Origin of the sequence: Cellulomonas pakistanensis (assembly GCF_016862755.1) — a bacterium.
GTDB lineage: Bacteria > Actinomycetota > Actinomycetes > Actinomycetales > Cellulomonadaceae > Cellulomonas > Cellulomonas pakistanensis.
Map to the genome: position 1 here is coordinate 55,503 of NZ_BONO01000010.1, position 56,887 is coordinate 112,389.

The 56,887-nt window shown below is 70.9% G+C and carries 48 protein-coding genes and 1 pseudogene (2 of these 49 only partly in view); 22 read left to right on the forward strand and 27 right to left on the reverse strand.

Features of this window, described 5'->3' with window-relative positions; all coding sequences use genetic code 11:
- The 5 genes from Cpa01nite_RS08235 to Cpa01nite_RS18850 form a co-directional block, all read right to left on the reverse strand.
- Nucleotides 1-166 carry the 5' portion of a DUF6317 family protein gene (locus Cpa01nite_RS08235; protein WP_203668276.1) on the reverse strand. Its footprint begins 137 nt before the window's first position, so the window shows 166 of its 303 coding nt (coding positions 1-166); it begins with the start codon at nt 164-166; its stop codon lies off the left edge, out of view.
- Nucleotides 163-720 (reverse strand): hypothetical protein, encoded by a 558-nt coding sequence (locus Cpa01nite_RS08240; protein ID WP_203668277.1) that lies wholly within the window; start codon nt 718-720, stop codon nt 163-165. The genes Cpa01nite_RS08235 and Cpa01nite_RS08240 overlap by 4 nt, the downstream gene beginning before the upstream one ends.
- Before the next feature lie 285 nt (nt 721-1,005).
- The gene (locus tag Cpa01nite_RS08245; RefSeq protein WP_203668278.1) at nt 1,006-1,398 is read right to left on the reverse strand and encodes a hypothetical protein; all 393 of its coding nucleotides are present in this window, start codon (nt 1,396-1,398) and stop codon (nt 1,006-1,008) included.
- Nucleotides 1,395-2,195, reverse strand: coding sequence for a hypothetical protein (locus Cpa01nite_RS08250; RefSeq protein ID WP_203668279.1), 801 nt, complete (start codon nt 2,193-2,195; stop codon nt 1,395-1,397). The genes Cpa01nite_RS08245 and Cpa01nite_RS08250 overlap by 4 nt, the downstream gene beginning before the upstream one ends.
- On the reverse strand, nt 2,192-3,847 hold the full coding sequence (locus Cpa01nite_RS18850; RefSeq protein WP_203668280.1) for an exonuclease domain-containing protein: 1,656 nt from the start codon (nt 3,845-3,847) through the stop codon (nt 2,192-2,194). Before Cpa01nite_RS18850 ends, Cpa01nite_RS08250 begins: the two co-directional genes overlap by 4 nt.
- A gap of 513 nt (nt 3,848-4,360) precedes the next feature.
- Here Cpa01nite_RS18850 and Cpa01nite_RS08260 point away from each other — a divergent pair.
- Together Cpa01nite_RS08260 and Cpa01nite_RS08265 are read left to right on the forward strand one after the other, a co-directional pair.
- The gene (locus Cpa01nite_RS08260) at nt 4,361-4,921 is read left to right on the forward strand and encodes an SMI1/KNR4 family protein (protein WP_203668281.1); all 561 of its coding nucleotides are present in this window, start codon (nt 4,361-4,363) and stop codon (nt 4,919-4,921) included.
- 88 nt (nt 4,922-5,009) lie between these two features.
- The gene (locus Cpa01nite_RS08265; RefSeq protein WP_203668282.1) at nt 5,010-5,480 is read left to right on the forward strand and encodes a hypothetical protein; all 471 of its coding nucleotides are present in this window, start codon (nt 5,010-5,012) and stop codon (nt 5,478-5,480) included.
- Between the two features lie 86 nt (nt 5,481-5,566).
- On the opposite strand, the gene Cpa01nite_RS08270 is transcribed toward Cpa01nite_RS08265, so the two are convergent.
- Both Cpa01nite_RS08270 and Cpa01nite_RS08275 read right to left on the reverse strand, forming a co-directional pair.
- Complete coding sequence (locus Cpa01nite_RS08270) at nt 5,567-5,962, reverse strand: hypothetical protein (protein ID WP_203668283.1); 396 nt, start codon at nt 5,960-5,962, stop codon at nt 5,567-5,569.
- 134 nt (nt 5,963-6,096) lie between these two features.
- Nucleotides 6,097-6,513: a hypothetical protein gene (locus tag Cpa01nite_RS08275; protein WP_203668284.1), complete on the reverse strand. Its 417-nt coding sequence runs from the start codon at nt 6,511-6,513 to the stop codon at nt 6,097-6,099.
- A gap of 122 nt (nt 6,514-6,635) precedes the next feature.
- Here Cpa01nite_RS08275 and Cpa01nite_RS08280 point away from each other — a divergent pair, with 122 nt between their 5' ends.
- The 4 genes from Cpa01nite_RS08280 to Cpa01nite_RS08295 are packed head-to-tail and all read left to right on the forward strand — an operon-like array spanning nt 6,636 to nt 9,310.
- Nucleotides 6,636-6,959, forward strand: a complete 324-nt coding sequence (locus tag Cpa01nite_RS08280; protein ID WP_203668285.1) for a DUF6317 family protein — start codon at nt 6,636-6,638, stop codon at nt 6,957-6,959.
- The gene (locus tag Cpa01nite_RS08285; protein WP_373307363.1) at nt 6,956-8,335 is read left to right on the forward strand and encodes a putative T7SS-secreted protein; all 1,380 of its coding nucleotides are present in this window, start codon (nt 6,956-6,958) and stop codon (nt 8,333-8,335) included. Before Cpa01nite_RS08280 ends, Cpa01nite_RS08285 begins: the two co-directional genes overlap by 4 nt.
- Nucleotides 8,332-8,877: an SMI1/KNR4 family protein gene (locus Cpa01nite_RS08290; protein ID WP_203668287.1), complete on the forward strand. Its 546-nt coding sequence runs from the start codon at nt 8,332-8,334 to the stop codon at nt 8,875-8,877. Before Cpa01nite_RS08285 ends, Cpa01nite_RS08290 begins: the two co-directional genes overlap by 4 nt.
- A gap of 28 nt (nt 8,878-8,905) precedes the next feature.
- The gene (locus tag Cpa01nite_RS08295; protein WP_203668288.1) at nt 8,906-9,310 is read left to right on the forward strand and encodes a hypothetical protein; all 405 of its coding nucleotides are present in this window, start codon (nt 8,906-8,908) and stop codon (nt 9,308-9,310) included.
- An 11-nt stretch (nt 9,311-9,321) separates the two neighbouring features.
- On the opposite strand, the gene Cpa01nite_RS08300 is transcribed toward Cpa01nite_RS08295, so the two are convergent.
- Together Cpa01nite_RS08300 and Cpa01nite_RS08305 are read right to left on the reverse strand one after the other, a co-directional pair.
- The gene (locus tag Cpa01nite_RS08300; protein ID WP_203668289.1) at nt 9,322-9,669 is read right to left on the reverse strand and encodes a hypothetical protein; all 348 of its coding nucleotides are present in this window, start codon (nt 9,667-9,669) and stop codon (nt 9,322-9,324) included.
- A gap of 11 nt (nt 9,670-9,680) precedes the next feature.
- Complete coding sequence (locus Cpa01nite_RS08305) at nt 9,681-10,400, reverse strand: EcsC family protein (protein WP_203668290.1); 720 nt, start codon at nt 10,398-10,400, stop codon at nt 9,681-9,683.
- 440 nt (nt 10,401-10,840) lie between these two features.
- Between Cpa01nite_RS08305 and uxuA the strand changes: the two genes are divergently transcribed.
- The 4 genes from uxuA (at nt 10,841) to Cpa01nite_RS08325 (ending at nt 16,058) form a co-directional block, all read left to right on the forward strand.
- On the forward strand, nt 10,841-12,022 hold the full coding sequence (gene uxuA / locus Cpa01nite_RS08310; protein WP_203668291.1) for a mannonate dehydratase: 1,182 nt from the start codon (nt 10,841-10,843) through the stop codon (nt 12,020-12,022).
- A gap of 21 nt (nt 12,023-12,043) precedes the next feature.
- Nucleotides 12,044-13,069 (forward strand): LacI family DNA-binding transcriptional regulator, encoded by a 1,026-nt coding sequence (locus tag Cpa01nite_RS08315; protein ID WP_203668292.1) that lies wholly within the window; start codon nt 12,044-12,046, stop codon nt 13,067-13,069.
- Nucleotides 13,070-13,209: 140 nt separating this feature from the next.
- Nucleotides 13,210-14,643 (forward strand): glucuronate isomerase, encoded by a 1,434-nt coding sequence (gene uxaC, locus Cpa01nite_RS08320; protein WP_203668293.1) that lies wholly within the window; start codon nt 13,210-13,212, stop codon nt 14,641-14,643.
- Nucleotides 14,640-16,058: a mannitol dehydrogenase family protein gene (locus tag Cpa01nite_RS08325; protein ID WP_203668294.1), complete on the forward strand. Its 1,419-nt coding sequence runs from the start codon at nt 14,640-14,642 to the stop codon at nt 16,056-16,058. The genes uxaC and Cpa01nite_RS08325 overlap by 4 nt, the downstream gene beginning before the upstream one ends.
- Before the next feature lie 279 nt (nt 16,059-16,337).
- Here Cpa01nite_RS08325 and Cpa01nite_RS08330 read toward each other — a convergent pair whose 3' ends face one another.
- From Cpa01nite_RS08330 to Cpa01nite_RS08360, 7 genes are all read right to left on the reverse strand, one after another.
- The gene (locus tag Cpa01nite_RS08330) at nt 16,338-18,434 is read right to left on the reverse strand and encodes a beta-galactosidase (RefSeq protein WP_203668295.1); all 2,097 of its coding nucleotides are present in this window, start codon (nt 18,432-18,434) and stop codon (nt 16,338-16,340) included.
- A complete protein-coding gene (locus tag Cpa01nite_RS08335) occupies nt 18,427-19,122 on the reverse strand; it encodes a DUF624 domain-containing protein (protein ID WP_203668296.1) in 696 nt (231 codons plus the stop codon). Before Cpa01nite_RS08335 ends, Cpa01nite_RS08330 begins: the two co-directional genes overlap by 8 nt.
- Nucleotides 19,119-20,669, reverse strand: a complete 1,551-nt coding sequence (locus Cpa01nite_RS08340; protein ID WP_203668297.1) for a GH39 family glycosyl hydrolase — start codon at nt 20,667-20,669, stop codon at nt 19,119-19,121. The genes Cpa01nite_RS08335 and Cpa01nite_RS08340 overlap by 4 nt, the downstream gene beginning before the upstream one ends.
- A gap of 88 nt (nt 20,670-20,757) precedes the next feature.
- Entirely contained in the window at nt 20,758-22,398 is a 1,641-nt protein-coding gene (locus tag Cpa01nite_RS08345; protein WP_203668298.1) for an ABC transporter substrate-binding protein, read from the reverse strand.
- Nucleotides 22,399-22,456: 58 nt separating this feature from the next.
- The gene (locus tag Cpa01nite_RS08350; protein WP_373307365.1) at nt 22,457-23,383 is read right to left on the reverse strand and encodes a carbohydrate ABC transporter permease; all 927 of its coding nucleotides are present in this window, start codon (nt 23,381-23,383) and stop codon (nt 22,457-22,459) included.
- Complete coding sequence (locus tag Cpa01nite_RS08355; RefSeq protein ID WP_203668299.1) at nt 23,377-24,420, reverse strand: ABC transporter permease; 1,044 nt, start codon at nt 24,418-24,420, stop codon at nt 23,377-23,379. The genes Cpa01nite_RS08350 and Cpa01nite_RS08355 overlap by 7 nt, the downstream gene beginning before the upstream one ends.
- On the reverse strand, nt 24,417-26,753 hold the full coding sequence (locus Cpa01nite_RS08360) for a beta-xylosidase/alpha-l-arabinosidase (protein WP_203668300.1): 2,337 nt from the start codon (nt 26,751-26,753) through the stop codon (nt 24,417-24,419). The genes Cpa01nite_RS08355 and Cpa01nite_RS08360 overlap by 4 nt, the downstream gene beginning before the upstream one ends.
- A 194-nt stretch (nt 26,754-26,947) precedes the next feature.
- Between Cpa01nite_RS08360 and Cpa01nite_RS08365 the strand changes: the two genes are divergently transcribed.
- The 4 genes from Cpa01nite_RS08365 to Cpa01nite_RS08380 all read left to right on the forward strand — a co-directional run bounded on the left by Cpa01nite_RS08365 (nt 26,948) and on the right by Cpa01nite_RS08380 (nt 31,906).
- A complete protein-coding gene (locus Cpa01nite_RS08365; protein ID WP_203668301.1) occupies nt 26,948-27,976 on the forward strand; it encodes a LacI family DNA-binding transcriptional regulator in 1,029 nt (342 codons plus the stop codon).
- Complete coding sequence (locus Cpa01nite_RS08370) at nt 27,973-29,382, forward strand: serine hydrolase domain-containing protein (protein WP_203668302.1); 1,410 nt, start codon at nt 27,973-27,975, stop codon at nt 29,380-29,382. Before Cpa01nite_RS08365 ends, Cpa01nite_RS08370 begins: the two co-directional genes overlap by 4 nt.
- A 23-nt stretch (nt 29,383-29,405) precedes the next feature.
- Nucleotides 29,406-31,457, forward strand: coding sequence for an alpha-glucuronidase (locus tag Cpa01nite_RS08375; protein WP_203668303.1), 2,052 nt, complete (start codon nt 29,406-29,408; stop codon nt 31,455-31,457).
- 221 nt (nt 31,458-31,678) lie between these two features.
- The gene (locus Cpa01nite_RS08380) at nt 31,679-31,906 is read left to right on the forward strand and encodes a hypothetical protein (protein ID WP_203668304.1); all 228 of its coding nucleotides are present in this window, start codon (nt 31,679-31,681) and stop codon (nt 31,904-31,906) included.
- Between the two features lie 159 nt (nt 31,907-32,065).
- Here the strand turns inward: Cpa01nite_RS08380 and Cpa01nite_RS08385 are convergent, their stop codons facing one another.
- Nucleotides 32,066-32,374, reverse strand: coding sequence for a hypothetical protein (locus Cpa01nite_RS08385; RefSeq protein WP_203668305.1), 309 nt, complete (start codon nt 32,372-32,374; stop codon nt 32,066-32,068).
- A gap of 225 nt (nt 32,375-32,599) precedes the next feature.
- Here Cpa01nite_RS08385 and Cpa01nite_RS08390 point away from each other — a divergent pair, with 225 nt between their 5' ends.
- Nucleotides 32,600-33,571: an IS481 family transposase gene (locus Cpa01nite_RS08390; protein WP_203668306.1), complete on the forward strand. Its 972-nt coding sequence runs from the start codon at nt 32,600-32,602 to the stop codon at nt 33,569-33,571.
- Here Cpa01nite_RS08390 and Cpa01nite_RS08395 read toward each other — a convergent pair.
- Entirely contained in the window at nt 33,568-33,768 is a 201-nt protein-coding gene (locus Cpa01nite_RS08395) for a hypothetical protein (protein WP_203668307.1), read from the reverse strand. The genes Cpa01nite_RS08390 and Cpa01nite_RS08395 overlap by 4 nt on opposite strands.
- Nucleotides 33,769-34,095: 327 nt before the next feature.
- Here Cpa01nite_RS08395 and Cpa01nite_RS08400 point away from each other — a divergent pair.
- From Cpa01nite_RS08400 to Cpa01nite_RS08410, 3 genes and pseudogenes are all read left to right on the forward strand, one after another.
- Nucleotides 34,096-34,773, forward strand: a pseudogene (locus Cpa01nite_RS08400) (substrate-binding domain-containing protein); the annotation flags it as partial.
- A gap of 67 nt (nt 34,774-34,840) precedes the next feature.
- Nucleotides 34,841-36,037: a hypothetical protein gene (locus Cpa01nite_RS08405; protein ID WP_203668309.1), complete on the forward strand. Its 1,197-nt coding sequence runs from the start codon at nt 34,841-34,843 to the stop codon at nt 36,035-36,037.
- Nucleotides 36,030-39,740, forward strand: coding sequence for an ORC-CDC6 family AAA ATPase (locus tag Cpa01nite_RS08410; protein ID WP_203668310.1), 3,711 nt, complete (start codon nt 36,030-36,032; stop codon nt 39,738-39,740). The genes Cpa01nite_RS08405 and Cpa01nite_RS08410 overlap by 8 nt, the downstream gene beginning before the upstream one ends.
- 57 nt (nt 39,741-39,797) lie before the next feature.
- Here Cpa01nite_RS08410 and Cpa01nite_RS08415 read toward each other — a convergent pair whose 3' ends face one another.
- Both Cpa01nite_RS08415 and Cpa01nite_RS08420 read right to left on the reverse strand, forming a co-directional pair.
- Nucleotides 39,798-40,892 carry a DNA cytosine methyltransferase gene (locus Cpa01nite_RS08415; RefSeq protein ID WP_203668311.1) on the reverse strand — a complete coding sequence of 365 codons (1,095 nt, stop codon included), beginning with the start codon at nt 40,890-40,892 and terminating at the stop codon, nt 39,798-39,800.
- A gap of 60 nt (nt 40,893-40,952) precedes the next feature.
- Entirely contained in the window at nt 40,953-42,074 is a 1,122-nt protein-coding gene (locus tag Cpa01nite_RS08420) for a DNA cytosine methyltransferase (RefSeq protein ID WP_203668312.1), read from the reverse strand.
- Nucleotides 42,075-42,234: 160 nt separating this feature from the next.
- Here Cpa01nite_RS08420 and Cpa01nite_RS08425 point away from each other — a divergent pair, with 160 nt between their 5' ends.
- Nucleotides 42,235-42,669, forward strand: a complete 435-nt coding sequence (locus Cpa01nite_RS08425; RefSeq protein WP_203668313.1) for a very short patch repair endonuclease — start codon at nt 42,235-42,237, stop codon at nt 42,667-42,669.
- Here the strand turns inward: Cpa01nite_RS08425 and Cpa01nite_RS08430 are convergent.
- From Cpa01nite_RS08430 to Cpa01nite_RS08450, 5 genes are read right to left on the reverse strand one after another with little or no spacing between them, the layout of a single operon-like run.
- Entirely contained in the window at nt 42,614-43,378 is a 765-nt protein-coding gene (locus tag Cpa01nite_RS08430) for a DUF6339 family protein (protein ID WP_203668314.1), read from the reverse strand. The genes Cpa01nite_RS08425 and Cpa01nite_RS08430 overlap by 56 nt on opposite strands.
- Nucleotides 43,375-44,265: a hypothetical protein gene (locus Cpa01nite_RS08435; RefSeq protein WP_203668315.1), complete on the reverse strand. Its 891-nt coding sequence runs from the start codon at nt 44,263-44,265 to the stop codon at nt 43,375-43,377. Before Cpa01nite_RS08435 ends, Cpa01nite_RS08430 begins: the two co-directional genes overlap by 4 nt.
- A 5-nt stretch (nt 44,266-44,270) precedes the next feature.
- Entirely contained in the window at nt 44,271-46,151 is a 1,881-nt protein-coding gene (locus Cpa01nite_RS08440) for a hypothetical protein (RefSeq protein ID WP_203668316.1), read from the reverse strand.
- Nucleotides 46,148-47,161, reverse strand: a complete 1,014-nt coding sequence (locus Cpa01nite_RS08445) for a PD-(D/E)XK motif protein (protein WP_203668317.1) — start codon at nt 47,159-47,161, stop codon at nt 46,148-46,150. The genes Cpa01nite_RS08440 and Cpa01nite_RS08445 overlap by 4 nt, the downstream gene beginning before the upstream one ends.
- Nucleotides 47,158-49,773, reverse strand: a complete 2,616-nt coding sequence (locus tag Cpa01nite_RS08450) for a Z1 domain-containing protein (protein ID WP_203668318.1) — start codon at nt 49,771-49,773, stop codon at nt 47,158-47,160. The genes Cpa01nite_RS08445 and Cpa01nite_RS08450 overlap by 4 nt, the downstream gene beginning before the upstream one ends.
- 587 nt (nt 49,774-50,360) lie before the next feature.
- Between Cpa01nite_RS08450 and Cpa01nite_RS08455 the strand changes: the two genes are divergently transcribed.
- The gene (locus Cpa01nite_RS08455; protein WP_203668343.1) at nt 50,361-52,028 is read left to right on the forward strand and encodes an HsdM family class I SAM-dependent methyltransferase; all 1,668 of its coding nucleotides are present in this window, start codon (nt 50,361-50,363) and stop codon (nt 52,026-52,028) included.
- Nucleotides 52,018-53,079: a hypothetical protein gene (locus tag Cpa01nite_RS08460; protein ID WP_203668319.1), complete on the forward strand. Its 1,062-nt coding sequence runs from the start codon at nt 52,018-52,020 to the stop codon at nt 53,077-53,079. The genes Cpa01nite_RS08455 and Cpa01nite_RS08460 overlap by 11 nt, the downstream gene beginning before the upstream one ends.
- 79 nt (nt 53,080-53,158) lie before the next feature.
- Here Cpa01nite_RS08460 and Cpa01nite_RS08465 read toward each other — a convergent pair whose 3' ends face one another.
- Nucleotides 53,159-54,385, reverse strand: coding sequence for an aldose epimerase family protein (locus tag Cpa01nite_RS08465; protein ID WP_308439361.1), 1,227 nt, complete (start codon nt 54,383-54,385; stop codon nt 53,159-53,161).
- 263 nt (nt 54,386-54,648) lie between these two features.
- Between Cpa01nite_RS08465 and Cpa01nite_RS08470 the strand changes: the two genes are divergently transcribed.
- Entirely contained in the window at nt 54,649-56,346 is a 1,698-nt protein-coding gene (locus Cpa01nite_RS08470) for an AIPR family protein (protein WP_203668321.1), read from the forward strand.
- Nucleotides 56,347-56,425: 79 nt separating this feature from the next.
- Here the strand turns inward: Cpa01nite_RS08470 and Cpa01nite_RS08475 are convergent, their stop codons facing one another.
- On the reverse strand, nt 56,426-56,887 hold the 3' portion of the coding sequence (locus Cpa01nite_RS08475; RefSeq protein WP_203668322.1) for a hypothetical protein. The gene runs 168 nt beyond the window's last position; only the last 462 of its 630 coding nucleotides appear in the window; the start codon falls outside the window, past its right edge; the stop codon is at nt 56,426-56,428.

Genomic DNA, 56,887 nt, shown 5'->3' on the forward strand with positions numbered 1-56,887 from the left:
ACGCCGAGGTCCACGACGCGGCCGCGCCGGCGACGGCCGGGGTGAAGCCGGAGGTGGTGGCGTCGGCGACCCGGTCGCGCGCGGTGCGCACCCGGGAGCCCTGGTCGGTCCAGTCGTCGGCGGACAGCCCGAGGGTGTACGGGTCGACCTGCAGGTCGTCGCTCACCGGGCGTCCTCCGCCCCGGAGACCAGCGCCCGGGCGGTCGCCGTCGCGACGGGGAGGTCCCGGCCGCGCACGGTCACCAGGACGGCGTCGTCGAGCCACGCCACGCGCACGGAGCGGTCGTCGAGCGTGGCGAGCAGCAGCGGGGTGACGCCCGCGCGGTCGAGGCGGCCGTCCCAGCCGTCGGCGCGCAGGCTTGCGGACAAGGCGCGGCCGACCGCGATGCCGGCCTCGGGGCCGTCGATGGGCAGGCGCACCTCGGCGACCGGGACGACGTGGGACGCCGGGGCGCTGCGCCAGGTGGTGCGCGGGGCCGGGTGGGCGTCGGGGGCGGGGACGGGGGCGGCGGGCGCTGCCGCGGCGAGCAGGCCGGCGGCAACGGCCTCGACCCGGGAGCGCTCGGCGTCCAGCGCGGCGTCGGTGACGGGGACCGGCGCGTCGGCGGGGTCGGGCGCCGGCGCCTCGGGCGGCAGGACGACGACGTCGACGTCGGGATGACGCTCGTGGACGACGCGCAGCAGCGGGGCCTGCGCGAGGGGGTCCTGCGGGTCGGTCACGGCGTCACTCTAGGGCGAGTCGGGTGTCGCGGCGCGTGGGTCGTCTCGTCGCCGACCCGGCCGGGTTCGTCGCTCGATGATCTGCAGGTCAGCGGGACGGCGACCGTGCCGGGGACGTCTTCCGGGCGGAACGACGCGAGTTCGCCTCAGCCGTCCAGCGGCGAGGGGCGGCCCTCGTCCTCGGCCTGCAGTCGCTCCCAGAGGTGGCAGCCCGCACGCACCGACAGGGTTGAGTCGAGCGTGGTCTCCTGGGCCGAGAGGCTCCTGGTGGACGGGACGCTGACATCACTGACGCTCCGTCCTGTTCTGCGCGTCCGGGTCGTACTCCAGCGTCATCCCGTCCGTGACGAACAGGACGCCGCCGGGGCAGAGCGGTCCGTCGATCGTCCCGACGACCGCCCCGTCCGGCGTCGCGACGCTCAGACCGGACTCGTCCTCGCACTCGGCCAGCGACAGGTCGGTCGCGTCCCCCGCCGGCACCTCCTGCTCCCGCGTCAGCTCCCCGCCCGCCATCTGCACGGTCACGAGGACGGTCGTGCCGGAGTCGTTCACGTAGGTGAGCCGGGGACGCGGGTGGTCGATCACGCATCCGGCCAGCAGCGCCACCGCGAGGGCGCACGCGCTCACCCCCGTGGCTCGGGCGCGCGGGCCGGCCCGCCGGTGCTTCCGTGCGGTCACCGGTCCACCCGCTCCTCGCCGCGGGCCTGCGCCAGCGTGTACGACCGCTCGTCCGGCGCCGGCAGGTCGCTGCGCTCCAGGATCAGCCCAGCCGCGTCCGGAGCGTAGAAGTCGGCGTCGAACGGCCGCAGCCCGAGCATCCGGCAGGCCTCGACGAGGTGGTCGTGGTCGAACTTGTGCACCGCGCGCAGCGCCCGCTCGTCCCAGACCCTTCCGAGCGGGAAGGGGATGTCGAGGCGCTCGTCCGTGTAGCCGGAGCCGGCGTGGAAGAACCACCCGCGGTCGCCGACGCCCGCCTGCACGTGGTGGAGCATCCAGTCGACCGTGCCGTGCCGCACCTGCCGCTCGGGCCAGGGCTCCCACAGCACCAGGCTCCGGTCGCCCCAGTCACCGCGCGTGCGCAGCAGGTTGATCGTGTGCGGCACGTCGGTGGCCGTCACCACCCGCAGCCCGCCCATCCCCATCTGCGCCGCCAGGTGCGAACGCCCGCCGCGCCAGTGGTTCGTGAACACCGCGGTCCAGTCCGGGTTCGCGGTCCGCACGAGCAGGTGCCGGTGGCCCTCGTCGTCCAGCGGGAGCAGGGCGGCGAGCAGCTGCTCGATCCCGTCGCCCGCGACCTCCCGCACGCGCCTCGGGCTGCCGAAGCGCTCCAGCACCACGTGCCCGGTGCGCTTCTCGAACACGTCGATGCAGGTCTGCGGGTCGGCCCGGATGAAGGACATCGACCGCGTGACCGGCAGCCAGCGGCCCTCGAGGAGGAGGTCGGCGTGCGGATGGCGGCGTCGGCGGCGGATCACCGGCCCGGCGCAGCCTGCTGCGCGTCGTGGTACCGGGCGACGACGTCGGCGGCCAGCCGGCCGCGGTCGCTCACCGCGATCCCCTGGCTCCGCGCCCACTCGCGGATCACCGCCGGCGCGACGTCCGCGCGCGCCGCCACGACGCGCTCGACCGCGGGCGCGGGCGCCGCCGAGGTCGCCCGCCCGTGCTTCGTCGCGGTGACCGTCCGCGCCGCCGCGGGCTGAACGTGGTCGAGCAGGACGCCGAACAGCCCCGGCCCGACGATGCGGGTACCGAGGCGCTGAGCGTCCGCGAGCTTGGTGCCGGCGAAGCTGCCGTCGGTGACGAGCATGGCGGTGCGACCGGACACCTTGGCCGAGACTCGGATGCCCGCAGCCTTCGCCCGGGCCTCGAGCGCCGTCCGGACGTCCTCGTCGCAGCCCGTGAACACGACCGACTGCCCGACGCGCAGGGGCTCGCCGTGTGCCCAGCCCTCGGGCAGCGGCGTCAGCCCCTCGCTCTGCCGGGCGTCGCGGCGACCCGCGGCGGCGTCGAGCGCGGCGAGCACCCGGCCCCGCTCCACGCCGAGCAGCTCGGCCACCTCGTACAGCTCGGCGCGCTCCGCCTGCGTCACCCGGGCGTCGGCGACCGCCTTGTCCGCGAGCGCGAGCAGGAACGCCTCGTGCGCGATCGCCACGGCGTCCTGCGGCAGCTCCCACAGCTGCGCGACGTCCGCCAGCGCGCCCACCTCGTCGTCGGTGAGGACCCCGTCCTCCAGGACCTCCGCCAGCAGCTCGACGTAGGACGCCGTGCCCTCCGGCGCCCCCTCGGGGACGACGTCCGCCACCGCGAGGTCGTCGAGCAGCTGCACGAGGCGGCGGTGCTCGCGAGGCTGCTCGCGGATCCGGCGGGCCTCGGGGACGACGCCGACCGGTGCGACGGGCAGGACCGTGCCGGACGAGCGTTCCGGCCACGCCACGCCCGCCGCCTCCGCGACCAGCGCGTCGTAGAGCCCGGTGCCTCCGCGTCGCGCACCCAGGTACGCCGCCAGGAGGCCGGCGGCCGCGCGGGCGTCGCCGAGCGCCGAGTGCGCACCCTGGTGCCGCACGCCCGCGGCCGCGCAGCAGTCCGGGAGTCGGCGACGCGCCAGCGAGGGGAGGTGCCGACGGCTCTCCTCGAGCGTGCAGAGCGCGGGCGCCCAGGGCATCGCCCACCCGGCGCGGGCGAACTCGGCGCGCAGGAACGCGAGGTCGAACCGGGCGTTGTGCGCGACCAGCACCAGGCCGGAGAGCCGGCTCGCCACCGCCGCGACCTCGGCCGCGAACAGCGGCGCGTCCGCCACGTCGGCCGCGGTGATGCCGTGGATGTGCGTCGCGCCGACGGGCCCCTGGGGGTTGAACCGGGACGACCACTCGTCGATGGGACGCCCGGACGCGTCGCAGCGGATGACGCTCAGCTCGAGGACGCGGTCGCGGGCGGCGGCGAGGCCGGTGGTCTCGACGTCCAGGACGGCGAACACCGCCCGGGGCGCGGGGGCGACGGGCGCGGGGGCGGCCGGCGCCGGTGCCGGTGCCGGTGCCGGCGGCACGGGCGGCCGGGTCCGGTCGAGCAGCTGCGCCGCCGTGGGGGCGCTCGTCCGCTTCCGTGGCCGCAGCCAGTCCCACATGCCCATGCGTCGTCCTCGATCCGGGTCGGTCGTCGCCGGAGGCTATCGGGACGGTGGTGGGCGGGGACAAGGGCTTCCGTCCCGGGTCGCCCGTTCGGACGCGCCCGCCCTCGGCGTCCGGCCCGGGCGACACCTTCCGGGAGCGCGTCGGCGTCCCGGCGCCGGTCGGGCCGGCTTACCCGGCGCGCTGACGGCCCCGAAGGACGTCGGCGAACTCGTGGCCCGACGGGTGATGAGAGCCGTTCCCCCTCCGCACCCGGCCGGGCGCCCCCTAGGCTCGGTGCCATGACCGGTACCCCGGTACGCCCTGCGCGGATCGCTTCCCTCGGTGCGGTCGCCGTCCCCCCAGGAGCACTGGCGGCGTGCGACCTCGCCGCAGGCGAAACCGGTGCTCGGGTCGGGCGAGAGCAGGGCGAGCACGCCCGCGCCGCACGACGTCGGGTTCCACCGTTCATCCAAGGGCGGCGGGTCGGCACCCGACGGTCGGATCTCCCCCGAGATCGTCGATGGAGGCGTCCCGTGAGACCGCCCGACGGCTCCCCGTGGTGGGAGGCGCTCATCGGCGAGATGGTCAAGGCGTCGACGAGGCTGACGCAGGTGGCCCCCGATGCGTTCCCCCTGTCCGTGCCGCGCCTCGGTGCCGACGACGAGAGCATCGCCGCCGCAGTGGAGCGGCTCGGGCACCCCCTCGATGGCCAGCACGAGGCGCTGCTCCGGCTGGCGAACGGGTGGGAGCTGGCGTTCCTCAGCGGCTCCGTGCTCGGCACCCCCGAGCTCGGTCAGGGTGCGCTGTGGGAGGACGCGAACGCGTCGCTCGACATGTTCTACGCGGAAGGAGATACGGCCGGGTGGCCGCCGCGCGCCGGGCTCGTGCCGATCCACGCCTCGCCGTACGACTCCGACGTCGTGGCGGTGTGGCTGGGCGGCCCCGTCACCGAGGGCGGGCACCCGGTCCTGTACTTCGCCGGCGAGGTCATCGACCGGTGGCCCAACGTCTACGAGTGGTGGCTCCGGATGCTCGTCCTGCAGGAGCGCTCGCTCGCGCACGTCCTCGAGCTGACCGGCCAGGGGCTCGGCTGAAACCGCGCCCGAGCCGGCATCGCTCCGATGGTCGACGCCCGCGTCGAGGCGCGGCCGACCAGCAGGTCGCTCACCTACCCTCGGTGGAGTGAGGCCGACCGCGTACCAGCTCGAGCCGGAGGTCGCCGGCGGATTCGGTGACGCGACGGTCATCGACACATCGATGACCCCGAACCTCGTCACGCGGCTGGAGTACGAGTTCGACGGCTGGCTGGGCGACGAGCTCGTCGAGTTCATCACCGTGCACCTGGTGACGGCGCGGGTCCGCGACGCAGTGGTGGACGCGGGCCTCACGGGAATCCGGTTCGCCCCGGTGGCGGTCTCCCGGAGCGAGCGGTTCGACGAGCTCCACCGTGGCGACCTGCCGGAATGGGTGTGGATGCAGGTCATCGGTGCGCCTGCCCGCGACGACGCCTGGATCGGCGCCAGGCAGCTCCTGACGGTGAGCGAGCGGATGCTCGCGGTGCTGCAGCGGTTCCCGCTAGCTCAGTGCCGCGTCGTGCCCGTCGAGTCGTCGGGGCTTCCCGAGGCCCCGGCCTCCGGCTACGACAGTTGGTGACCCCGACGGCCGGCGTCGGTTCCGAGACGGACGCACAGCTGCTCACCGGCCCCGGGCAGGCGCAAGTGACGATGGGCGCTTTCGCGCTACTCAGCACCGCTGACGGTGACCGTGACAACCGTGGCTCCGGGGGTGGGAGCAGGGAGCTGCTCCCCCGCGATCGCGCTCTCGATCTTCTCGGAGGCGTGCACCGTGACGATCCGGTCGTCCGCCCGCCAGATGAGCGGCGCGACCTCCGCACCGTTGTCGTACGGCGAGCCGTACCGGTCGCCGTATGCCGAGAACCACGCGTCGAGCGCCTCCTGCGGAGCCAGGTCGACCTCGGAGACGGCGGCAACGTACGCGGCGACGTCCGGGCCGAAGCCGAGCCCCCACTCGGACTCACGGGTCGCGGTGCCGAGCGGGGTGGCCGGGACGGGTGCTTCCAGGACCGGCTCCCGCTCAAGAGCGTCGAGTCGCGGAGCCGGCCCTCCGCGCAGCACTAGGACGCCCCACCCGACCAGCGCGGCCAGGGTGATGGCGGCCGAGCCGACAGCCCACGGCCATGCCCGGGCGGCACGCCGTCCCGGCCGGGCCGGGGTCACTCGCCGCCGGGCTGCGCCGGGTCGATCCCGCATCAGTCGGCGATCGGGGTGACGACGCAGCGGTCGAGCGTGAACTGCTGCAGCAGCGCCAGTGCTCGATCGCTGACCGTGAGCGTGCCGCGGCGTCCCGACCACGCGTCGTCCCGGCCGGCGTGACCGACCGCCCTCAACCAGGCCCACTCGGGCAGCTCTCGGTCGTTGAGCTCGGCGAACAGGTCCGAGCGGCTCACGATGACGGGCGCGAACGCCACGCCCGTCAGCCCGGCGTCGACGATCGCGTCACGCACACGGGCGGTGGCCAGGGTGACCGGGGTGGACGTGACCAGGTCGTCGCCGAGCCAGTCGTCGAACTCGTAGTCGAGGCGGGTGATCTCACGACGACCGGGGCCCCATTCCGTTCCGGGTCCGAGGCCTCCGGCGACCTCGGGCTCGAGCTCGTACGACGTCATGTCACTCCAGCGGTGTAGGAACAAGACCTCCACGTCAGAGCGGTTGTCATTGCGGCAACGTGGCGTACATCCAGCACAGATCCTTGCTAGTTTCGCGCCGGAAACAACCGCAGGGGGACATCATGAGCGACGAGAACGGCGGCGCACCCGCTCACTTGCTGGTCGACACAGACGAGCTTCGCCGGGCAGGGAACGCGACGCTCGGTGATTCTGACTTCATCGAGACGGCGAGCCACCATGTCCACATGGCCGGCTCGTCCTCATACGGCTCCGGAGCCCTGAGCACGGCGGCGAGGCAGTTCTCGGATCGGTTCTCGTACGCGCTCCGGCAGCTTGCTGAGGACACTGACGAGGCCGGCCGAAGCCTGCGCGGGACAGCGCAGGCCTACGAATACATGGACACGACGGTCGCCGACCAGTTCGACGAGATGGGCCACACCGGGTGATCGCGGCATCACTGGGTCAAACGTCGAACCCGGAGGAGCTCGTCCTCGGGTCAGTGGCGACCGTCCAGCGCGACGCCGATGATCTCGTTCGGCAGGCGGAGTCGATCGAGTCGACCGGTACGTCCATCGGTTCGCGCACCGTGGCGCAGTGGGAGGGCACGGCCGCCGACGGATACGCCGATCGGCGCGACGAGCTGGCCCGACGGCTCAGCGCCGTCGGCCAGGTGTACCGATTCGCAGCGGACGCACTCTCGTCCTACGCCGACGTGCTTGCTTGGGGCCAAGGGCGAGCGGCGTACGCGGTCGAGCTCTGGGATCGCGGGGCCCGGCAGTCCTTGGAGGCGGCGCGTCAGCCGGGCCGAGTCGTCCTCGGTGACCGCGTCGTGGGTAACGCCATGCCGCCGACGAGCGCCTCGGACCCAGGGCTTGCGGTCAAGCAGCAGGCCCAAGCCGTGCTCACGGACGCCCGATCGGTCGTCGCCGCCGCTGGTGATGCGACAGCCGCCGTCCTTTCCCAGTTGAGCGAGGGACTCCCGGACGGGAAGTGGCACGCGTCATCGTTCGCCGGTGGCGTCTGGTCCTGGTTGAAAGGCATCGTCTCCATGGCGTGGGACTTCAGCCTCGTCCGTGTCGTCGTCGATCCTGATGGTGCGGCGACGAGCGCTGTCGCGGTCTGGGACTCGGCGACCGGTGCGTATCGACTGATCACCGAGGACCCCATCGGCTCCGTCGACGTCCTGGCCGACGGGCAGACCCGCCGGGACGACCCCGCACGGTGGTGGGGGCAGCTCGCCCCCGACATCGCCCTGACCGCTGTAGGCGGAGCGGGCGTCGCTGCTCGCGTGGCGTCCGGGGCTCGCGCCGGGCACCGCATCGAGGAATCCATGGTGGTCACCGAACGCGTCACGGTCGGACGCACGGGGTACACGGCCGACGAACTCATGACCCCGACTCCCGGGGACGGCCCGATGTCCTTCCAGTTCAAGGACACCTGGAGCACAGACCAGCTACGAAATGCCTCTGAGCACCTCGATCTTGCCAACGCCGCGCGTCTGCGCGGTGAGCTCGCGCCCGACGGCCGCGTCTCGACGGCCGGAGAGCTCCGCGACGCGGCCGACTACGCCGCGCGCCAGGAACGACTCCGCGCTGAACGCGCCGGTGATCCCTACGGCGACCAGGTGGCGGGTCACGGCCCCGACACTACGTGGACCGGTCAACCGGAACCGCCGTTCTGGCAGCGTCAGGACTCGTCGGTAAACTCGTCGTTCGGAGCCCAGGCCCGAGGATTCCCGCTCGGGTCCACGCCGACGATCTTCGAGGGGCGACTACCGGACGGGACCCTCATCCGGGGAAGCTGGGATTGGAGCCCGCAATGACCCAGACCCTGTCGTGGGGAGTGCTCGTCGGCGAGATGCTCGCGCGGCGGCTGTCGATCTCCCAGATCGCCCCCGCCATGTTCCCCGAGACGCTCCCCGGTGTGCGCGCGACCGATGCCGACATCGCTGAGGCGAGCGATCGCCTCGGGTTCGATCTCGATCCGCAGCACGAGGCGGTGCTCAGGGAGGGCAACGGATGGGCGGACGTCTTCGCGTACGGAGACGTCCTCGCCACGTCGGACCTGGGCGCCGGGCCTCGGTGGAAGCGCGCAGACGCTCTGCTCGCGAGCTACTACGACGACGGGCCGGCCACCGGTTTCCCGCCGCGTGATCGCGTCTACCCGATCCACGTGGCCGACAACGCCGTCTTCGTGATCGACAGGTCCGGTCCCGTCACCGACGGCGGCCAGCCGGTGTTCTGGCTCTCCGACGAGCTGCTCGGGGAGTGGCCCAACGTGTACGAGTACTGGCTGGCGGGGTTGACGATGCTCGAGCGGTTGGCCGCTCGCGTCGCAGCGGATGCGCGCGCAGGCCGGATCTAAGTACGCGCGACCAGCTAGCGTCACCCGCATGCGAGGTGACGAGGAGCGCGTGGTCTCGGCGTTCTGCCGCTGGCTGGACGGTCAGGGCTGGGCCGTGCAGCGCGAGGTCGACTTCTGCGACGTGGTGGCTCGTCGGGACGATGAGACGTTGTACGCGGAGGCCAAGGGCCGCACGGCCGCGATCGGGCTCGACGTCGACACGTTGTACGGGCAGCTGCTGCGGCGCGTGCCCCTGCACGACACCGGGTCGGCACGGTTCGGCGTCGTCGTGCCGACAGAGGCGCGCGCTGCCGCGCTGCGCGTCCCCGAGGCGACGCGGCGACTGCTGCGCGTCACGGTGTACGTCGTGGACGAGGGTGGCCAGGTGGAAACCGTGTCCGCATCAGCGCCCGTCGACGGCCCGACGGACTTCCCCGCGTCGCCGTCGACCTGACGACCGCCCTGCTACCAGTCGACGGGTTCGTCTCCGCGCGCCTGCGCGAGCGTGAACGCCCGCTCGCGCCCGGCGAGGGGATCGGTGCGTTCGAGGATCAGACCCTCGCCGTCCAGGGCGTAGAAGCCGGCATCGAACGGACGCAGCCCGAACTGCCGCACCGTCGAGGCACGGGTTCGTCCCGCGATCACCTCGGCGCTCTCCGCCGGGCGGCCCGGACGAAGGCCACCGACCTCGTGACCGGGAGCCAGCGTGCCTCCGAGCAGCAGTGCGTCCTCGGGGCCCGACCCCGCTCGTGTTCGCGGCGGCGACGCGCCCCCGGTGGCGCCCGCCCCTCCGACCGAGCGCACGATGATCACCCGGGTGGTGATCAGACGAGGCCGACGCCGTGCGCCGTGGGGGCCTCCTCTTCCTCGAAGGCAGGGAAGTTGTGCTTCGCGAACTGGCTCACGCCACGGATCGTCGCGATGTTGACCCCCGCGCCGAGCACACCGCCGGCCACGGGAACGAACTTCCCCAGGTTGATGACGCCCTTGGTGCCGAACTTGGTGAGAAGCCTGAAGCCGACCTTCTTGTTGATCTCGATCAGCACCTTCCCCGGCAGCTTCTTCAGCACCGCGAGCGCGCTCTTCGTGCCGAGCTGCGCTCCGATGTCCGCCACCACCGCCGCACCGGCGGATCCGATCAGTGTCAGGACGATGACGGACCGCACCTCGTCCGAGCGCACGTCGTACCCGCGCAGCACCGCGATCGCGCCTGCGCACCGTGCCGCACTCGCGTACAGCGCGGTCACGTCCGCGGGCAGCGTGACGGCGGCGACGGTGAAGCCCCCGAACCCGGTGGCGAAGCCCGTGGCCGCGACGATCCGGGTGTGCGTCGCGATCAACCGCGCGATGGCGCGCTCCGGGTCGCCATGAGACTCGAGGTGCTCCGCCGCGATCTGCTCCGCACCTTTGATCGGCCCGACGCCGTCGACGCCCCAGGAGAGGATCTTCTGCACGACGGCCTGAGCAGCCTCGGCGGTTCTCGACTCCTCGCCACCCGCCTTCGGCGTGTCGTCGGTCTCCAGAGGGTGCGCGGTGGTGGTCATGAGTCGTCCTTCCAGTTGGGGCAGACGCGAACGTAACGACTCAGTCGGCGACCCCGGCAGACCCGTTCGGGTCACGCGCGGCCCGGCCGATCGCGGAGAAGCGCGGCGCTTCCACGGGTGCGGAACTCGGGAGTCGGGCGTGATCTCCCCCACCTGCACCAGGCGGTCGTTCAGGTACGCGATCCGGCGATCGTCCACCACGGTCCGACGGCCATCGACCTCGACCAGCTCGTCCTTCGCGCCCGAGTGTCCAGCCGCCGCAGCGCCTCCCTCAGCAGGCTCCTCGACGACAGCAGCTCCGCCAGCAACTCGCACCGGCGCCGGCCCCGGGGCAGCTTCGAGCAACTTCTGGCAACCGGTTGTCCCCCACCGCTGCCCCGCACCACGCTGCTGACCACCCGGGCGGCACCGACGCCGCCCACACTCCGGGAGGGACGGCCATGGAGCACACCTGGCGCTGGTTCGGCGACCGCGACCCGATCACCCTGGCCCAGGTGCGCCAGACCGGTGCCACCGGCGTCGTCACCGCCCTGCACGACATCCCGAACGGCGAGGTCTGGCCGGTCGGGGCGATCGAGGCCCGCCGCGAGCAGATCGAGGCGGCCGGCCTGGTGTGGTCCGTCGTCGAGAGCGTGCCCGTCCACGAGGACATCAAGCGCGGCGGCCCGCTCCGTGACCGCGCGGTGGCCGCGTACCAGCAGACGATCCGCAACCTCGCGGCCTGCGGCGTCGACCTGGTCTGCTACAACTTCATGCCCGTCCTGGACTGGTCGCGCACGGACCTCGGCTACCCGCTCGACGACGGCACCTGGGCGCTGCGGTTCGACGCCGACCAGCTGGCGGCGTTCGACCTGTTCCTGCTCCGCCGCCCCGGCGCGGCGGCCGAGTACGACCAGGAGCAGACCGCCCGGGCACGCGCGGTGCTCGACGCCTTGGACGACGCGGCGCGTGAGCGGCTCGTCGACACGATCCTCCTCGGCCTGCCCGGGTCGGAGGAGCGGTACACGCTCGGCGAGTTCCGCGACGCCCTCGCCACCTACGACGACGTCGATGCCGACGCGCTGCGCGGGAACCTGACGTCGTTCCTGCGGGAGGTCGTGCCCGTCGCCGAGGAGGTCGGCCTACGGCTCGCGATCCACCCCGACGACCCGCCGCGCCCGCTGTTCGGGCTGCCGCGCGTGGTGTCCACCGCCGAGGACGCGCAGCACCTGCTCGACGCCGCGCCGTCCCCCGCCAACGGGCTGACCATGTGCGTCGGGTCGTACGGGTCGCGGGCGGACAACGACGTCGTCGCGATGACGGAGCGGTTCGCGCAGCGGATCTACTTCGCGCACCTGCGCTCCGTCCGGCTGCAGGACGGTGGCCGGAGCTTCTACGAGGCCCCGCACATCGCCGGCGACGCGGACATGGTCGCCGTGATCGCGGCGCTCGTCGCCGAGGAGCGCCGGCGCGAGCGCGAGGGCGGCCCCCGGCTGCCCATGCGACCCGACCACGGCCAGCGGATGCTGGACGACCAGTTCCGGGAGTCGTACCCGGGCTACTCGCTGATCGGGCGGCTCAAGGGCCTCGCGGAGCTGCGCGGCGTGGAGCAGGCGGTGCGGCGGCTGGTCCCGGCGGCCTGAGCGCGCCCGTACGATCGCGGCATGGAGGCCGAGGGCGGCAGCGAGCCGACGACGACCCGCGCGCCCACGATCTACGACGTGGCGGAGGCCGCCGGCGTCGCGGCGTCGACGGTGTCCCGGACGTTCGCCCGGCCCGGCCGGGTCAACTCGCAGACCGCCGAGCGCGTCCGGGCCGCGGCCGCCGCGATCGGCTACCGGGCGAACCCGGTCGCGCAGGCCCTGTCCACCGCCCGCACCCGGATGATCGCCGTGCTGGTGTCCGACCTGGCCAACCCGATCTACGCCGAGCTGCTCCGCGGCGCGCAGGTCGCGGCGTCGGCCGCGGGCTACGGCGTGCTCGTCGAGGACACCCGCGAGGACGCGGTGGTCGAGCGGGAGACCGCCGAGCGCATCCTGCCGATGGTGGAGGGCGTGCTGCTCGCGTCGTCGCGCATGTCGGACGCCGCGATCCGGAGCATCGCCAAGCAGCGCCCGGTCGTGGTGATCAACCGGGGGCTCGCCGACGTGCCGTGCGTCGTCGCGGACGAGCAGCGGGGGACGCGGCGCGCGGTGGAGCACCTCGGCGAGGCCGGGCATCGCGACCTCGTCTACGTCGCGGGCCCGGACGCCTCGTGGCCGAACGGCGCGCGGTGGCGGGCGTTCAGCGACGCGTGCCACGAGCTCGACCTTGCGGGGCGCCGCATCGGGCCGTTCGAGCCCACCTTCGCGGGCGGGTTCGAGGCTGCCCTCGCCCTGGGCGGGGCGCGCGCGTCCGGTGTGCTGGTGTTCAACGCGCTCATGGCGGTCGGCGTGATCCGCGGGCTGCAGCAGGCCGGGCTCCGCGTGCCGGAGGACGTGAGCGTCGTGGGGTTCGACGACGTGCTGATCGGGCAGATCGTCTCCCCCGCGCTGACGACCGTCTCGACGCCGCTTCAGGCCATGGGCGCGACGGGGCTGCGCAACCTGCTCGCTGTGGTGAACGGCGCACGCTCCCGCGGCGAGCCGGTCGTGGTGCCCGCACGTCTGCTCCCCCGCGAGTCGTCCGGCACCGCGCGCCAGCCCGCCTGACGCCCAGGGCGGCGGAGACACCGAGGGCGCACGGCATCGCATGCGCCCTCGCGGTGTCTCGTGCGCCCTCGGTGGAGGGCCCGCGGCAACAGGTGGCAACCGCTTGCAGCGCACCGCGCGCGCCTCGAACCATGGCCGCCATGACGACGACGTCGACGCCCGCCCCGCCCCGGATCGCGCTGCACCGCGACCGGCTGCTGCCCGCCGAGCCGGCGACCCGGGGCATCGCGCGCGAGCTGTACGCCGCGGTGCGGGACCTGCCCATCGTGTCGCCGCACGGGCACGTGCCCGCGCAGTGGCTGGCCGACGACGTCCCGTTCCCCGACCCGACCGCGCTCCTCATCACGCCGGACCACTACCTGACCCGCCTCCTGCACGCGCGGGGCGTCCCGCTCGCCGACCTGGGCGTCGGCGTGGCCGACCCGACGTCCGCGCAGTCCCGGGCCGCGTTCCGGCTGCTGTGCCGGCACTGGCCGGTGTTCCGGGGCACACCGGTCAAGCTGTGGCTGGAGCAGGTGCTGGTGGAGGTGCTCGGCGTCGATCTGGTGCCGTCCGACGACACCGCCGACGACCTGTACGACGCCATCGCCGAGCGGGTCGCCGACCGCGGGTTCCGGCCCCGGGCGCTGTACGACCGGTTCGGGATCGACGTGCTGGCGACCACCGACGACCCGTGCGACGACCTGGCGCACCACGCCGCCCTGCGCGACGACCCCGGCTGGCACGGCCGCGTCGTCCCGACGTTCCGCCCCGACCGCTACCTCGAGGCCGGGCTCCCCGGCTGGGCCGACCGCGTCGACGCGCTGGGTGAGGCCGCCGGCGTCGACACCGGCAGCCTCGCCGGCTGGGTCGACGCGATGGAGCGCCGCCGGGCGCACTTCGCGGAGCACGGCGCGGTCTCCGCCGACCACGGGCACCGCGACGCGGTGATGGCCCCGCTGGACGCCGCGGAGGGCGAGCGGCTGTACGCCCGGGCTCGCGCCGGGCACGCCACCCCCGCCGAGGCCGAGACCCTGCGCCGCGGGCTGCTGTTCGAGATGGCGCGCATGTCCGCCGACGACGGCCTGGTGATGACGCTGCACCCCGGCGTCAGCCGCGACCACCACGCCCCCTCCCGCGAGCGCCTCGGCACCGACATCGGCGCGGACATCCCCGTCGCCGCGGAGTTCACCGAGGCGCTGCGCCCGGTGCTGCACGCGTTCGGCACGCACCCGCGGTTCCGGCTCGTCGTGTTCACGATCGACGAGACGACGTTCTCCCGGGAGCTGGCGCCGCTCGCCGGGTTCTACCCGTCCCTCTACGTCGGCGCCCCGTGGTGGTTCCTCGACGCCCCCGACGCGATGGACCGGTACCGGGCCGCCGTGACGGAGACCGCGGGGTTCGCCAAGACGTCCGGCTTCGTCGACGACACCCGGGCGTACCTGTCGATCCCCGCCCGGCACGACGCCAGCCGCCGCGCGGACGCCGCCTACCTGGCGCGGCTCGTGGCCGACCACCGGCTGACCCTCGACGAGGCGCACGAGACCGCGCGCGACCTCGTCACCACCATCCCGAGAGAGGCGTTCCGGCTGTGATCACCCTCCCCCAGCTCCGCCCGCAGGTCCGGACGGGCCTGCGCCTCTCCCGCGCCGCCGGGCACGGACGTCCCGCGGCCCCCGTGCGGGTCGTGCACCTGGGCCTCGGCGGGTTCGTCCGGGCGCACCAGGCCTGGTACACCGACAACGCGCCCGACGCCGCCGGCTGGGGCATCGCGGCCTTCACGGGGCGCTCCCGCGCGCTCGTCGAGGCGCTCGCGCCCCAGGACGGCCTGTACACGCTGGTCACGCGGGCACCCGACGGCGAGCGGCTGCGCGTCGTGTCGAGCCTGTCCGCGGTGCACGGCGGCGACGAGCACGACGCGTGGCTGGGCTACTGGGCCGACCGGGCCGTGGCCGTCGCGACGTTCACCGTGACCGAGGCCGGGTACGTCCGGGCGGCCGGCGGAGGGCTCGACACCGACCGCGAGGACGTGCGGGCGGACATCGCCGCGCTGCGCGCCGACCGGCACGCGCGCGTGCGCACGGCACCCGGGCGGGTCGTGGCCGGCCTGCGCCTGCGCCGCGCCACCGGCGCCGGACCGATGACCCTGCTGCCCTGCGACAACCTGCCGGACAACGGCCGCGCGCTGGAGCGGGTAGTGCTCGAGCTCGCCGACCTGGTCGACCCCGGGCTGGCCGAGTGGATCGTCGGGCACGTCGCGTTCGGCACCACGATGGTCGACCGGATCACCCCCGCCACGACGGACGGCGCCCGGGAGGCGGTGCGCGCCGCGACCGGGCTCGCCGACGCCGCGCCGGTGGCCACCGAGCCGTTCTCGGAGTGGGTCGTCGCCGGCGACTTCCCCGCCGGCCGGCCGGCGTGGGACGAGGTCGGCGCCCAGCTCGTCGACGACGTGCTGCCCTTCGAGCGGCGCAAGCTCTGGCTGCTCAACGGCGCGCACTCGCTGCTCGCCTACGCGGGCGGTGCGCTCGGGCACCGGACGGTGGCGGACGCGATCGCCGACCACCGGGTGCTCGGCTGGGTCGAGGCGTGGTGGGACGAGGCGAGCCGCCACCTGGCGCTGCCGCCGGACGAGATCACCGCGTACCGCCGGGCGCTGCTCGACCGGTTCGCCAACCCGCGGATCCAGCACCTGCTCGCGCAGATCGCCGCGGACGGCTCGGAGAAGCTGCCGGTGCGCGTGGCTCCGGTGCTGCGCGCCGAGTGCGAGGCCGGTCGCCTGCCGCTCGGTGCGTGCACCACGGTCGCCGCGTGGGTGCTGCGCCTCCGCGGCCACGGGGCGCCGGTGTCGGAGGCGCGGCCGGAGCGCGTGGCCGGGCTGGCGGACGGCTCGCTGGCCGACGCGGTGCGCGCGGTGCTCGGCCGCCTGGCGCCGGGCATGGGCGCGCACGAGCCGCTGGTCGCGGCGGTCCTCGACCGCGCGCGGACGCTGGAGGCCCTCGCCGCCTGACCCGCGCCGCGCCGCGCCGCCCCGCCCGTGCCGCCCGCGCCGCGCCGCCCACGCGCCCGCGCTCACCGGTCACCGGTCACCGGTCACCGGTCACCGGTCACCGGTCACCGGTCACCGATCGTCGATCACCGATCGCCGTCGAGCTTGCAGTAACTGCGGGGTTCAGGCGTGAGAACCCCGCAGCTACTGCAAGCTCGACGCGCGATGGCGGGCGGACGTCGGCGCGCGAGCGCGGCGGCGCCGACCAGCGCGCGCCCGGCGCCGCGGGCGAGCCGACGGTCAGCGGCGGAGGACCACCACCTCCGCCGGGCCCAGCGTGATCGGCTCGCCGCGCGTCCAGCGCGCGTCCGTCAGCAGGTCCACCCCCTCCGCGTGCGCCGGCACCGTCACCGGCTCCGTCCCGTGGTGCAGCACCAGGTCGACCCGGTCGCCCGCCGTCGTCACCCGGGTCGCGAGCTCCAGCCCGGGCACGTCCGCGTACGGGCCGAGCAGGTCGTGCCGTCCGAGCGCCGTTCGGACGACGTGCGCCAGCCCCGCCTGCGCCAGCTCGGTCCCGAGGTACCAGACGTGCCCCTCCGGGCCGCCGTCCGCGCCGGGCACGACGTTCCGCGTGACCGCGGGCTCGCCGGCGTAGAAGTCTGCGCCGTACCGCGCCATCACCTCGGCGCCCTCGGGGACCAGGATCTCGAAGACCATGCGCCCGTCGACGGTCGGCGCCCCGGCGCCCGCGAACGCCACCGGGTTGGCCACCGCGGGCTCCGCCGCGTCCGTCTCCGCCACCCGCACGCCGGCCAGCCCCGCGAGCGGCCCGGGCACGTCGGCGAGGAACCGCCGGTCGTCCTCGTCGACGCGCCCCGACAGGTACCCGGTCAGCACGGTTCCGCCACGACCCGCGACCTCGCCCAGCCGCGACGCCAGGTCGCCCTTCACCATGTGCAGCAGCGGCGCCGCGACCACGTCGTAGCCCGACAGGTCCGCGGTCACCGGGACGACGTCGACCTGCGCGCCGGCGTCCCAGAACGCCCGGCCCCACTCGAGCAGCGTCGGCAGGTAGCGGACCAGCCGATTCGGGCCGTCCGCCATCTCGACCGCCCACCACGAGTCCCAGTCGACCAGCAGCGCCGTCCGGGCCGGCGTCCGGGCGCCGAGCAGCACGTCCCCGACCCGCGACAGCTCGGCCCCCAGCCCGGCGACCTCCCGGAACGCGCGGGTGTCGAGCCGGCCGGAGTGGTCGAGCACCGCGCCGTGCGTCATCTCGCAGGCACCTCGGGAGGCGCGCATCTGGAAGAACAGGACCGAGTCCGCCCCGTGGGCGACGGCCTGCCAGGACCACAGCCGCACGATCCCCGGCCGGCGCACCGGGTTGACGTCGCGGGACGCCGTGACGGTCGGAGTCTGCTCCATGAGCCAGAACGGCGCGCCGTCCTTGAGACCGCGCATGAGGTCATGGGTCAGCGCGGTGCGCCACGGCTCGTCGCTGCGCGGCGGGTAGTTGTCCCACGACGCGAAGTCGAGGTGCGGCGCCCAGCGGTGGTAGTCGAGCGGCTGGAAGAACCCCATGAAGTTGGTCGTCACCGGCAGGTCGGAGTGCGCGCGGATCGCCGCCTTCTCCTCGCAGAACTGGCGGATCGCGTTGTCGGTGCTGAACCGGTAGTAGTCGAGCGTGATGCCCTGGAACGCGGTGTACCCGCGGCCCTTCCAGTGCTCGGTGAGGGCGCTCGGCGGCTCGATCTCGTCCCAGTCGGTGAACCGGTGCGACCAGAACGTCGCGTTCCACGCCTCGTTCAGCGCGTCGAGCGTGCCGTACCGGGCGCGCAGCCAGACCCGGAACTCCGCCGCGCACAGGTCGCAGTAGCAGGCTCCGCCGTCGCCGCCGTACTCGTTGCCGATGTGCCACGCGATCACCGCCGGGTGGTCGGCGTACCGCTCGGCGATGCGACCGGCGATGCCCGCGGCCAGGCGGCGGAACGCCGGGGACGACCAGCACGCGTTGTGCCGCTGGCCGTACCGGTGCTTGCGCCCCTCGAAGTCGACGCGCGTCACCTCCGGGTACGCGTGGGCGATCCACGGGGACAGCGCGCCGGTGCCGGTGGCGAGGCAGACCTGGCGGCCCTCGTCGGCCGCGCGCTGCACGATCTCGTCCAGGACCGTGAAGTCGAACGTTTCCTCGGCGGGCTGGGTGAGCGACCAGCTGAACACGCCGAGCGTCACCGTGGTGATCCGGGCGGCGTCGAAGGCGGCGTAGTCCGCGTCCCAGACGTCCTTGCCCCACTGCTCGGGGTTGTAGTCGCCGCCGTAGGCGATCGAGTCCGTGCGCGGCAGCCGCGCCGGGGTCCGCTCGGGCACGCCGGTGCGCAGCGGCTGGGCGTCAGTCATGGACGGTGAACCTCTCGGTGACGTCGGCGACGAGCGGGCGGGCCATCACGTGCAGCAGCAGCACGCCGGCCCAGGCGAGCAGCAGGGTGACCACGTCGAACGCGAGCGCGGTCACGGTCGCGCCGACCAGCAGCAGGCTCAGCACGCCGAGGCTGAACCGCCACTGCGGCACCACCTGCGCGAGCGCGATCCGCACCGCGTCCCGCAGCCGGAAGGCGAACCGCGCCTGCAGCACGGCCAGGTGCCCGCCGACGACGGACAGCAGCGCCGCGAGCACGAGGCCCGCCGGGCGGAGCGCCGCCCCGCCCGGCACCAGCTCGGCGTGCGCGGCGTTGAGCGCGAGCACCGTCAGCACGGCCAGCAGCGGCGCCCACCAGGCGAGGGTCCCGAGCGCGTCCCGGCGGTACGCGCGCCAGAACCCGCGCGACGGGGACAGGTCCTGGTCGACCTCCCACGACCGGGCCGCGGCGAGCCCAGCGACCAGCGCGGGCCCGACCGGCAGCAGCGCGACGGCGTACAGCGGCAGGTTGGCGGCGGAGCGGTCGAGCAGCACGACCAGGACGGCGGTCGGCAGCGTGGTGAGGACGAGCAGCGCCTCCAGCACCAGGACCCGGTAGAGCGCGGCGGTCCCGCGGGACAGCGCGCCGGGGCCGACCTCGCCGTCGTTCCAGGCGCGCGCGCCGCTCACCGGGCACCCCCGGCCGCGTCCGGCGCACCGGCCCCCAGCAGCCGCCCGTCGTCCGTCCACGCCGGCGCCTCGTCCGGCGCCCCGGCGACCTCGACCAGCGCGATCCCGTGCCGCCCGAGCGCGACGTCGACCGCCCACCGCCCCGCCGACGCCGACACCCGGCGCACGGTCAGGGACGGCGCCGACGCGTCGTGCAGGTCCGCGAGCGCCCGGCGGTCCGGCGCGAGCGGGCTGCCCATCGCCTGCCACGCGGCGCGGACGTTGCCTCGCTCCGCGTCGACGTGCCGCTCGGTGACCACAGCCGGGCCCGCGCCGGGCAGGTCGAGCCGCACCCGGTGCCCCGCCTCCGCCACCCGCGCGCCGTCGAGCGGCTGCCACAGCAGCGCCGAGATCCGGCCGTCGGGGTGCCGCGTCACCAGGTGGTCGTCCCCGCGGGCCAGCACCGCGGGCCCGAGCCGCGCCATGAACGCGTAGAGGTGGAACGCCGGCTTGCGCAGCTGGCGGTGGCCGAGCAGGCCGAACCCGCCGTGCAGCGGCGCGGTCGGGACGCCCTCCTCCTCGAACACGTCGCACAGCGTCCAGTAGGAGAACGAGTCGACCAGGTCGCCGCCGCCCGCCAGCACCGGCGCGAGGTACGCCGCCTGGTACGCGGTGTCGTGGATCGGGTTGTCCGGCCGGTAGGACGAGGAGAACTCGGTGATGTGCACCGGCAGCCCGTCGAGCGCGGTCCCCGCCAGCAGCGCCCGCGGCGTCGCGAGCTGCGCGAGCAGGTCCTGCGGCGGCCGCAGCGTCTGGTAGGTCCCGAACGGCACGTGCTGCGCGGGGCCGGACGTGTACGCGTGCTTGCTGACGAAGTCGCACGGCAGGCCCTCGCGCTCGACGAGGTCGGCGAACCGCGGCAGCCAGTCGTCGGCGCCGGGCGACACCGCGGGGCCGCCGACGGGGATGTCGGCGTCCACGTCCTTCACGGCGCGGGCGCTGGCGGCGTACAGGCGGTGGTACGCCGCCTCGTCGGCGCCCTCCCAGAACACCGGGAGGTTCGGCTCGTTCCACACCTCGACCGGCCAGGTGCGCACCTGCTCGATCCCGTACCGGTCGACCAGGTGAGTCAGGAGCGCGCGGACCAGCTCGGCCCACGCGTCGTGGTCCCGCGGCGGCGTCACGTTCCCGCGCCACCAGAACTGCGTCTGGTCCCCGGACGCCAGCGCGGCGGGCATGAAGCCGAGCTCGACGAACGGCGCCACCCCGGCCTCCAGCCAGGTGTCGACCACCTGGTCGACGTAGGCGAACCCGTACCGGGTGCCGGCGCGGCCGTCGTGCGACCACGGCCGGACCAGGCCCATGTCGTCGTGCAGCAGGCCGTGCGCGCGGGTGGCGCGGAACCCGATCTCGTCCTGCACGACGGCGAGCGAGTCGCGGTAGTCGGCGTGCAGCACCTCGCGGGTGCGGCCGGTGCCGACGCAGGCGCGCCAGGCGTCCGGCAGGGCGGCGACGGGCTGGGACGGGACGACGACCGGCGCGGCACCGGCCGGGGTGGTGCTGGACATGCGGGGCCTCTCGGGTGGTGCGAGCGGGAGCGGCCGCCGCCCCGGGGCGCGCGAGGGCAGTGCGCGCCCCGGGGCGACGGAGCCGGGGTCAGCCGTTGTCCGCCACGTAGCGCTCGCGCGCGCCGTTGACGATGTCGACGTACTGCGTCGCGCCCTTGGCCTCGTAGTCGGCGACGAACGCGTCCCACTCGGACAGGTCGCGCTGGCCGAGGATGAACTGGACGGTCGCCTGCGAGACGGCGTCCCGCAGCGTCGTGTCGATCAGCGCGAGCTGCTCGCTCTCGGTCTCGTCCAGCGGGGCCGGCGGGGCGAGGTCGATCATGTCGTAGTCGGCGACGGACTCCTGGAACGCGATCTCGTCCTCGGAGAACGTCGACCACAGCAGCTCGGTGGCCCCGCCGTAGGCGAAGTTGCCGCCCGCGAAGCCGAAGTCCTTCTGCAGGTGCTTCGTGCCCGACGGGTTCAGCCCGACGTAGTCGACGTCGGCGGCGAGGGTGCGGGTGCCGTCGGCGGCCTTCTCGAAGGTCGTGCCCTCGACGCCCCACTTGGTGAACTCCTGGCCCTCGTCCGAGTAGAACAGCCAGTCGATGAACTGCATCATCGCGACGAAGTTCGGCGAGTCCGCCGCGTCCGCGTTGATCATGATGCCGTTCTCCGTCTGGGAGACGGGGTTCAGCACGCAGCCGGCGTCCCCGCACGGGAACGGCATCTTCGCGACCGTGGCCTCGGGCGCGTTCGACGCGAGACCGGGCTCGTACTCGTTGACGATGCTCTGCGCGTTGGCGCCGATCGCCACCGACTTCCCGGTGACGAACTTCTGGATCGCGGAGTCGTCGTCCTGCGTGAAGCTCTCCGGGTCCATCAGGCCGTCCGCCACCAGGCCGTGGAAGTACTCGACCATGGCCTTGTACTCCGGCATGGCGGCGGTGGCCACGAACTCGTCGGCGTCGCCGTCCCAGGTGGCGTTGTTGTAGCCCCACCCGCCGGCGGTGCCGAACCCGAGCGCCGCGATGTTCAGCAGGTTGCCGCCCGGGTAGGTCTCGGAGAACCGGTCGGAGAACGGGTACTCGTCCGGGTTCGCCTCCTTGATGGCCTCGAGCGTGGTGCGGAACTCGTCCCACGAGGTCGGCACGTCGAGGCCTAGCTCGTCCAGCACGTCGGTGCGCAGCGCGATCGAGTAGTCCTGCCACGGCGCCTCGTGCAGGCCGGGCAGCACGTAGAACTTGCCGTCCGCCTGGCGGAGCTGGTCGATGTTCGCCTCGAGCCCCCAGTCGGCGACCTTCTGCTGGAAGTTCGGCATGAGGTCGACGTAGTCGGACACGGGGAGGATCGCGCCGGACGACACGAACGCGTCCTCCTGGCCCGGGTACGTCTTGGCGATGATGTCCGGGGCGTCGCCCGCGCCGATCAGCAGGCTGCGCTTCTGCTCGTAGTCGCTCATCGGGACGAGCGTCGGGTCGAGCGTGACGTCGGTGCGCGCGGTGATCTCGGACCACAGGAGCCAGTCGTCCTGCGACGGGTAGTTGGGGTGGTCGGAGAACAGCAGCGAGAAGGAGAGCGGCTCGGTGGCGGTGAACTGGTCGCCGGCGGCGTAGTCCTCCATCGCGCCGGTCCGGTTGTCGAGGCCCGAGGTCTCCTCGTCGCCCTCGGACCCGCCGGAGCAGGCGGTCAGGGCCAGGGCGAGGGCGGCGACGGCGGCGAGGCCGCGCGCCCGCGTGCGCTGGGACATGGGTGTTCCTTTCGTGACGAACATCGTCGTTTGTCGCGGGAGGGGAGAGCAGCGGGGGTCAGCCCTTGACGGAGCCGAGCATCACCCCCGAGACGAAGTACCTCTGGACGAACGGGTAGACGCAGAGGATCGGGAGGACGGTGAGCACCATCGTCACGGACTGGATGTTGGCCGAGACCTGCGCGACGTCGGCGGCCGCGGCGCCCGTGGACTGGGCGGTCGACGACCCGGCGATCAGGTTGCGCAGGTAGACGGTGACCGGGAACAGCTCGGACTTGTCCATGTAGAGGAACGCCGCGAACCACGAGTTCCAGAAGCTCACCGCGTAGAACAGCAGCATCGTGGCGATGACCGCCTTCGACAGCGGGATGACGATCTTCCACAGGATCCGGTAGGTGCCCAGGCCGTCGATCTGCGCGGCCTCCTCGAGCTCCGCCGGCAGGTTCTCGAAGAACGCCTTCATCACCAGCAGGTTGAACACGCTGATCGCGTTCGGCAGGACGATCGCCCACAGCGAGTTCTTCAGCCCGAGGCTCGTGATGAGCACGTAATTCGGGATGAGGCCGCCGTTGAAGAACATCGTGAACACGGCGATCCCGATCAGGACCGTGCGCCCGCGCAGGTGGTGCTTCGAGATGACGTACGCATAGCAGGTGGTGAGCACGAGGGCGATGGCCGTCGCGACCACCGTGTAGATCACGGTGTTCTTGTAGTTGGTCCAGAACATCGCGTCGCTCATGACGAGCTCGTACGTCGTCAGGTTGAACCCGACCGGCCAGATGTTGACCTGCCCGGACCGGATCGCGGTGTCCGAGCTGAACGACCGCGCGATGATCATGAGGAACGGGTAGAGGGTCACGGCGACGACACCGAGCATCGCCACCACGTTGAAGACCTTGAACACCCGGTACCCGCGGGAGTCCTTCATCAGGGAGCCCTTGCGCGCCGGCAGGGGGCCGGCGGCGGTCTCGACGGTCGTCACCACAGGCTCGCTCCCACCGCTCGCTTCGAGATCGCGTTCGCGGAGAGGATCAGCGTCAGGCCGATGATCGACTCGAACAGCCCGATGGCCGCCGCGTACGAGAAGTTGTTGGACACCAGGCCGACCCGGTACAGGTACGTCGAGATGACGTCCGCCGTCGGGTAGGTCAGCGGGTTGTACAGCAGCAGGACCTTCTCGAACCCGACCGCCATGAACGTGCCGATGTTGAGGATGAGCAGCGTGACCATCGTCGGGCGGATGCCCGGCAGGGTGACGTGCCAGGTCTGCTTCCACCGGTTCGCACCGTCGATGCGCGCGGCCTCGTAGAGGCTCTCGTCCACCGTGGTCAGCGCGGCGAGGTAGAGGATCGTGCCCCAGCCGACGGTCTGCCAGACCTCGCTCGACACGTAGATCGCGCGGAACCACTCGGGCTGCTGCAGGAACGGCACCGCGTCCCCGCCGAGCGCCGTGACGACCTGGTTCACCGTGCCCTCCAGCGAGAGCAGCTGGAACAGCATGCCGGCGATGATGACGATCGACAGGAAGTGCGGCAGGTACGACACCGACTGCACGAACCGCTTGAATACCCGCGAGCGCAGCTCGTTGAGCAGCAGGGCCAGGACGATCGGCAGCGGGAAGCAGAACAGCAGCGTCAGTGTCCCGATGACCAGCGTGTTCCGGAAGACCATCCAGAAGGTCGGGTCGGACAGGAACATCTCGACGTAGCGGAAGCCGACCCACTCCTCGCCGAAGATGTTGCCGCCGGCGCGGAACTTCCGGAACGCGATGACGTTGCCGAGCATCGGCGTGTACCGGAACACCGCGAAGAAGATGAGCGGCAGCAGGGCGAGCGAGTAGAGCTGCCAGTCCCGGCGCAGCGCGGTCCGCCACGGCACCTTGCCGGCCGCCCGGCCGCGCGGTCGGGCGGGGCGGCGCCGACGGCGCCCGGGATCCGCGGCCGGCGTGATCTCCGCCGCCGGTCCGGCCGGGCCCGCCGGGACGGGCGCCGGCGTGGCGATCTCGGGGCCCTGGACGGTCATGCCCGCACCGCCTCGCCGACGCGCACCGCGGTCGTCGCGACCAGCTGCCGGTCGTGGCCCACGGCGCGGCGGTCGCCGACCAGGACCAGCGGCACGGTGTGGTGCACGTCGGCGCTCGACCGGGCGACCCGCAGCTCCACCTCGCCGGGCTCGACGACGAGGCCGCCGTCCACCCCGGCGAACGCGGTGAGGTCCGCGTGCAGCGTGAAGGTCACGGTCGCCTCAGCGCCCGGTGCCAGCTCGACCCGGCGGTAGGCCACCAGGAACGCCTCGGGCCGGGTCACCTCGGCGACCGGGTCGTGCAGGTACACCTGGACGACGTCCGCGAGCGGCCGGTCCTCGGGGTTGCGCAGCACGACGTCGACGCGGACCTCGCCGTCGACCGGCCAGTGCTCGGCCTCGCACGTGACGTCGCCCCACTCGAGGTCGGCGTAGGACGCGCCGTGGCCGAACGGGAACAGCGGCGTCGGGTCCAGGCTCGACACCTGCGTCCTCCGCCCGAGCGGCGGGGCGAGGTACGTCGAGGGCTGCGAGCCGGGGTCCCGCGGGATGCCGACGGGCAGGTGGCCCGACGGGTCGACGGCGCCGGTCAGCACCCCGGCGATCGCCGGCCCGCCCTGCTGCCCCGGGAAGAACGTCTGCACGAGCGCGCCCGCCCGGCCGACGAAGGCGCCGAGCGCGTACGGGCGACCGGACAGCACCAGCACGACGACCGGTGTGCCGGTGGCGAGCACGGCCTCGACCAGGGCGTGCTGCTCGCCCGGCAGCCGGAGGTCCGGCGCGTCGTTCCCCTCCCCCGAGGTGCCTCGGCCGAACAGCCCGGCCTGGTCGCCGACCACGACGACCGCCACCTCGGCCTCGGCCGCGAGCGCCACCGCCTCGGCGAAGCCGTCCCGGCCGGGAGCCTCGACCTCGCAGCCGCGGGCGTGCGCGACCTCGACGCCGTGCGCGGCGCGCAGTGCGTCGAGCACCGTCGGGATCTCGATGCCCATCGCGTGGTCGGGGTGGTGCACGCCGACGTGCGCGGGGAACGAGTAGCAGCCGAGCATCGCGTACGGGTCGTCCGCGAGCGGCCCGACGACGGCGACGCGGGCGGCGGGCGCCAGCGGCAGCGTGCCGCCGGCGTTCTCCAGCAGGACCACGGCCTCCTGGGCGAGGCGCAGGGCCGTGGCCCGCTGGTCCTCGCCGTCGAGGGCGACGGCGCCGGTCGCCGCAGGGGCGTCCGGGCTCCAGCCCGGGTCGAGCAGTCCCAGCTCGATCTTCTGGGTCAGCACCCGGCGCAGCGCCCGGTCGACGAGCGCCTCCGGGACGTGGCCCGCCTCGACGGCCGCGACCAGCGGCTCGCCGTACGCGTGCACCGAGGGCAGCTCGACGTCGATCCCGGCGGCCAGAGCGCGGCCCGCGGCCTCGCCGTCCGTCGCGGCGACCCGCTGCAGCGTCCGGAGGAACGCGACGGCGAAGTAGTCGGCGACGACCACGCCGTCGAACTCCCACGCGTCGCGCAGCAGGCCGGTGAGCAGGCGCCGGTCCGCGGCGGCGGGCACCCCGTCCACCTCGGCGTAGGAGTTCATCACTGACCGGGCGCCGCCCTCGCGGAGCGCCATCTCGAACGGTGGGTAGAACACGTCGGCCATCTCGCGCGGCCCCGCCGACACCGGCGCGTGGTTCCGGGCGGCCCGCGACGCGGAGTACCCGGCGAAGTGCTTGAGCGTCGCGACCGTGCCGGCGCTCTCCAGGCCGCGCACGTAGGCGGCCCCGACCGTGCCGACCAGGTACGGGTCCTCGCCGATCGTCTCCTCGACGCGGCCCCACCGGTAGTCGCGGACGACGTCGAGCACCGGCGCCAGGCCCTGGTGCACGCCGACGGACCGCATCGACCCGCCGATCTGCGCCGCCATCTCCTGCACGAGCTCCGGGTCGAACGTCGCGCCCCAGGACAGCGGCACCGGGTACGCGGTCGCGCCCCAGGCGGCGAACCCGGCGAGGCACTCCTCGTGCACCTGGGCCGGGATGCCGAACCGGTTCGCGGCGACGACCGCGCGCTGGGCCCGGGCGAGCGAGCGCGCGCCCTGCGCGGGGTCGACGGGCGCGGTGCCGAACGGCCGGGTCAGCTGGCCCAGGCCGTCGGCGATCACGTCCACGAACGCCGGGCCGTGCTGCGTCATGTCGCCCTGGTGCGGCGCCACGTCGCCGCCCGAGGCGTCCGCGCCGACCCACAGCCCGACGAGCTGGCTGGTCTTCTCCCGGAGGGTCATCGCGGCCACGAGGGCCTCGGCCCGCTCGGCCACCGGCCGGCGCACATCGCGCCAGACGGGAGGTGCTGCGTCGCTCATGTGAAGTCCACTTCGTCGTGGGTCCGGCGGGCCGCCGTTTCGAAACTTGCGTTGCAGCCACCGATACTGTTTCACCCGCACCGTAGGCGTGACCGCCGACGTCCGTCAACCGTCGCGATGCCTCTGCCGCTGAGCAGGAGCGTGCGCTACAGTCGGGATCCGCTGCTCGTCAGCGACAGTTTCGAAGGGGAACCATGCCGAGAGGCCGCACGACGATCGCCGACATCGCCAGCGAGGTGGGCGTCTCGATCCCGACCGTGTCGAAGGTCCTGAACGGCCGCGCCGACGTCTCCGAGGCGACCCGTGCCCGCGTCGAGGCCGCGCTCGAGCGGCACGACTACCGCAAGCCCGTCGCCACGCGCGCCGGCGGCGCCGGCGTCCGACTGCTCGACCTGGTGTTCCACGCCGCCGACAACCTGTGGGCGCAGGAGATCATCAAGGGCGTCGAGCAGGTCTGCGGCCCCGAGCGGGTGGGCGTGGTGCTGTCGGAGCTCGGCGGCGAGCACCGCCCGCGGCAGGAGTGGATCGACGACGTCATGGCGCGCCGCCCCCTGGGCGTGCTGCTCGTGCTGTCCGACCTCGACGCCAAGCAGCGGCACCAGCTCGAGTCCCGCACCATCCCGTTCGCCGTGGTCGACACCCAGGGCGCCCCACCCGCGGGCGTGCCGACCGTCGGCTCGAACAACTGGAACGGCGGGCTGTCCGCGACCCGCCACCTGCTCGCGCTCGGGCACCGCCGGCTCGGCGTGATCTCGGGCCCGGACGACATGCTGTGCTCCCGCGCCCGGGTCGACGGCTTCCGCAGCGCGCACGACGAGCTCGGCGTGCCGTGGGACCCGGCGCTGATCCGGTGGGGCGCGTTCGACGCCGCCAGCGGGTACCGGCACGGGCGCGACCTGCTCGACCGGCCGGATCGGCCGACCGCCGTGTTCGCCGGGTCGGACTACCAGGCGCTCGGCGTGCTGCGCGCGGCCCGGGAGCTCGGGTTGCGCGTCCCCCAGGACGTGTCGGTGGTCGGGTACGACGACCTGCCGATCAGCCAGTGGCTCGACCCCGGGCTGACGACCGTGCACCAGCCGCTGCGGGAGATGGCGTCGCTGGCGACCCGGATGCTGCTCACGCTGTCCGCCGGCGGGCAGCCGCCGTCGATGCAGGTGGAGCTGGTGACGGAGCTGGTGATCCGGTCGTCGACGGCGCCGCCTGCTGGGGTGGTCTCGGCGTGAGCGGGGGGTTGGGCGCGGGGGTGCTGGACGGGGTCCTCGACGCGCTGGAGGGGCTCGACCCGCACGCGCTGGTCGTCGCGCGCCACGGCACCGTCCTGGCCCGCGCGACGTGGGCGCCGTACGACGCGTCGCGCGCGGCGCTCGTCTACTCGGTGTCGAAGTCCGTGACCGCGCTGGCCGTGCTGCTGCTGGAGTCCGAGGGGCGGCTGTCGCTGGCCGACCCGGTCGACCGGCACCTGGACCTGCCGAACCCGCACGGCATCACGCTGCGGCACCTGCTCACGATGACCACCGGGCACAGCCGGGAGCAGACGTCCGTGATGCCGGTCGACCCGGCGGTGCTGCTGACGACGACGCCGGCGTTCCCCGTCGGGTCGCGGTTCGCGTACTCCTCCCCCGCGACGTGCACGCTCGGCCGCGTCGTGCACGCCGTCGCCGGGGCGCAGCCGACCGAGTACCTGCGGCCGCGGCTGCTCGAGCCGCTCGGCATCGGGGCGCGGTGGTGGCGGGCCCTGGACGAGGTGGAGCAGGGGTTCTCCGGGCTGCACCTGACGGTCGACGACCAGGCGCGGCTCGGGATGGCGCTGGCGGCGGGCGGGTTGGCGTCGGACGGGACGCGGGTGCTGCCGGTGTCCGTGGTCGAGGCTCTGGCGTCGGGGTTCGTGCCGACCGCTGGGACCTTCGTCGCGGACCACGAGGGCGCCGAGCCGGACACCGCCGACGACGACTGGGCGCTCGGGTACGGGTACGGGGTCTGGCGCAGCCGGCACGGGTACCGGATGGACGGGGCGTACGGGCAGTTCACGCTCGTCGTGCCGGAGACCGGGGTCGTCGTGGCGTACCAGGGCGCGGCGACGGACACGCAGCGGGTGCTCGACGTGCTGTGGGGGCTGGTGGCGGCGGCCGGGTCGTCGGACCCGTCGGACGCGTCGGACGCGGGGGCGTCGGTCGTCGAGCGGGACTCGTGGGCCACGCGGGACCGGTACGTCGCGTCGGACGCGCCCGCGCTCGACGTGGCGGGGTGGACGCTCGCCGACGCCGAGGACGCCGGGTGGCGGCTCGTGGTGCCGGCCGCGGACGGTCAGCCCGGCGGCGTCGTCGAGCTGCACCCCGACGCGTGGACGCGGGGATCGCTGGCGCTGGGTTCCGGCGACGCGGCGTCGGGCGCGCCGAGCGACCCCGTCCCGTACGGCGTCGTGCCGGTCGCCGCGCGCGCCGAGCGGCTGCCCGACGGGTCGGTGCGCGCGCACGTCGTCGCGACCGCCTCCCCGCACCGCCTCCTGCTGACCCGCGCCGCCGACGGCGGTCTGTCCGCCCGCTGGCACACCGCGCCGCTGTGGCAGCCGACGCTCGCCACCCTGCTCGTCCCGCCGCTGGTCGCTGCGCCGGCGCGGGGACCGTCCTGATCCACCGACCCACCACCGGAGCCATGACCCACGACAACGCCGTCGCCGTCACCGTCCACCCCGCCTGGCTGCCTGACGCGGCCCTGGCCCCGCTGCGGGAGCTGCCGTCCGCCGTCCTCGGCTCGGGGCCGTGCCTGGACACCGCCCGCGCCGAGCTGGGCGCGTCGCCGTCCGCGTCCACCGCCGATGCCGCGCTGGTCGTCGCCGCGGTGTCGGATGTCGGGTCGCCGGCGTCTGTCGGGCTGACACAGCTGCCCGAGGTCCCGGCCGGGGGCCACGCGATCGTCCGGACCGCGGACCGCACGGTGGTGCTGGGCGCCGACGGGCCGGCGGCGCTGCGCGGGCTGTACGCGGTGGTGCGGGAGGTGGCGGTGGCGCGGCTGTCGGGGGTCGCCCCGGGTCCGGGCACGGTGCTCAGCGCGCCGGAGCAGCCGCTGCGGATGCTCGACCACTGGGACAACGTCGCCGTCCACCCGGTGATGGGCCAGGTGGAGCGCGGGTACTCGGGCGGCTCGATCTTCTACGCCGACGGCGAGGTCCGAGCCGACCTGACCCGGGTCCGGGACTACGCCCGGCTGCTCGCCGCGACCGGCGTCGAGGCGGTGGGGATCAACAACGTCAACGTGCACGCCCGCGAGGCCCGGTTGCTGACGGACGGGCTCGGTGACGTCGCGCGGATCGCCGACGTGTTCCGGGGGTACGGCATCCGGATCTTCCTGTCGGTGTCGTTCGCCTCGCCTCGGTTGCTCGGGGGGCTCGACTCCGCGGACCCGCTGGACCCGGACGTGGCGGCCTGGTGGGCGTCGGCGGCGGACCGGGTGTACGCCGCGGTGCCGGACTTCGGCGGCTTCCTGGTCAAGGCCGACTCCGAGGGCCAGCCCGGCCCGTTCGCGTACGGCCGCAGCCACGCCGACGGCGCGAACATGCTCGCCGCAGCGCTGCGCCCGCACGGCGGCACCGTGCTGTGGCGGGCGTTCGTCTACAACCACCGGCAGGACTGGCGGGATCGTCGGACGGATCGCGCGCGGGCCGCGTACGACCACTTCGCGCCGCTGGACGGGACGTTCGACGACAACGTGGTGCTGCAGGTCAAGCACGGGCCGATGGACTTCCAGGTGCGGGAGCCGCTCTCCCCCGTGCTGGCGGCGATGCCGCGGACGCGGCTGGCGCTCGAGCTGCAGGTGACGCAGGAGTACACCGGGCAGCAGCGGCACGTCTGCTACCTCGCGCCCGCCTGGCGGGAGTACCTGGGGTTCCGGCTGGACGGTGCGCGGTCGGTGGCGTCGATCGTCGCCGGTGCCGGCGGCGGTGGCGCGCCGGCGGGCGGCGTGGCGGCGGTGTCGAACGTCGGGGACGACGAGTTCTGGACCGGGCACCCGCTGGCGCAGGCGAACCTGTACGCGTTCGGGCGGCTGGCGTGGGACTCGACGCTGACGGCCGAGGATGTGCTGGACGAGTGGATCGCGCTGACGTTCGCCGGTGCGGCGGGGCCGGACCTGGCGCGGGTCCGTCCGGCCCTGCACGAGGTGATGGACGGCTCGTGCCAGCGGTACGAGGGGTACACCGCACCGCTGGGCGTCGGGTTCATGGTGACGCCGGGGACGCACGGCGGGCCGTCGGTCGACGGGTACGAGTACTCGCCGTGGGGGACGTACCACTTCGCCGACCGGGACGGGATCGGGGTCGACCGGTCGTCGGCCACCGGGACGGGGTTCGCGGGGCAGTTCCCGTCGCCGTGGCGGGAGACGTACGAGTCGGTCGAGACGTGCCCGGACGAGCTGCTGCTGTTCTTCCACCACGTCCCGTACTCGCACGTGCTGGGGTCGGGGAAGACCGTGGTCCAGCACATCTACGACTCGCGCGCCGACGCGGTGGAGGGGCTCGGCGGGGTCGAGGCGGCGTGGGAGTCGCTGGCGGACCTCGTGGGCTCGGCGGTGCCGGTGGCGTTCGACGCGCGGGTGCGGGAGCGGCTGGACGGGCAGCGGGCGTCGGCCGTGGAGTGGCGGGACCAGGTGCGGAGCTACTTCTGGCGGAAGTCCGGGGTCAAGGACGCGTCGGGGCGGGTCGTGTACTGAGCCGGAGTAAGCCGCGTACCTCGTCGAAGTCGAACGACATCCCGCATGCGTACGCGGTGGAGCCGCCGGCCAGGCCGCCGCGGGGCCGTCACTTCCGGGGGCGGACACGTGGAGCCTGAGGACGCCGCGACCTCGTTGTGGAGGCCTCGCGCGAACTGCCGCGCGCGCACGGCCGCCCGGCTACATTCGCAGCCGAGGGGGCAACGATGGCAGAAGGTCGTGTGAAGCGGTGGTTCGTCGTCGCAGCGGCTGCGACGCTGGCAGCGGTGATCGGGTACACCGTGTCGTTCTCGATCGCTTTCGATCGTGGCGATGCGGGGCAGGACCCGGGCCCCGCAGGAGCCATCGTGTGGCCCGCGGCACTGATCTCCCTGGCCGGTTCGATCGCGAGCGTCACGCTGATGACCGTGTGGCTCTCACGGCGCGGCAGCCGGGCAGCGAGCGCGTAGACGAGGGGCGGATCTTGGGACGCGGCCTTCCTCGGCGGAGGCGGACGACGTCCTGAACGTGCGTACGCGGTGTGTGCGCAGGCTGGAATCCGAGCGGAGCCGCCGGGCCCGGGCGGGGCGCGTCTTAGGCCCGCGACGTCGGTCATCGGGAGCTACGCCTCACCGAGCACCGCCGGATGTCCGGTGCGCCGGCGGCGTCGCACGCCCGCGGAGCCAGTCGGGCAGGTGCTCCGGATCCCGCGGGAACCGGCGCAGGTCCTCCCGCCAGGCCTCCGGCGCGAACTCCATCAGGGGCGCGTTCTCATAGTCGACCTCGATGCTGATCCGCCCAGCCGCCTCAACCGCGACACGCGCGGTGAACCAGGTGCCGAGCCGGGGCCGGTAGACCGCGCGACGGAACTCACGGAGCAGCCGTGTCCCCTCGCGGGGGACCGGACCGGTCACCTTGACCACGCTGCCGTCCGGCATGCGCACCCCGAGCCGGCTGCGGGTCTCCGGCCCGACGCACACGACTGTGAGGTCAACGGCGACCCAGCCGGGCGGCGCCACCCGCTCGAGGGCGGTCCCGATCGCCTGGTACCTCCCCGAGACGCGCGCTAGGTGTACTCACCAAGACCGTTGTTGACGTGAAGAGAGACCTCCGGGTCGAGTTGGAGCTGTCTAGGAACCGACTCTGACCAACGGAGGTCTCTCGTGTCCCACGCTAACGCCCGGCTGACCCCTGCCGGCAGGTTGACCATGGTTCAGCGGATCGCTGCGGGCCGTCCGGTCGCGCATGTCGCCGCGGAGATGGGGGTCTCCCGCACGACCGCGTGGCGGTGGTGGCGCCGGTTCCAGGCCGAGGGGCCGGCGGGCCTGGTCGACCGGTCGAGCGTGGCTCACAGCCACCCGCGGCGGACCGCGGCGTGTGTCGAGACCCGGGTGCGGATCGCCCGGATGCTCACCCGTCGCGGGCCGGTCTCGATCGGGCGGCTGGTCGGGTTGCCGGCCTCGACCGTCGGTCGTGTCCTGCACCGCCACCGGGTCCCGCGCCTGGCGGACTGCGACCCGCTCACCGGCCACGTCATCCGCGCGACCCGCCGCTCGGCGAACCGTTACGAGCACCCCCACCCGGGGTCGCTGGTCCACATCGACGTCAAGAAGCTCGGGCGGATCCCCGACGGCGGTGGCTGGCGCGCGCACGGACGCTCCGAGCAGGTCCGCGGCCGCGGGATCGGCTACGACTACGTCCACACCGCGATCGACGACCACTCCCGCCTGGCCTACGCCGAGATCCACACCGACGAGAAGGGCACGACCGCCGCGGGGTTCTTGGCGCGCGCCGCGGCGTTCTATGCCGGGCATGGCATCCGAATCGAGCGGGTCATCAGCGACAACGCGTTCGCCTACCGCAACTCCCGCGTCTTCCACGCCACCGCAGCCGACCTGGGGATCGTGCAGAAGTTCATCCGCCCGCACTGCCCCTGGACCAACGGCAAGGTCGAACGGCTGAACCGCACCCTGGCCACCGAGTGGGCCTACTCCCGCATCTGGTCATCCAACGCCGACCGCGCCGCAGCCTTGCCCGCCTGGCTCCAGCACTACAACCTGGAACGACCCCACCTCGGCATCGGCGGACTCACACCCATCGACCGCGTCAACAACGCAACGGGTCAGTACAGCTAGGCGGTGGGCGGGATGTTGGTATCCGTCCGCTCATGCCACTCGATGTGCTCCTGGTAGTCAGCGTCATGCGCCTCGATGACCGCAGCGAAGCACACATCGCAGCGCCGGATCATCACGAAGTTTCCGTTGCTGTCGGTGAGCGCGATGGTGCCGTCGGGGATGCTCGAGCCGTGCGGCAGGTTCGGAAGGTTGGTCATGGCCTCGGAGCCTACAGACGATGGCTCACTAAGGCCCGGGTACTGGCGTAGCGCCCCCGCATCCCGGCGCGGCCCCAGCCGCGGCGGCAAGACCCGTACGCGAGGACGTAGCCGGAGCAGCTCGAGGCGAGGCTCGCGACCGAGGCGGCGATCGCTATGGGGCCCCGCGACATGTCGCTGCAGAAGACACCGCTCCTGAACCAGGTTCGGAGTGACCAACGTTGAGCCACCAAGTGAGTAGGAGCAGGCCGTCGCCGCGAACTCCGCGCACATGGCAACTCCGTCACCTGACGAGGAGCACCACGCGGCGCTCGTCGTCTCGCACGTGCTCGGGCGGAGGACCGCAGCGTGGCGGTGCCGACGCCGTCGCGGCAGGTGTCGCTGCGGGAGTCCGTGCGGTCCACGGCGTCGGCGCGGCTCGCGCTGGCCGGCGGGGCATCGGTGTCGGCCGTATCGGTGCACCGGAACTCGGACGGGATCGCCGAGGCGCTCGGGCTGGTCGAGGCCGGCGAGGTGTGGGCGGTCCTGTGCCCGACGGACCCGCGGGCGCTGGAGGTGCTGCGGGCGGCGCGGGGGCTGGGGCTGTCGGTGCCCAGGGACGTGTCGGTGACCGGGTGCGACGGGGTGCTGCCGGGGTTGGACCTGATCGGGCCGACCTCGGTGCGGCTGCGCGTGGAGGAGCTGGCGACGCGGGTGGTGGCGCACCTGGTCGGGCTGATGCGGGAGGCACCGGCGGTCGGTGGGAAAGTTCAGACCCGAGCACAGGTCGGGACTGGAGGACCACCAGCACACGCCGCTCGAGCCGTAGCCAGACCTTCACGTGTGCGGCGGGCACCACCAGCGCGGGCAGCCACAGACGGGCGAGCTGCCCTGCCGGTGCGCACCGGGAGTTTGCTGCTGAACCACCTGCCAGCCCCATGGACCAACCATCGAGCCTCTGCGCGCGGCGAGAAGCCGGCGGATGGAGCACGATTTCGCCCACCTCCACCACCCCACGGCGTCTAGCCTGTAGCGCAGTGTCCAGCGCCTGGCCCCGCGAACTTCGCACCCGTGTGGGATGGAGTCTGCATCGATGCAGCAGAGAGAACTTCCGCTAGCAGTCGAACGCCTCTACAGGCACGTGACAAGCCACCCATCCGACACCTCCGCGATCGCCGAACTGGCCATTCACTTGGCTGAGTCCGGATCCAACCGGCCGATCGATCACTCTTGCGCCGACGTCGCATCCACCGGCGGACCGAGTTCTTTGACGACACTCTTGTGCCCGCTTGGGCTGCGCGCTCTGGGATTCACGGTGGCAAAGTTGGGCGTTCCTGGACGACCCGCTGGAGGCATCGACGTTCTCGGAACAATCCGAGGCTATCGAACTAAACTCACCCCGCCTGAAGTCGATCGGGCCATCGCCAAATCCGGATATGCCCATTTCGCCGCCGGCAGCCATTGGGCGCCCGCAGACGCCGCGCTATTTGCACTCCGCCAGAAGGAGGGCACTCAGGCGGTACCCGCGTTGGCCGCAGCCAGCCTTCTGTCTAAGAAACTTGCCGCGGGGGTCGGAATCGCAGCACTCGAGGCACGAGTAGCTCCACATGGGAACTTCGGCGCCACGGTAGGCGAGGCCAAACACAGCGCCGAGACCTACTGTGCAGTGGCGAAGCTGCTGGGCCTGCAGGCGATCGTGATAATGACCGATGCCGCAACACCCTATCAGCCAAATATCGGCCGAGGCGAGGCCCTTTCCGCGCTCGACGACGTGATAAGCGCGAATCAAGGCGACCCATGGCTGCACGAACATGCACAAATGTGCCGACGCATCGTTGATATTGTTGCCGCTCGTGTCGGCACCTCAGCGCGCCCCGCCACCCCCGCTCACCCCGCCACCTCGTACTTCGCCCTCTTGGCTGCGCACCTCGAGGCGCAAGGGGCCTCGATCGGCGCCTTTCGCAATCGAGTTGCAGCGGTGAAGAGCCAACCATCCTTCGTGGTTCGCGCCGCTGGCAGCGGCTTCGTCCGCTATGACCTCGCGGCGATACGGTCAGCGCTGTCGAAAGCGGGCAACAGCACAGGCACCAACCCTTTTCCCGGCAGGTACCCGGACCCAGCGGGAGTCCGACTGTTGCAGCCTCCTTGGCGCCGTGTCCAGGAGGGCGAGCCCGTACTTAGGCTTCGCGGTCTCGAAGCGAGCCTGATCAACGCTGCCCAGTTGTACGAAATGTCGGCAGAAGCATCGCGTCGATCGAATACGATTCTAGGGATCATGGCGAATGACTAATCTGACGTGCTTTTGGCATCCGAAACTCGGATACTTCGACCTCTCCCTCGACGATCGCTGCGAAGACTGCGGACGGGAGATGCGGCATCCACTCACACACTTGCCCGTCGAGAGCATTCGCGACTATGAGGTCGTTTCGGCGATCGACCGAGGATACTACAGCGCCACGTTTGCTGCGCGCGGCCCCCTGGGCCAAATGGTGTGCCTGAAGGTAATCCCGAAGGCCATATATGCGCTTCGCGGCAAAGACTTCCGCAAGGAGAGCGTGCTTCACGCAAGCATCGCCGAAGGAACACAGCACCTAGTAAATATTAGGGACGCTTTCGATTTCGATGTCACCTTTAGCGGTGACAGCGAGTCTATGCCTTGCCACATCGCTGTACTGGACTACGTGCAAGGCGAATCTCTGCGAGCCAAATTGGAGCAACCGGATCTCGCCGCCACTGCGATCGCACAGATCGCTGTCGACCTCCTGCGGCTGCTACAAGAACTCGAAAACAAGCAGGTCTACCACAACGACCTACATGCGGGCAACATTCTTGTACAGACGTTGCCCTCCGAAGCACAACGCGGCGGAGACGCGATCGACTCGTACACAAAGGCCGTCGCGGTTGATCTCGGTTCTGTTCTGGACGCAAGCCGGAGCGACGAGAGCACGCAGGTGGCCGACAACCACCAGGTAACCACCCACCTGATGCGCCTGGCGCTCCAAGCAACGCCGGATCCCGCTTCCGCGCCAGACCTGGAATTCCGACTTGCTCTAGCACTGAACGAGATCGCGGACCTGCTGCGACCCGATAACCTAGCTCAAAGAGCGCCGAACTACACGGACTTGATCACCAACATTCATTCGGCTTTCATCACAGCATCGTCTCCTTGGATGACGCCGCCTGCCGGCCTGAGTCGCTTTGGCGATTCATTCAACGCGCAGACAATGCGCCCGTGGTTTGTTCCTCGACTATTGGTGGATCCGGACGGAGAGTGGCAGCGCCGCATCGAGTCTCCTGGTCCAATGGTCATCACGGGCATGCGAGGCTGCGGCAAGACGATGCTCTTGCGCGCGCTTCAATTCCATGCGCGGGCGAGTGTGGGAGCATCAGACTCAAGTTCGACCGAAATGAGCACTGACGCCGCCATCCGTCTGCGCCAGGATGGATACGTCGGCCTCTACGTGTCGTGCAATCGCCTACTCGACGGTCTTGGTAAACCGGACGGCCCCCTGCACGAGCCGCACACGCGCCTTTTTCTCTGCTATGCGCGGGAAGCTCTGCAGGCGCTCCGTCATTTGACTGATATTGCGGGTCGGTCGTCCGTTAGTCCCGCCGCGCCATTGCCCATCGCGTCGGTGATCTCGCTGCACGTCACAGGATCGGATATCAAAGCGGGCGATGATATTCACGTGCTGGAACGCAAGATCCTCAAAATGCTCCGATCTTTGGAGAGCGGAGCCGCCGTGCATCGGCTCGAATCTCATCCCGCGATCGCCATGCCAGCACTTGCTACGGCGATCACCGAGTGCACCGACGTTTGGAGCGGCGCGCGCGTCTTGTTCCTGCTCGACGACGTCTCGACGCGGCATCTCAATGAGGAATCGATTCAAGCCCTCCTGTCAAGCTTGATGTTCCCGAGCGAGACCTGCGCCTTCAAGGTGACGACGGAAGCGCAGACGCTTGAACTCGTCTTGAAGTCCCCTGGTCTCGTTGAGACAGCGAGGATCGGTCGTGACTATGAGACTTTCGATCTGGCGTCGGCGATTTACTCGAAGTTGCGCGACAATAACGGCCGCGCGGGACGAGACTTCGTGGCAAATGTGCTCCAACAGCGGGCGGACTTGACAGCGACTCATCCCGAGCGGTCGCCACGCGAACTGCTCGGCGACCGGCCGCTCATCGAGATTTCGAGGCAGATCGCGAGCAGTACGGAGACATCCTCCGCTCGCAAAGACGTATATTTTGGGATGAGCGCGCTGGCCGCCGTCTGCGTCGGTGACATCGGCGACGTGATCTCTATCTATGAGTTGATCCTCGCTCGTGCTGGAGGATCAACCGCGATCCCGATCGCTCCTGCTCATCAATCTGGCGCATTTCAGGAGTTCTGCTCGCGACGCCTCTACCAGTTGAGCCGCAGGAAGGGGAGGCTAAAACTCATCGCGGACGGTTTCGCGAAGGCTTCACACGATCTCCTCGTTCAATCGGCGCGCCGGAACGATGGATCTCGGATACGAGACTATGCGAGCATCTACGTCAGGGTAACGTCGGGCGACATCGACGGTCAATTACTACAACTGCGGGAGCTCATGGACGCGGGCGTGTTTGTTTTAACGGGCGGTCCCGACGCTCCGCGAACCAAGACGCGAGACTCGGACCCCATCGCGCAATATACGCTCACATTCCGAAAGCTACTCGGGCTTTCCAACGCGATCGGCCTGACTCAGCGCGACCGGTTCGAGCTGTCGGGCCAGAATCTGATCGATTTTCTCGAATCGCCGGAAAACTCGCGGGAAATTCTGAAGAAGAACTTGGCAGCGGGCCGCTCAGGGACTGCAACGTTCGTGTCCGCGCCTGGGCCAGCGCCAAGGCTCGACGAGATCAAGAGTTCGAGCCCGACAGCAACGCGCGCCGCTGCTGCACCGCAGACTTTATTCGAGAGCGTCGCAACCACGCGAGGCGTCGAATCTCCTCCGGCTGCGATTACGGCGAATAGCGCGCCGTTGGAGACGGTCCCCTATCCGGACATCATAAACGTCGACAACACCAAACTTGCCGACCTTCACGTCAACACTCTGGTGACGGCCCTCGGGTTCGAGGATCGCGCCTTGATTTCCACGCAGCGTGCGCTCAGCGCCCTCACGCCCAACCGCGTCGTGGCTATAACGTATCCGTCAGGCCCAGGAGGAATCGATTTTGAGAACGCCCTGGATCGCAGCGGGGCGGAAGTGTCTTACGTAGACGCGGATAGCCCTATCGACTTTGCTCCGAGTTCGCTGCCATCACTTTCCGCGATCGACACGACCGGCATGACTAAGCCTCATATCTATCATGCCGTCCGCTCGCTCCTCAGCCGCGATGGCGCAGTGGTCGTGGTTCACACCGAAGCGGAGGAGTACTACCCGCTCAACGAAGACGTGGGGGCTCGCCTCTCCCTCGCTCCCGACGACGATTACGCGCGGCTAGAGGCCTGCGGAGATATCCTCACAGGCGAGAAGCGGCCCTATCATTTTGTCTCCATGCATAGCGCAGACGTCGACGACGGCCGGCGTAGGGTGCTCCTCGCTTCAAGTTCCGCTAAGCATGAGCGCCTGTTCTCTCTGTTGGAGGAGCGGGATTACGACCACGTTGAGATCCTGATCCCTGAAGGTTCGTCCCCTCGTAAAGATTTGGCCCGGCTAGCTGCGCGCGTCGCGGCCAAGGATTTTCACTCGTCGCGGTTTCGCCAGGTCGGTTCGAGTAGCGCCACGGATGTACTTGCAGTTGCGCGAGCAACCTACGAAGAGTTCTACAAGCGCGCCAATTTCAACTTCGAGGTGGGGCTCACGGGATCGAAACTTCATACTGTTGCTCTCGCCGCCGCCAGCACCGCGCTCAAGTTTTCACAAGCGTGGTACGTGCGCCCGGATGAGTTCGACCCCGCTCGCTTCACGACCGGCGCAGGAAACACGTCGATGCTGCTTATCACGTCACCGCGCGCGAGAGAAAGCGGGTGAGAGTTGCTTTGATATGCTCTGCGATCTGTCCAGTGGGAGCCGACCGAGCCCTCGGCGTCAGAGCGCTTTTGCGAGGTGCGAACCCAATGCCTCGCCGAGTCTGATCGGCACCGCATTCCCAATCTGCCGCGCGATCTGCGCGCGGTCCCCCACCCACCGGTAGTCGTCCGGGAACCCCTGCAGCCGAGCCGCCTCCCAGTGGGTGATGGCCCGGTGCTGCGTCGGGTGCAGGAAGCGACCCTTCTCGGGTTTGAAGAACTCGGTGCGGATGGTGACCGACGGCCGTTCCCACTCGAGCCGGCCCATTACGTCGCTCGCGCTGCGCGGGTTGTTCCGCCAGCAGTCCATGCTGAGCTCGTCGGGCAGGTCGAGCCGGCTCCCCCCGTAGGGCACCGCCCGGAACCGCTGCTGGTAGAGCGGGCTCCAGTCACGCGTGATGTGCAGGTCCGGGCCCTTGAACGGACCTGGCAGCCACGCGCGCCCGAACGGGGTCCGGCGCGGCGGGAGGGACAAATCGCCGGTGAACGGCCGAATGCCCTGGAGGGCCTCGCGGACTGTTGTGCGCTCACCCGCGGTCGCCGTCGGGTGACCAGGGTGGTCGATGTCCCGCCGCACGCCGATAACGATCACCCTCTTGCGAACCTGCGGAGCGCCGAAGTCAGCCGCGTTCAAGATTTCGGCGCGGATGTCGTAGTCGGCGAGCTCACCGCCCGCGAACGCCTCCAGGAACGCCGAGTACTCGCCCGACTTCAGGAAGGCCGGAACGTTCTCCATGACGAAGGCGCGGGGCATCGCGCGACGGACGACCTCGGCGTACGGGCGCCACAGGGTGTTGCGGAGGTCTTCGGGGTCCTGCTTTCCGAGTGTCGAGAACCCCTGGCAGGGCGGGCCGCCCAGCACCACCTCCGCGCAGGGGGTGGGCTCGTCCTGGAGCCACCGCCGGATGTCCCCCGCGTAGACGACGGGGCCGAAGTTCTGCGCGTACGTGGCAGCCGCGGCCACGTCCATCTCGACCGCGCGTACCGTCGCGTAGCGGTTGCTGCCCTGTTGGAAGCCCAGGCTCAGCCCTCCTGCCCCGGCGAACAGGTCGAGGACCCCGATCTTGTCGCCCGACGACCTGTCATCCGCCGGGGTCGGGGGCGTGTTATGCACCCGGCGATCGTAGACGCGACGGGCTCCGTTCCGGGGCGCCGCGACGTGCCGTCCCGTCGATCAGGTTCCGAGCCCGCCAGCCTGCAGGAGCCGGCGCCCGATCGCTGCCGCGAGCGGGATCGGCACGGCGTTGCCGATCTGCCGGGCGATCGCGGTCTTGGACCCGACCCAGCGGTAGTCCTTCGGGAACCCTTGCAGGATCGCAGCTTCGAAGTGCGTGATCGCGCGAGGGCGGACGGGGTGGAGGTACCGCCCCTTCTCGGGCTTGAAGAACTCGGTGCGGATGGTCACTGCGGGCCGGTCCCAGTGGAGCCTGCCCATGACGTCGCCCGACCCCGAGGTGTGTCCGATCCAGCACCTGGCCTTCAGATCGTCCGGGAGGTTGAACCGGTTACCACCCGGCGGGATCGCCGCGAACCGCTTGAGCGAGATCGGTCGGTAGTCGCGTCCGATGTGCAACTCCGTCGACGCGAACGGACCGGGCATCGCCGCGCCGACCGCGGTCAGCGTGGTTCGTGCCGGCAGATCGTTCGACTGCGGCTCGCCCTCGACGTCGGCGAACGCCTGGGCGACCGTGCGGTGGTTCCCGACGTGCGTCGGCTCGGGCCACCCCGGGAAGTCCAGCTCAGCACGGTGCCCGATCAGGACCGCACGCTTGCGGGACTGGAACGCGCCGTAGTCGGCCGCATTGAGCACCTGCGCCTGGAAGCGGTAGCCCTCGAGCATGCCGCCCGGGGCACACGCGGCGACGAACTGCGCGTACTGGGGCGACTTCATGAACGCGGCGACGTTCTCGACGACGAAGTACTTCGGCCGCGCCTTGACGATCGTCCGCGCGTACTCCAGCCACAGTGCGTTGCGGTCGTCCTCGATGTCCTGCTTGCCGAGGGTCGAGAAGCCCTGGCAGGGGGGACCGCCGACAATTACGTCGACCTCGGGGACGCCCTCATCCTGGACCCAGTCCTGGATGGCCTTGACGTGGACGCGGGTCTCCGGGTGGTTCACCGCATAGGTGGCCGCCGCGGCCGGGTCCATCTCGACCGCCGCGATCGTGGTGAAGCCACCGACCTCGTGGAGCCCGGTGGTGATGCCCCCGGCGCCTGCGAAGAGGTCCAGCACGGTCAACTCGCGCGTACGGTCCCCAGGCAGGACCGAATCGTCGCGATCCTGCACGACAGTCATGGACGAAGGATACGTTTGCACCACCGACACGGCCGACCGACTCGCCGGCTCGAGCGGGCGAACGGGGAGGTCAGTGCGCGTGACCGCGGCACACCCGGAGGGACTACCGACACCACCCCGCCACGTCGCGGCCCCCAGCTCACCCGCGGTCTCCGCCCGCATGGCCCGTCAGGGCCGTCGCGACACCGCACCCGAGCTCGCCCTCCGACGCGAGCTGCACCGGCTCGGACTCCGATACCGCGTGGATCGGGCGCTACCCGGTATGCCCCGACGGCGAGCGGACGTCGTGTTCACCGCGGCGCGCCTCGCCGTGTTCGTCGACGGGTGCTTCTGGCACGCGTGCCCCGACCACGCCACCCAGCCCGCCTCCAACGCCGCGTGGTGGCGCGAGAAGCTGGCGACGAACGTCGCCCGCGACCGGGACACCGACGCCCGCCTGACCGCGCAGGGGTGGGAGGTGCTGCGCTTCTGGGAACACGCCGACATGCGCGCCGCCGCCGGACTCGTCGAGGACGCCTGGCGGCGGCGTCGCGCGGGACTCAGCTCGTCAGGTTCGCCATCGACACGGCCCGCTCCCGGAGAACCAGCGACCTGAGTTCCGCCTCGTCGAGCCAATCGAGGTCGAGGAACGCGGTGAGCCGGAGCAGCCGCTTCAGCAGGTCCCGCAGGACATCCCTGCCGGTGGCGTCCGTCGACTCGGCCGTCACGCGCACGACCATCCGGACGAGCGACGGCGTCGCCGCCACGGATCGCCGGCGCGCCATCACCTGGTCCAGGTCGGCCTCTCCCAGGGCCTCGAGCATCCAGTACGGGTCGTCGACCCGCGTCTCGTCGCGCAGGACCTGAGCACGCCACCACAGTCGCGCAAGCGTGTGTCGGGTGAGGTCGGTCCCCTTGAACCGGTCCGCCACGAACTTTCCGGCGTCGTTCGCCGGGAAACGCCACGCGCACACGTCCGGGAGGAGCACGAGGGCGAGGTACGCCCACACCTGGCGCTGGGACGCCTCTCCGGCGGTCAGACCCATGCTCGCGTGCAGGATCCGGGCGACGCGGCGGTCGAATCCGTTGCGGGCCTCGACGCCCGGACGTGCGGGGTAGCCGTGGTCGACCGCGGCTCGGCGCACCTCCTCGCGCAGGCCGATGAGCTGGTCGCGGTGTACGCGCATCCCGCCGGACGCGGCATAGACCGCTCGGGCGGTGGTGATGGCTGCGGACGGGTCCGCGGCTCCGGCCGCGACGTCGGACAGACGTGCGAACAGCGTCTCGGTCTCGGCGGGCAACAGTCGCGGATACAGGGTGCTCACGATGACGTCCTCGGGAACCGGAGGGAACTCTGCGCCTGCGCACGGACCAGGGACGGGTCGTTGCGCCGCTCATCGCGCAGCCGGGCGACGGCCTCGTCGACACCCTCCCCCGGGCGGCTCAGGAAGGAACGGATGAGGTTCGTGACCAGGTCGCCGGTCGACAGCTCGTCCGCATCGGCCCGCGACGGCACGTACTCCTCGTCGTCGAGCGCTCGCCCGACCAGATCACAGACCACGTCGACGGTCAGGGTGTCCCAGAGGGCCGCCGCCGCGGAGTCGGTCGGGTCGAGTGCGTCGGCGACGGCCCGGTTGTCGACGTTGAGGAGGACGAGGAGGTTGCCCATCGCCGGAGCTCTCCAGTCGGAGCCGTCGAGGCTGACGTACCACGCCGCGGCCGCCGGCAGACCCTGCTCGGAGAAACGGACGGGAGCGATCGGCAGCAGACCACCGCTCCCCTCCAGCGCCAGTTTGACGGTGTCGTTCCACAGCACGCTGCCCGCGCGACGCGCCGTGAACCCACCGCTTTCCGCCTCGTCGATCCGGACCAGCGTGGTCTCGAGGACCAGGTCACCCGCGAGCTGCCGGCCGTCGACGGTGGCCACGAGCAGCGCCTGGGCCCACCCCGAGGTGGCGTCGGGAACCAACGGCACGAGAGCCGCGGAGTGCCGCACGTAGGACCCGGTGGCCCAGTAGCGGACGTGCAGCGCGAGCGGCACCTCGACGTCGAGGCCAGCCTCCTTGGCCGTCTTCAGGACATCGACACGCACCAGACGCTCGAACTGGAGCAGCGACTCGTAGTCCCAGCCGGGCAGCACCGTGGTGACCGGTGCGCCGTTCAGCGTCCACGACTCGGGCGCGACCGACGAGGTCGGCACGGGATAAGGCATCGCCCTCACGACACGTTCTCCGCCCACTCGACGTCGATCTCCACTGCGGCGTCCTCGACCGGTCGCGCGAGGAGCTCGATCTCCTCCGCAGCGACGTCGACCTCGGTGCCATGGACGACGGAACCGTCCTCGCGGCGCCAGCCGACGACCTGCGGCTGCTCCGCCGAAGCGGGGGCGGAGGTCTCCACGCCCTCACCGGTGACGACGCCGATCAGGCCCCGCACCCGGCCGGGGGCGGCGGTCCGGACCCGCTGGACCAGCAGCCATGTGCCGTCGAGGTTCTCGAACCGCGGGTGGTCGAGCAACTGCGGCCGACGGGTCCGACCGGACCGCCCACCGGGTGCGCCGGCAGTGCCGCCACCGCCCGCGTCTCCCCGCGCGCGGTCGGCGCCCGGTGTCGGCGGAGCGGTAGGGGGCGACGCCGCACCGTCGTCCCCCTCGAGCGGGGCGCCGGTGCCGACCCCTGCCAGGAGAAAGCCCAGCCGCTGGGACACTGCCCCGACGGGCGTGCTCTCGACGACCTTCGGAGCGTGCTTCGGGCCGGCCAGGTCGGCACACCGCTCCGAGAGCCTCCGACGCGCCACACGCACGTACGTGGCCTCGTACCCGGTGAGCTGGGCGTCGACCCACGCGTCGTGGGTCGGCGGCTCGGACCTCGAGAAGACCGTGTCCAGGGCGTCGTCCACCTTGAAGACGCCGGCGTACCCGAGCTCCGGGTGCGACTTCGCCTGGCCCTGGTAGTACCCGACCACCAGATCGGGACGACGCATCAGAGCGACGTGGTGCGGAGCGGTGTCGCGCTCCAGACCCAGCTCCTCGGCGGCTCTGCTCCTCACGCGCGCGCCGAGAGTGGTCTCGGCCGCGAAGTGACCCAGTAGCCGGCGCGGGTTCTTGCAGTGGATCTCGGTGTCGGCACCGTGCCCGGCGGCGCGACGGTAGGCGGTGGCGAAGTGTGCCAGCGTCGCGTCGGTCGACTCGTCGGGCACGGCTACGGTGTCTCCGTTCACCGTGACCGTCACGTCCATCCGGGGCGCCCGGTCCTCGAGCGTCAGGGGCCACAGGTTCCACGCCGCGGCGTCGGCGAGGAACTCGCCCGCCTCGCGCATCGAGAGATCCGGCGCGACGTCCTCGTCGTGGGACGGGTCACGCAGGTCGGGGTCCAGGACGACCACGGTCGTCCCGGTGGCGCCGTCGTCGAACGCGGGCAGGCCGAGCCGCTCGGCCATCCGGGTCGCATCCTCGTCCATCAGCGGCTCGCAGTGGTCCTCCTGCGCGTCGCCCCACCAGTGGCGGCCCGTGAACGGACGCTGCTCGTCGTTGTACGAGGCGAGCAGGGAGGACCCGATGAGGCGCGTGCGTAGCCGGCCGTCCGCGTCCCTGAACCGGGTGTGGATGAGCACGGTGCCGACGCGACTGGCGAGGAAGAACGCGCCCTTCCCGTAGCCGTAGGTGCCGCCCCCGCCGTCGGTGTCCTGCTTCTCCCCCGAGTTCAGGACGAACGAGAGCCAACCCCGCTGACCGGGCTCTGCGAACCGGTCCGACCGCGTCGGGCCGCCGAGGCCGCTCGTCCCGCGGTCGACGACGGCCAGGTACCGGATCGTCGGACGACGGAGCACCTCGTTCAGGCTCTGGAGTGCCCCCGACTCACGGGGCGCGCCCCTGAGCAGTTCGCGCCACGCGGGCATGTGCGACGGACCGACCGCCCGCAGGTCGAGCGTGAAGCGCACCCGGCGGGACTCCTTCGCATCCCACGAGTTCTGCGCCGCCTCGCGCACCAGGACGGTGAGCACCGACAGCTCGGGACGCCCCAGCTGGTTGCGGAGTCCCTCCGCGGTGATGCCGCCCGCGGGTGAGAACGGCTGGGAGAACCACGAGGGCTCGCTCATCGCTGCTCCAGGAAGGTTGTGAGGAGATCGTCGACGGGCGCGGTCTCGGCCGCGACGACGTCGAGGTCCACGAGGTACTCGACCGCGCCGACGCCCGCGGGCACCGCCTGCTCGCGGAAGCGACCGGGGTGGATCGACGGAAAGTCGTCGTCGACCCGGTACCACCGCTGCTCGACGACCTCGAACCTGGCGGCCGCGATCTCCGGCTCCGACAGAGCGGGGAGCCCCAGCCGGTCCAACCGGTCCAGGACGGCCGCCGCACCCCCGCGTTCGAGGCAGCGCTCGATCAGCTCGACCAGACCGACGCCGGCTCCCGGATCAGCGGTGCGGAGTCGGAACCACACCAGGCCGAGCATCCCGCCCACGGGAGACTCGAGCTGGTCCGTGCCGTGGATCCGGATCAGCCGCCCTTCCTTGGTCAGGCTGGCCTTGACCTCGATCGCGTGTCGCGCCGATCGGAAGTCCTGGGCTTCCCCCAGCGGCCCGCTCCACGAGGACACCGCCTGCCCGTCGAGGTCCAGGAGCCGGTCGAGCACGAGGAGCTCAGCGGTCAGGCCGCCCAGACGGGGTGTCGTCCACACCCGGACGCCGGCTCCCAGAAGAGCGCGCCAGTCATCGAGGTGCGTCGACACCGCAGTCCCCGGGTCGTCCGGCCCGGAGAGAAGCGCGAGGCACACGTCCGCCGCGAGGCCCGTGAAGACACCGCTGAGGTCCGGCCGCGCGCACTCGAGGTCCGCATAGCGCAGGCTCCCCTCGCCGGAGGTCAACGCGCGTGTCGTCAGCCGGACGCCGCTGCCGCTGCGGTCCGTGACCTCGGGTGCGTCGGCGGCGATCGGCACGAGCAGGTGTCGGTGCCGATCGGAGTCGACGCCGACACGGACCGTCCCCGGCCCCAGCGGGATGGCGAGGTCGGTCGAGGCGATGCTCGGTCCGGACGGGGCGGGGAGCTGTGACCAGTAGTGCTCCAGGGTGCGGCGGAGCTCCGCCTCGACGCTGCCCCGACCCGTCATGAGCCGAGCTCGACAGCGTCCAGGTCCTCGGAGAGCACGGCGATGTCGATGTCCGGGTCGGCGATGGCGCCCGGGAACACCTTGGACAGGTCTGCCGCGACGAAGTCGTACTCGACGGTCAGGTCGACGCCGACCGAGGGCTGCGGGAAGACGAGAGCGACGCCCCAGACCACCTCAGCCGGCGCGTTCAGCTCCACGCGGTGCTGGGCAGTCGGCTCCGAGACCGGATCGATCGGGTACAGCATGACGAGACCCGTCTCCGGAGCCTGATCGAGCCGGAGCCGCGAGAATGCGGACCGGCCCTTGCCGTCCCAGCCGGTCGGAATCTGCAGGTCGACGGCCTCGTCGCGCGAACCACTGAGGGTCTTGATGTCCGCGTGGTCGAGGTCCTTCGTGTTGTCGAGGCGCGAGCGGCGCACCATGCCGACGGTCCGGCCGTCCGGGAGCACGATCGCCTTGTCCGCGTCGGCGGCGGGCTTGGCCATCACCGCGACGTTCCACCGGCGCAGACCGCCGGCCCGGACCCGTCCCTGGATGTACTGCTCGATCAGCGCGGGGTCCGCCTCGACCGACTTCGGGTGGAACCGGTACTCACGGATCAGTGACAGGACGGTGCTCGACGGCACGCCCCTCCAGAGCAGCTTCCCGGACTCCGTGGCGCCCTCGGGCGCCTCGGTCCCGAGCTCCTCGAGGAACGACCGGACGGCGTCGGCGTTCCCGGCGAGCCACCGCTCGGCGTCCTCACGGGGCTTCACGGGGAAGTACCGGGACTCGACGAGCTGTCCGCCGTACGCCGCAGCGGCCCGGACGGCGTTCGTCATCTTGCTGGGCGCCGTGACTTTCATCTTGGGGTGCGAACGGATACGCACCGCCATGTCGAGCGGCGACTTGTGCTCGATCAGGTACCGGTCGATCTCCTTGCGCATCTCGGCCTCGACCGTCGCGAGGTGCATGAACCACTCGCGCACCTCCGCCGGCATCCAGATCCGCGGCAGGTCGGAGTAGCCGGGGCGGTAGCCGAACCACCTCCCCATCTGCAGGAGCGTGTCGTAGACGTCGGCCGACCGGACGAAGAAGCTGACGACGAGCCCCTCGAGCGTGAGCCCACGCGACAGGGTGTTGCCGCCGACGGCGATCACCGTCTGCGGACCGTTGTCGTAATTGAGGCGGTCCTGGCTGCGGTAGTGGTCCAGGATCACCGTCGTGTCGGTCACCACCGAGGTCAGGTGGGCCTCGAGCTCCGCGAAGGCGATCGGGGTCTCGCCCAGGTCGTCCGCCGTGACGCGCCGGGACTCCTCCTCCCACAGGGCGAGCAGCTCGGACCTCACGTCGGAGCCACCCGCGCGGAGGGCGCGGAGAGTGTCTGCCCGCAGCTCTCGCAGCGGCACGGCGAAGGAGTCGTGGACCTGCGTGTCCGAGTGGGCGTGGACCAGCATCGAGGAGTGCCGGACCTCTCCGTCTCGCACCCGCCTCGCCGCCGTCGCCAGCCAGAACCAGAGCACCGCCCGACGGAGGGACCCGGTGACCTCCGGGACGAAGGTCGCCGCCTCGGCCCGGTTCTTGGGGCGGAGGTCCGGCAGCTCCTCCGTCGGGACGTCCCGGACGAGGTCGAGACCGCCGGGGACGTCCTCCGGGTCCTCCCCGTCCATGGGGTCGCGGCCGAACAGGGTCTCGGGACCCTGGTACGCGGCCGTGCGCTCGAGACTCAGGATGAAGTCGCGCGGGTAGAAGTCCTTGGTGTCCGCCGGGTCGATCAGGAGATTCGCGAACGGCGTCGCCGTGTACCCGACGTAGCAGGCCTTCGGCAGACTCTCCATGATGTCGGCGATCAGCGGGTTGATCGTCCTGGTCGCGACCGTCGCCTGATCGGCCTCGTCGTCGATGATCAGGGTCGGGACGTTCGCGAGGTGCTCCGAGGCACTCCGGAGCCACCGGCGCAGCTTCCGGAGGACGACCGCGTTCTTCTTCACGACGAGCAGCAGCGCCTGGTCGTTGCCGGCGAGGAGCGACGCGGCGTACGGCGGCGGGACGAAGTCCTGCTCGGGGCTCGTGAGCTGGTGCCACACGGTGGGGTTGGCCGAGACGATGTCGTTCACCAAACGGAGCTGCGTCTGCGTGCGTAGGGCGTTGTGGATCCCTGAGAGCACGATGAACATCCGGTACCCGCGGTCCGCCGCCTTGCAGATCACGGCGGTGAAGTTCGAGGTCTTCCCCGACTGCACGTGTCCGACCACCAGCCCCTTCGAGGAGAAGGCCGGCGTCGCGGGGTGATCGAGCATGGCGACGACCTTGCTCGACGCCCGGTCGATCTTCGCGGCCGCCTCCTCGCCGATCTTCCGGGCGAGCTGCTTCTCGAGAGGCGACCAGTTGACGTCTCCCGGGCGGGGTCCGGTGTACCAGGGCACGCGGCCCTCACGCGACAGCCCTAGCGGCTCCCGCAGCTGCACGATCTGCTTCGCCTCGAGGTCGTGGCGAGTGAGCAGGGCCTCGAGGCGGTCCTCCGGGATGCCCATCACACGCAGGTTCTGGATCGCCTCGTGCGGCTGTGACTGCGAGGCGAGCGTCTGGAACACCTTCCACGCCGCTTCCTCCGCGACACCGCCATGACTCATGCTGCTCTCCCCTGTCCGGTGACCGGCCGCGTCGTCACGGACTCGTCTCGGAGATCGTCACGGTCACGCGACCTCGCTCCGATCGCGCGTCGGCACACTAATGGCGTCACCCGTCAGGATCGACAGGGTGCTCTCACCTGTGAAGCGTGTCGGCCGCAGGTTGGGCCGGTCGGGTGACCGGCTGGGGTGGGGACGATGACGTCTGAACTCTAGGGACGTCCCGGTACTCAGCGCCCCCTTCCAACCGCCACTCACCCGACGACGCGACGGTGCCACCGCCGCCCGCCGGACAGGTCGAACACCGTCGTTGTGTCGTACGTCTCTCCGCGATCGTTTACATCCTCAGCGTCCTTCCGGAGTACGGGTTACGGAGCCTCGCCGCCGGCTGCAGTCATCGGCCGGTCGAGCACGAGGGTGCGCTCGTGGCCTAACGGGTCGCGGACGCGCTCGCCGATCGCCGCTGGCTAGTGGAGTGCGCGGTGCTCAGCCGCTCGCACGCAACGTCAGTCAGCGATCAAGAATCGGCGACGTGACCGCTGCCGCGCGGCGCACGTCGTGTGGGTGGGGTGCGCGATGATGGCGTCGTGGTGCCCCCCGTTCCTTCCCGAGACCCGTCCGACACCCCTGCCGCACGTAAGGCGCGGGGCGCGTTCTTCACCCCGGACGACGTCACACAGTTCATCGCCGAGTGGGCCATCAGATCCGAAAACGATGCCGTCATGGAGCCGTCCGCCGGGGATGCCGCCTTCCTCGTGGCCGCGGTTCGCCGGCTCCGCGCTCTATCCGCGGACGCATCGAGCACGCCGAGGATCGACGGCGTCGAGATCCACGATTATTCCGCTCGTGTCGGGCGGGAGCGGGTGCGAGACGCCGGCGGTCGAGCACAGATCAAAGTCTCCGACTTCTTCCTCGTCGAACCGACTCCGGCCTACGACGCCGTCATCGGTAACCCCCCGTACGTCCGCTACCAGGACTGGACCGGCGACTCCCGAACTCGGTCGCGCGCGGCGGCACTTCGCGCGGGGGTGGCGCTGTCCGGGCTCGCGTCGAGCTGGGCAGCGTTCACGGTGCACTCGGCGGCGTTCCTGAAAGAGGGCGGACGCCTCGGTCTCGTGCTGCCCGCCGAGTTGCTGGCAGTCAACTACGCGGCACCCGTGCGCAAGTTCCTCTTCAAGCACTTTCGGTCAGTCGAACTCGTGCTGTTCGACGAGCAGGTCTTCCCGGAAGCCGAGGCAGACGTCGTCCTCCTGCTGGCGAGCGGGTACCGCTCAGGGCCGACCGACCATGCCGTGATCCGTGTGGCCAAGAACGCAGCGGCTCTGTCCGGCTTGGGTAACGGCCAGCCGTGGGCGCCGATAGACCCGGCCGACAAGTGGACGGGCTCTCTCGTCGCCCCGCAGGCGACTGAGCCGCTTCGCCGACTCCGAAGCGAGGGCGCGTTCGTCGATCTTGAGACCTGGGGAGATACCACCCTCGGCATCGTCACCGGAGCGAACCACTTCTTCACGCTCTCGCCGGCGGCCGCCAAGCGGCTCGGGCTCCGTAGGAGCGAGCTCCTGCGGCTGTCTCCACCGGGTTCCTCGCATCTCCGCGGCCTCGACCTCACGCGCAGCAAGCTCACCAGGCTCGGACAGGCTGGGAAGGCCACGTACCTCTTCTACCCCCGCGACGAGCCGTCGCCCTTCGCCCAGGCGTACATCGAAGCTGGAGAGAAGACGGCTGTCGATGAGGCGTACAAGTGCCGGGTTCGAAAGCCGTGGTATCGCGTTCCGATCGTGAAGCCCGCCGACCTACTCCTGACGTGTATGAACGCGGACACTCCACGTCTCACGACCAATCGCGCCGGCGCTCATCACCTCAACTCCGTTCATGGGGTCTACCTCGCGCCTCCCCATCGCGATCTTGGCTCGGAGCTCTTGCCGCTTGCCAGCCTCAACTCGCTCACACTCCTCAACGCCGAGATGGTCGGCCGAGCGTACGGTGGCGGGATCCTCAAACTTGAGCCCAAGGAAGCTGATGTCTGGGCGATGCCCTCACCCGCCCTCGTGGAGGCGCGAGCGCCGGAGTTGCGCGCGGTCCGCAACGTCGTCGCACGCAAGCTCCAGGCGGGAAAGCTCCTCGACGCGGTCGCCATCGTCGATAGTGTCCTGCTGGTCGATGCCGGACACGTCACGGGAGAGCAGATGTCACACGTGAGAGAGGCGCGAGCCGAACTCGCCCGTCGCCGCACGGTCAGGGCGAGCAGTGGGCGCTGATTCGTCGAGCAAGCAGCGCGCGTGGGTGTTGTTCGACAGGATCGTCGACGAGGCGGCTGTAGACAGCGAGTACTCGAACCCGTGGGTGATCGACATGACCGGCGCCCTCCGATACGAACCTGACTTCGCCACCCTTGAGAGGCTCTTGGGTGTCCCGCTCCTCCTCCGCGCCGCCACCACGACCGGCGTCCCCGCCCTTGCGCTCGATGTCTGGATCGCCTACGAGCTGCGCCGGGCGGGCTTCGACAGGAACGCCGTCTGGCCGCGCGCAACCCATCCGAGGATCCTCCCTGCGCCTGTCGCGAAGTTGCTGGAGAAGGGTGCGCTTCCCGCCAAGATGCAGGCGGAACTGCTCGCGCGCCTTGAGAAGAAGGGCAACATCAAGGGAGTCACGCACTCATATGCGTCGATCCTGGGAAAGAACTACTTGAAGCAGGTCGACGTCATCCTGACGGACTGGGACACCGGCCCCGAGGTCCTGATCTCGACCAAGCGGATGGATTCGTCGTACGGAAAGAACGCACCCAACCGCATCGAGGAATCTTACGGCGACGCAAAAAATCTGCGCCTTCGCCACCCGATGGCCGCACTCGGATTCGTCTTCGGCCTGCGCAACGACGTTTTCGACAAAGAGCTCGCCACCGCGGATTGGCTTCTGGACCTCTTGGCGAAGCTCGGGCGGGAAGATGACGCCTATCACGCTACGTGCGTGATCTTGATCGAGTACGGCGACGAGGTTCTCCCCCCTGGCGACAATGGAGCTGACGACGAGGATCGCGCCGTGTCTGCCGGCCTTGAGCCGGCCGACGAGGACGAGGACGAGCCGCTCGTCATTGCTGACGCTCTGATCGACAACGACCTCAAGTGGCTGCCCAAGGTGCGGATCGACCACTCGCGCACGCCCGCCGCTCTGTCGCCCGCGCGTTTCCTCGCTCTGATGGTTGAGCACGTCCTGGATGCGACGCCTGTCAACCTGCACAAACAAGCACGAGACTTGCGACGTGCGCCGAACCCCGAGCGAGACGACCCAGCGACGAGTGCAGCGTCCTAGTCACCGCTCCGCGAGGCGATGACTCACGCAGTACGCATGGGCGGCGCGGGACGAGGGCCCGCGCCGCCCACGGGTCAACTCACCGCCGCCCGCGCGACAGGTCGAACACCGTCGTCGTGTCGTACGTCTCCCCCGGTCGCAGCGTCGTGCTCGGGAACTGCGGCTGGTTCGGCGAGTCCGGGAAGTGCTGCGTCTCGAGCGCCAGCCCGTCGGACTGCCGGTACACGTGCCCGCCGGTGCCGACGAGCGTCGCGTCCAGGAAGTTGCCCGAGTAGAACTGGATGCCCGGCTCGGTCGTCCACATCTTCAGCGTCCGCCCGGAGTCCGGGTCCCGGAGCTTCGCCGCCAGCTCCAGGCTGTCGTCGTCGGGTCGGTCGAGCACCCAGTTGTGGTCGTAGCCCTGCCCGAACAGCAGCTGCTCGAACGGCTCGCGGATGCGCTCGCCGATCGCCGTCGCCTCGCGGAAGTCCATCGGCGTGCCGGACACGTCGGCGAGCTCGCCGGTCGGGATCAGCGTCGAGTCGACCGGCGTGTAGCGGCTGGCCGGCAGCGTGAGCTCGTGGTCGAGGATCGAGGACGTGCCCTCGCCCTGGAGGTTCCAGTACGTGTGGTTCGTCAGGTTCACGACCGTCGGCGCGTCTGTCGTCGCGGTGTAGTGGATCTCGAGCTTCTGGTCGCGGGTCAGCGTGTACGTGACCTGCACGTCGAGGGTGCCCGGGTAGCCCTCTTCGCCGGCGGGGCTGGTGTAGTTCAGCTGCAGCCCGACGCTGCGGTGGCCCTGGTTCGGCGTCGCGTCCCACACCTTGGTGTCGAAGCCCTCGAAGCCGCCGTGCAGGCTGTTCGGGTCGTTGTTGATCGGCAGCTGGTAGGTGTTGCCGTCGAGCTCGAACTGGCCGTTGGCGATGCGATTGCCGTACCGGCCGATGATCGCGCCGAAGTACGGGCCGGGGTTGTTGTTGTCGAGGTAGCCCTGCAGGTCGCTGAAGCCCAGCACGACGTTCACCGGGTCGTTCCGGCCGTTCGGCACCTCGAGCGTCTGGATGATGCCGCCGTACGTGAGGATCCGGACGGTCATTCCGCGGTTGCTGAGGGTGTACCGCTCGACGGCGGCGCCGTCCTCGGTGGTCCCCCACGGCTCGGACGTGATGGTGGCCCTGTCGTGGTGCCCGCCTCCCTTGTCACCACCCCAGCGGTCGGTAGTGTCATCGGCTCCCAGAGCCGCAGGTCCGCCCGAGACGAGCAGTGCGGCGACTGCGAGCGGGGCTACGACCCCCACGAGGCCGCGACGGAGTTGGCGCATGCGCATGTGACTCCCCCTGTCCACGTCGGCCGGCGCCGCCCCTAGGACGTCGATGTCCCGCGGCGCGGCGACCCTGGCGCGTGACGTGGACGAGGTCGGGGGCCCGGAGGGGCGGTGCGGTCGTGATCGAAGCTATGGGCTGGAACACCGACCGTCAACGCGCGCCCGTCTTACGTCGACTCCAGTGGCCGGGGGGCGGGCCTCGGTCACGATCGAACCCGTTCAGCAAACCTCGGACGGATCGGCATCAGAACGTGTTACATGAGCGCATGGATACAACCTCACGCACGACGCTCGACGAAGCGTTTGACTCCGAACTGACCGGCGACCGGACACCGAGCGCCGCAATGCTCGCCTGGTTCCTACTGCATGTTGAGCGCCTGGATCCTGAGCTGGTCCCAGATGCCATCTGCGACGGACGCGGCGATAAAGGCATCGATGCGCTGATTGTTGACGATGAGCAGAGCGAGATCGTCCTATTCCAGGGGAAGCGCATGGAAAGCGCGACAAAAACCCAGGGTGATAATGACTTGCGGCATCTACTCGGTGCAGCCAACTACTTCGTCGACGAAAAGGCCGTCGAAGGCCTGCTCGCCAGCAAGCCGAACCACGAGCTCCGCAATTTGTTAACCCGAAACAACGTCGCTCAGAAAGTGGCCTCAGGATATAAAGTCCGCCGACTCGTACTCGTGACCAACGCAAGTCTCGACGCGTCGGCACAAGGTCTTCTCGATGCAGTGTCACATCAGGAGCCGACGCTTGACGTGTGGCATCAGGACAAACTCGTCGCCGTCGCGGAGCGTGTCCGGCGCGCGGACCTGCGAGAAGAGACAGTGTCCATCCGCCCCGCTACACCAGTGATCGCGGTCGACTTGGAGGGGGAGGCCAAGATGGCGATCGCTCTCGTCCGAGCTCACGAGCTCGTCGGTCTGCCTGGCATCGAGGACTTGACCCTCTTCGCCCGGAATGTCCGACTGTCCGCAGGGAACACCCGTATAAATAAAGAACTAGCTGCGACCGTCGCCGATCCGAAGGAACACGCTCTGTTTCCGGCAGCTCACAACGGCATAACCGTACTAACCAACGGACTCACAATCGGCGAAGCCGATATTCGACTAAACGGCCTGAGCGTAGTCAACGGGTGCCAGTCACTCCTCGCCCTTCACCGCGGGAGAGGTGCCCTGACTCCACAGCTGAAGATCCTTGTGAAGATAGTTGAGCTTCCGAGCCGACAGAGCTACATCAGCGATACGATCACCTATCGTGCGAACAACCAGAACGCTGTGAACATCCGAGACCAACGCTCGACGGATGGGATTCAACTCGGCCTATATCGCGCGGTACGTGAGGAGTTTGGTGGTGAGTTCGAGTACGTCATCAAGATCGGTCAAACATCGCAGGCTGCTCGAACCCTTGATAATACGCTTGCCGCACAGCTGATCACCGCGGTATTGCGCGAAAAGCCGTGGGCTGCGGTAAGGAAGGTGCGGTTGTTCGACCAGGACTACCACAACATCTTCGCACCAGACGTCAATGCACACGTCTTGTTCTTGCTTGAGCTTGTCAACGAGGCTTGCAACGTGTCGCGGGAACATCTCGAAGGTGAGCTGAAATCAGCATTTGCATCCGTCAGGTTCACCGTGGCAGCTCTCGTCGCCGACGTTCTAAGACTCAGCGATCGCGGCGCGCAACTTCTCGCCGATCCCAGCGCGTGGTTGCCAGCGAAGCAGCAGGAAGTCCTCTCATGGCTCTCGGAACGCGCGCGGGATGTTGTCGGAAACATCAACGGATATGTGGTTGACGCTGCTACGGAGGCGCAGGAAGAGAAGCGCGACTTCGACGCGAAGACCGTCTTCAAGAGCGCAAGTGGAATCGCGCCACTCCGTCGTGAGATAGCAACCGTTTCTAGGCGCGTCGAGCGTCGTGAACCTGGGTACCTGTTTGACCTTGCGCCTAGCCGGCTCTGACTTTGCCGCTGCCTTTGCCTTTGCTGGGCTTTACCGCCGCGGAAAGTGGACCTCGATCGCGTTAGTCGCGATGCGGTGGTCAGCGCGCTCGCGCTGCGCTCCCGGCGGGAGCGCCGTGGCTTCGCTGAGACGTGTCGTGCTCTACGCGCACCACCAGCTCCTCCGGCCCCGTGCTCGCGAAGGCAAAGGACGTCGCCGACTGCAAAGCGATCGCAGCAACAACTAGGGCGGCCGCACCTACCTTATAGAACCAGACCAACTTGTCCTCTGAGTGCATCGGCCCCGTGCGCTTACCGCTCAGAATAGCGACGACCCGCGAAGGCTCGTAGGGGCTTCCTGCAGTGATTGCCTGAGTCATTCCGGCAACCGGGAGCGACCTCATGATTTCTTGTTCAAGAGCCTCACCATGCTTCACTGCCGCCTTCAGGAGTGGGTGGTACCACGCTCGATCGACAAAGTAGAACGCGTACCAGAGCAAAAGTCCCAACACCACCACCAATGCGCCGAGGCTGAACGGTCCGACAGTCGCACCGTCTCTGGC

Excerpts from the sequence above, each read along its gene's own strand:
- Cpa01nite_RS18850 (WP_203668280.1), bottom strand. The coding sequence starts at position 3,847 with ATGGGCATGTGGGACTGGCTGCGGCCACGGAAGCGGACGAGCGCCCCC.
- Cpa01nite_RS08275 (WP_203668284.1), bottom strand. The coding sequence starts at position 6,513 with ATGACGTCGTACGAGCTCGAGCCCGAGGTCGCCGGAGGCCTCGGACCC.
- Cpa01nite_RS08420 (WP_203668312.1), bottom strand. The coding sequence starts at position 42,074 with ATGACTGTCGTGCAGGATCGCGACGATTCGGTCCTGCCTGGGGACCGT.
- Cpa01nite_RS08305 (WP_203668290.1), bottom strand. The coding sequence starts at position 10,400 with ATGACCACCACCGCGCACCCTCTGGAGACCGACGACACGCCGAAGGCG.
- Cpa01nite_RS08290 (WP_203668287.1), top strand. The coding sequence starts at position 8,332 with ATGACCCAGACCCTGTCGTGGGGAGTGCTCGTCGGCGAGATGCTCGCG.
- Cpa01nite_RS08345 (WP_203668298.1), bottom strand. The coding sequence starts at position 22,398 with ATGTCCCAGCGCACGCGGGCGCGCGGCCTCGCCGCCGTCGCCGCCCTC.
- Cpa01nite_RS08440 (WP_203668316.1), bottom strand. The coding sequence starts at position 46,151 with ATGAGCGAGCCCTCGTGGTTCTCCCAGCCGTTCTCACCCGCGGGCGGC.
- Cpa01nite_RS08470 (WP_203668321.1), top strand. The coding sequence starts at position 54,649 with ATGGATACAACCTCACGCACGACGCTCGACGAAGCGTTTGACTCCGAA.
- uxuA (WP_203668291.1), top strand. The coding sequence starts at position 10,841 with ATGGAGCACACCTGGCGCTGGTTCGGCGACCGCGACCCGATCACCCTG.
- Cpa01nite_RS08375 (WP_203668303.1), top strand. The coding sequence starts at position 29,406 with ATGACCCACGACAACGCCGTCGCCGTCACCGTCCACCCCGCCTGGCTG.
- Cpa01nite_RS08355 (WP_203668299.1), bottom strand. The coding sequence starts at position 24,420 with ATGACCGTCCAGGGCCCCGAGATCGCCACGCCGGCGCCCGTCCCGGCG.
- Cpa01nite_RS08445 (WP_203668317.1), bottom strand. The coding sequence starts at position 47,161 with ATGACGGGTCGGGGCAGCGTCGAGGCGGAGCTCCGCCGCACCCTGGAG.
- Cpa01nite_RS08410 (WP_203668310.1), top strand. The coding sequence starts at position 36,030 with ATGACTAATCTGACGTGCTTTTGGCATCCGAAACTCGGATACTTCGAC.
- Cpa01nite_RS08315 (WP_203668292.1), top strand. The coding sequence starts at position 12,044 with ATGGAGGCCGAGGGCGGCAGCGAGCCGACGACGACCCGCGCGCCCACG.
- uxaC (WP_203668293.1), top strand. The coding sequence starts at position 13,210 with ATGACGACGACGTCGACGCCCGCCCCGCCCCGGATCGCGCTGCACCGC.
- Cpa01nite_RS08425 (WP_203668313.1), top strand. The coding sequence starts at position 42,235 with ATGGCCCGTCAGGGCCGTCGCGACACCGCACCCGAGCTCGCCCTCCGA.
- Cpa01nite_RS08405 (WP_203668309.1), top strand. The coding sequence starts at position 34,841 with ATGCAGCAGAGAGAACTTCCGCTAGCAGTCGAACGCCTCTACAGGCAC.
- Cpa01nite_RS08295 (WP_203668288.1), top strand. The coding sequence starts at position 8,906 with ATGCGAGGTGACGAGGAGCGCGTGGTCTCGGCGTTCTGCCGCTGGCTG.
- Cpa01nite_RS08280 (WP_203668285.1), top strand. The coding sequence starts at position 6,636 with ATGAGCGACGAGAACGGCGGCGCACCCGCTCACTTGCTGGTCGACACA.
- Cpa01nite_RS08385 (WP_203668305.1), bottom strand. The coding sequence starts at position 32,374 with ATGCCGGACGGCAGCGTGGTCAAGGTGACCGGTCCGGTCCCCCGCGAG.
- Cpa01nite_RS08465 (WP_308439361.1), bottom strand. The coding sequence starts at position 54,385 with ATGCGCATGCGCCAACTCCGTCGCGGCCTCGTGGGGGTCGTAGCCCCG.
- Cpa01nite_RS08395 (WP_203668307.1), bottom strand. The coding sequence starts at position 33,768 with ATGACCAACCTTCCGAACCTGCCGCACGGCTCGAGCATCCCCGACGGC.
- Cpa01nite_RS08360 (WP_203668300.1), bottom strand. The coding sequence starts at position 26,753 with ATGAGCGACGCAGCACCTCCCGTCTGGCGCGATGTGCGCCGGCCGGTG.
- Cpa01nite_RS08435 (WP_203668315.1), bottom strand. The coding sequence starts at position 44,265 with ATGCCTTATCCCGTGCCGACCTCGTCGGTCGCGCCCGAGTCGTGGACG.
- Cpa01nite_RS08330 (WP_203668295.1), bottom strand. The coding sequence starts at position 18,434 with ATGACTGACGCCCAGCCGCTGCGCACCGGCGTGCCCGAGCGGACCCCG.
- Cpa01nite_RS08450 (WP_203668318.1), bottom strand. The coding sequence starts at position 49,773 with ATGAGTCATGGCGGTGTCGCGGAGGAAGCGGCGTGGAAGGTGTTCCAG.
- Cpa01nite_RS08365 (WP_203668301.1), top strand. The coding sequence starts at position 26,948 with ATGCCGAGAGGCCGCACGACGATCGCCGACATCGCCAGCGAGGTGGGC.
- Cpa01nite_RS08340 (WP_203668297.1), bottom strand. The coding sequence starts at position 20,669 with ATGTCCAGCACCACCCCGGCCGGTGCCGCGCCGGTCGTCGTCCCGTCC.